Source organism: Enterococcus italicus, from assembly GCF_023743875.1.
Lineage (GTDB): Bacteria > Bacillota > Bacilli > Lactobacillales > Enterococcaceae > Enterococcus_G > Enterococcus_G italicus.
This window is the reverse complement of the sequence record NZ_JAMRVB010000001.1, coordinates 453,683-497,782: the sequence shown is the minus strand read 5'-3', so window position 1 is coordinate 497,782 and position 44,100 is coordinate 453,683. Positions and strand designations below refer to the sequence as shown.

Sequence of the window (44,100 nt, the reverse complement as noted above, 5' to 3'; positions counted from 1 at the left end):
TGGGTTCACTATATCCACAATAATGGATGTGCTGTTTTTTTGTCTAACCGAGCTTTTATTTAGATTTAACAGCACAGTATTAGCTATGTACCGCGTCTATTTTTTGGATTTTTTTGCCGAAAAAAGTGTCAACAAAAAGGCAATTGTACAAAGGATAGCAGAAAAACCAAATGCCAAGTGCATGCCTTGAACGAAGTAACTTGGATTGGCTGTTAGACTTGTTACGGCCTTGCCATTCATTTGAGTAATCGATACTGTTAATATCAATGTTGATAATGCGACACCTAATACCCTACCTAAATTCCTAGCCAAGGCGTTCAGTGCGCCTGCAATTCCTAAAAACTTTGTATCTACTGCATTCATTATAACTGTATTGTTTGGCGCTTGAAAAAATGAATTTCCAATCGAGGACAATACAATAGACGGAATAATAATCGTTAGAGGTGTATCTAACTGCCAAAGAAAATAACTAGCTTGTCCTAGTGTTAATAAAAATAGCCCGAGAATTGTTAGCTTTCTTTTATCATAACGATCGGCTAAATAACCCGCGATTGGCGCCAAAATAACTTGCACAATTGGAAAAACCATCATAATCAGACCAGCATCACTCGCTGTGTATCCTTTAATATCTTGCAAATAAAATGGCATAATCATCGTGTAAAAAAAGGCGGAAATAAACACTAAAAAAGCACTGAGCAAACTCTCCGAAAAAATTTTATTCGAAAAGAGTGACAACTGTAGCAAAGGTTTCTCTATTCGTTTTTCCCAATGTAGGAAAAAATAACAGCTACCTAAAAACAACCCAGTCAAAATAATGACAGGCCATTGGAAAATATTGCCACTTTGGATAAATTGAATGCTTGCATACATAGACAAAATCGTTAGTGCAAGTAAAATAAAACCAAGGTAGTCGATTGTTCCTTTGTCCACTCTTTTTCGGACGGGTAAAACTCGATAGCCCAACAAAATACTGAATATACCAATTGGTACATTTACTAGAAAAATCAGGTTCCATGAAAACTGAGCCAACAATAACCCACCTAAACCAGGACCAGTAATCGCACCCAGCGAAACAAAAGCTCCCACCATTCCAAGTGCACGCCCCCGCTGATTCGGAGCAAACGTCTCAGTGATGATGCCATTATTGTTACTCATGGTCATACCTGATCCTGCCGCTTGGATAATCCGGGAAACAACAAGCATTGGTAAACTATTGCTAAATCCACATAAAGCCGAACCAATAATAAAAATAATGCCACCGATTTTAAAAATTTTTGCCTTTCCAAAGGTGTCACCTAGCTTACCATAAAGTAACAAGCTACAACAAATGACTAATAAATAGCTAGAAACAATCCATTCACTATGAGTCAACGTAATTTCTAACTCTTTACTAATTGTCGGTAATGCAATATTTACGATACTTGAGTCCAACACGGACATAAATGTAAACAAACAGACCGTCACTAAAATCCATAACTGTTTTTTTGTGTTTTCCAAAAATCATTCTCCTCCTATTGCTTCTCAAAATGAAAAAGCTAAATCCAAGTATACTTGAAGTTAGCTTTTTTCATTTTTTTTTATTCTTCTTCAGTCATGAATGACGTTTGAATTTCAACGAATTACAAAGCCTATTATAATAACAATAATTTAATGATTATCAGTAACTTTACATCATACAAACTCATATTTAATCAATGATATGTGGGTCACTGTGTGGGTCAATAAATCTCATTGCGCTTGGGGAGCATTTTTTTAAAATGCAAATGCGATTAAAGAAATACCAATCATCATTAAATAAAAACCTACTAAAAAGGCTAAAGTAAATGCTGAAACGATAGGATTAAAGAATAGCATAACTCCCAAAATAATTCCGATAATATTTAAAATGACTACAAACCAGTAATAACCTTTACTAGCACTTTTGAAAATATCTGCTTCTGCCAAATTGGTAACAGAATCTACAATAAACCAAATTGCAAAAGTAAATGGTAACGTTAGCAATCCAATTTCTACGTTAAAGAACAAGAAAATACCAATGATTAAATCAAGAATACCTAGCACGATTAATAAAGTTGATTTTTGATTTGTAAATTCATGTAATTTACGTCTGAAAAACAGTTCAAAAACCCCTTTAATAATAGCAAGTATTGCGAATAAATAAACGATTGCTACCAAACTACCTGTTACATCTTGAAACGCAATTAAAGAAACCAATACAAACAATACTCCCATTAAAAAATAAGGCCAATTAAAACTACTTCTTTTTTCCATTTTAAATCATCCTTTCTATGTTTGAAATAATTATACCGCTTATTAAAAAATAATGAAAATAATAACATAAAAAAAGCCGCTCTCTATTAAAAGAAAGCGACTTTATTTGTATTTAAAATGCTAGATTGATTTCTGAATCTTGCCCCATTGCTTGAGAAATATCGTCTACTAATGCCGAAAATTGTTGATACTTAGACGAATGTTGAACGTAGCCGATTGTTTAGCATCTTCCAAATTGTATTGGTAGGTCATTTAATCCCTCCTCATTTTACAATTCTGTTGGCTCTAGCTAATTCAGAAACAGATACTTTTTTCTCAGTTTTTTGTTGCGGTTCTTCTTTGTATTTCTCGGCGATCTTGTCAAAACTATTTACAATTTTTTTAGAAAAATCATCTCCACTTTCTAAAATTGCTTTTCTCAGTCCGTTATACATTTCTTCATACATAGTTAAATCGCTCCCTCATTTTCTAATTGTTTTCTGGCTTCATTAAACGTTACACTACTTAAATTTCTAAAAAGTGAGTAAGGCTTTTGATATAATTCATTTCTGAAATTTTTGTCTAGTTCGTACAAATCAACTAGGCGGCTATATTCTGAACTTTCACTTGTAAGCTCAATGCTTTTTAAACCTTCTTGACGTTCTGCTTCTCGTACTTTTGCTCTTAAATTTTCAGTGTTTAAAATCAATTCTTTAACTTCTTCTAAACGCTCATTAAAAATAGTTTGCATATCGTGTTTTAGCACTTCTAATGCCTTCTGCTGCAAACCTTGAGTAGAAAGGGATTGTAAGCCTTGTAGCTTCTGCTTACTCATGTTGATTGATTTCTTAGCTTTCTCTTGTAAGTCATAATTTTTTTCAAGTTGTGGATCATCAAAATTTTTAGCTAAGGTTTTTTGATACTCGGCTTTTAAATCAGATAGTTCCTTACTTTTTTCATCAATCGTAGTTTCTAGTTCATTTTTACGTGCATTAAGCTGCGCTTTTTCCTCATAAAATTCTGGTAACATTAATTTAATTGTTGTCATATCCATTCTCCTTTTCTAATATATCGTCAATAATAATAACCGTATCACTCGGCAAGCTATTAAGATCGAATTCTTGTGCTTCTCGATCAGTAATAAATACCGATTTCTGTTTTTGTTGTTCACGTTTTCTTTTTAACTGATCTAACTTCTTTCTTTTTGTTCGTATTGTATAAAGGTTCATGACCTGTACTCCTCATACATTTTTTCAATAGTTTGACTAGAAATATTTTTGTTTTGATTGTATTCTGTCAACGCTCGCCTTTTCATTGGTTCGCTTACTCGTTCTGGGCTAACTATATATAAAACAGATTCGTCAAACTCCATGATTCTTTTCACACCGTATAAATACAACTCAACTCCAAGCATTACTTCAAACTCAAGAGTATTTTAGCTGCATACGATTTTTGATTTTTTGTATATCTGTTTTTAGTTTCAGTTTGTTCACTTCCTTTTTTAGGCGGTCGAAAATTCGGCTAACCCGTTTTATGTATCTTCTAACTGCTCTTTGATTTTCTCCACTTCCTCGGCTAAATCGTCCAGTTCAAACGCTCTATATGCCACATCTAACACATTCTTAGCACTAGATACTCTTGACGCTGCCGGCGCTTCCGTATTGTTCATGACTTCTTTTAATACGTCAACGGCTTCAACTGTTGCTTGTTGTAATTGTGTTGTGACTTGCTGCATAGCGTCACGCCTTAAACCACGATACTTTTCTAGAAATACTGGGTCTTTCAAATATTTGTACCCTCTGGCGCGTGTGATATTTGATTTCTTGCACGCTTCATCAACCGTCAACGAACCTAGCAAGGCATTTAAGAAACGCTCTTGTCTGATATTTAACTCTGTCATTGAGTAACCTCCTTTCTACTTCCCTTGATACACACAATCAAAATCATAATCATGTTTTCTTTCTTTTACTGGTTCTTTTTCCATACCTAACCTGTATATAAAATCTTTCGCCAATTTATCATCTTTATGAAACACTTTCGCTTGTCTGCCGTCTTGGGTAAAAATATAGTCTGTGGATAAGCTACAATAAACTAGACAGAAAAGATAAGGTGTGCAAACTATAAGAAAACACACTGGAGGAATCATTTTATGTCGCAAAGAAGAGAACGCAGAACCTATACGCAAGAATTTAAACAACAAATGGTCGATTTACTAAACTCTGGAAAACCAAGGGCCGACATCATCAGAGAATATGAACTAACACCATCGTCTTTTGACAAATGGGTCCGTCAGGCAAAAAAGACAGGTTCATTCAAAGAAGCCGATAATCTGACCTCAACGGAAAAAGAGCTTATAGCCTTACGCAAACAAAACCAACAACTTGAGATGGAGAATGATAGTTTAAAGCAAGCAGCGCTGATATTCGGACGAAAAGACAAGTGATTGATGCAAACAAGCATACATATTCCATATCAGCGATGTGTAAATTATTAACTATTTCCCGTCAAACCTATTACTACAAAACAAAGGAAAAGCCGAGTGAAGCTGCGCTTGAAGCCGCCGTAACAGAAGAATTCAATCGCAGCCGCAAGAACTATGGTACGCGGAAAATCAAAGCTGCTCTGGCAAAACGTGATATCCTAGTTAGTCGTCGCAAAATCAGTCAAATCATGAACAGACGAGGCTTGAAATCAAATTATACAAAGGCAAATTATCGAAAGCATACATCGAATGTAAATCACTCCGATATTGAAAATACCTTGGATCGTGCCTTCACTGAACGTGAACCTTTGGAAGCAATCATCACGGATCTGACCTATGTAAGAGTTGGCACAACGTGGTGCTATGTTTGTTTCATTATTGATTTATTCAATCATGAGATCATTGGTCATTCCTGTGGTCCGAACAAAGATGCACCGTTGGTCAAACGTGCTTTCCAAACTATCTCCCATCCTTTGACTGAAGTAAAAATCTTCCATACAGATCGTGGGAAAGAATTTGATAATAAACTAATTGATACGATCTTAGAGACATTTGACATCGAACGATCACTGAGCAAGAAAGGCTGTCCTTATGACAATGTAGTGGCAGATTCAACCTATAAATCATTTAAAGTAGAATTTGTTTATCCGAATACATTTGACACATTGAGTCAACTCAAACTGCAATTATTTGATTACGTCAATTGGTGGAATTATCTTCGGTTACATGGTTCTTTGGGATATGAGACACCAATCGGCATTCGAAATCTGAGATTGGCGGAGCGAATCCTTGATAATGAGCATGGATGTGGTAGCGTTGCGTAGTGGCCGATACATTTAATCGTTGCTTCGCCACGGTTATTCCACGTCTATGGTGGCTCGTTGTCAAGGACAATCGGATTAGATAACAAGTACCTGTTTTTTACACTTTATAATTTTTGTCAAAAAAAGGGTTGCCATTTCAAAGCTAATGTACCATTCTTAGGAGTGCATTCCACAAGACACACTCACGCTTCTCTTTTACTGGATAGCGGCGCAACAATGAAAGAAGTTCAAGAACGTTTACGGCATACAAAAATTTCTCAAACGCTAGATGTTTACGGTCACTTAGCTAAAGAAACCAAAGAAAAAACGGTTGAGAAACTGGTAAAACACTTAGATTTATAATCAGTGTGGGTCAATATGTGGGTCAGAAAACAAATAAAAAAAGGAGAAACCCTTTTATATCAAGGTTTCTCCTGCTTATTTTTTTCTTATTCTTCTTCAGTCATGAACGTATTGAAGACCTCTTCAATCATATCCCATTCTTGATCCGTTTCGATTTGTTGCAAGTCACCTTCCATACCGTCTTCTTTTTCAACGTAGGCATAGGCTAATAATTCTACATCCTCTTCTTCCGGCACACCTGCTGGATAAAGTAGGACGTAATTCCGACCAAATTCTTCTTGTCCATCAATCGTTAACAAGATTTCGTATAATGTTTCGTTGCCCTCGTCGTCAACTAGTGTAATGTGCTCATGTCCTTCGTGGTCATGATCATGTGTATGTTCTGTCATTTCGTTTCCCTCGTTTCTTATAATTCAAAGATTTTTTTGCCGCTACCATCCAGAAAATTTTGAAGTATCATCACTGCAGCTAGTTTATCGATGACTTTCTTTCGTTTTGCTCTGGATGCATTCGCTTGTTCAATTAGCATCCGCTCAGCTTGCACTGTCGTCAAACGCTCATCTTGATACGAAACAGGCAGACCAAATAGTTGTTCCAACTTTTCACCATAAGACATGGATGCTTCTGCTCTAGGGCCAATGGTATTATTCATATTTTTTGGTAAACCTACAACAAAATGACCAATCTCATATTGATCAGCTAGTTCCTTCACGCGATCAAATCCATAATCACCTTCGTCTTCATTGATTTTGATGATTTCGATTCCTTGCGCTGTCCACCCCATCGGATCGCTGACTGCAATCCCAACAGTACGTGAACCCACATCTAATCCCATAATCCTCATGATAAATCGACTCCATGATTCTTTAAATAATCTCGAATGAGAACTTCTAATAACTCATCTCGTTCATATCTGCGAATCAAATTACGAGCATCTTGATAACGAGGAATGTAGGCAGGGTCGCCAGAGAGCAAATACCCTACGATTTGATTAATCGGATTGTATCCTTTTTCCTCTAACGCACGATAGACAACTGCTAATGTCTCACTCACTTCTCTTTTTCGATTATCGTCAAAATCAAAGCGAACTGTTTTATCTGTAAACCCCATGGTACAACACCTCTTTCATAAAAAAATCCGTTTCTTACTTACCTATTGTACTAAACATTTTTGCAAACTACAATTATATCTGGTTCAAACTAATAGAAAAATAATATTTTACTTGATTCTAGAACGAACGATAGACATATTCATTCTTTGGCGTCGCAATCTTGGTTATTTTTGATACATTTACAGTCGGCAAGTCGCGTTGCAAGTGTTCATAATAATCCAATTCAATCGTCCCTTCGACTTGAATCCATTCGTTGTCTTTAACCGTCGTTCCTTGTGGTAATATAATCCGCAGACCAAATACCCCAGAGTCTGCTACACAATGAATAATCCCAAAGCGAAACAGAAACGTACCTTGATTCTTTGGGGCATTAAAGATAAATCCTTCGTAATGGATCTTGCGCCCAGTAAATTCACTCGGGTAGTTATAAATGAGCTCCATCACTTCTAGATAATTCTCATCCGTGACCGCTACTGTACCGGTCGATCCATATTTTTCTTTTAATTTGTCCATTTGTTTTTGATAATCTTCTTTGTTGTAGTAAATACTTGTATTTGGTTGCAAATATTGTGTATTCATTTCGGGATCACCGACTGATTCTTTGCTTATCGGAAACTGAAAACCTTTTGCTTGAACGATGGTTGTATCCAAACTGACGGTAGGAAATAAAAAGCCCACCATTAACGGAATGCTGAGTAAACAATAGGCACCTATTTTTTGTTTTCGACTCATCGCATGCGTATGATCGTGAAGATGCGGATGGCGATGCTCTTTGGGATCATTGGTTACCCAAACATACAATTGAACCAATGCGAGGATAAAGGAAAGCACCATAGAAAGGATTGCTAAATACTGGTAATGGGTATTAATGAATTGATCTAATTTGCCAGTTAATTGCAAATACATCATTAGCTGACTATACCCTAACAAAATAAAAAACCGAATCATTGTCTACACCACCCATGCAAAAATCGTAACCAAACTTGCGATCACTAACACCAACTGAACGATAAATTTGCCAGCAAAATATCGTTTCATCATCAACAAATTTTTAATATCTACCATTGGACCAAAAACCAAAAATGCAACAACTGGTGCCACACCAAACAAACTCAACAAACTCGCGCCAATAAAAGCATCTGCTTCTGAACACAACGACATCAGAACAGCTAATACTAACATTACACCAATTGCTAATAATTTAGTGGAGCCTAATGTAAGCATAACACTTGTCGGTAGGTACACCTGCAATGACGATGCGATTAACGCTCCAATTATCAAATAGCGACCTGTATCGAAAAATTCATCTAAGCTATGCTCTAGAAATTGAATGATTTTTTTACCCACACTTGTGTTCTTTTCGTTAGGCAGCGCGCAATCCTCATGGTGATGCCTATACTTTTCTCTTTGCTCGTTGTGATGCGGTTCTTCTTTTAAGGGTGTCCCCTTATATAGATACGCTAACCAAAGCCCCACGACTAACGAGACAAAAATACTGCCGCCAACTCGTAAAAACACAAAGCGCCACGAATCACTGAATGCAATAAAGGTCGAAAAGACAACAATTGGATTGATGATTGGTGCCGTCAACATAAATGGAAAAGCGGTATATATGGGGACATCTTTTTTGACGAACTGATTGACAATCGGCACGATGCCACACTCACAAGATGGGAAAAAGACACCCATAAAAGAGCCTAATAAAATCGCTAAAAAGCGATTTTTTGGTACATATTTTTTGACCACTTCGGGACTTAAAAATTCGTGGAGTAGGCCTGAAATCAGGCAACCTACTAAAACAAACGGCAATGCCTCGATGACCACAGACAAAAAAATCATACTCATTTGCGACAATGAGTTTGGGATTGATTGAAACATAAAACGGCTCCTTCATAAAAAATATCTCATAGGAATCTTACGTCTCACTAGAAAAAGAAACTAGTTATTTTATCAAAACTTTGGAAATAGTTAAGGTTTAAAAAACTGAACCTAAAGCGCTACAATACAACACTTTAGGCTCAGTCTATTCATTAGTCTTCAGTTGTTTCATCAAAGGAAGGTTGGTTTGAATGTAGAAAATAAATCAATGTTTGTAATTCATTGGTTAAGTCTACATTTTGGATTAGCACGCCTTCTGGAGCTGTGATACGCGCTGGCGTAAAGTTCAAAATCCCCTTAATCCCTGCATCCACTAGAGTATTCACGACATCTTGAGATTTTTGCGCAGGAACAGTCAAAATCGCAATATCAATTTGTTGGATTTCGATTTGCTCTTTCATGTCACTCATGGGGTAAACCGGTATACCATCGACAATTCTACCAACAATATCATCATTCACATCAAACGCAGCACTCACACGGATACTATTGCTTTGATGAAATTTGTATTTCAATAAGGCACTTCCCAAATTCCCAACCCCTACTAAGGCAACGTTGGTCATTTGATCGTCATTTAATGTTTTCGCAAAAAACTGCATCAAGTCTTGGACATCATAACCATAGCCGCGCTTTCCTAACTCACCAAAGTAAGAAAAATCCCGACGAATCGTTGCGCTGTCAACTTGCACTGCTTCACTTAATTCAGTAGAAGATACTTTTTTCTTTCCTGCATTATTCAATATCCGTAAGTAACGGTAATACAAAGGCAAGCGTTTCGCTGTCGCCTTTGGAATTTGATTGTCTTTCAATTAAAACCCTCCATTTGTGAAAACTTCACTAGTACAAAATCCATCATACAAAATTCATCTTAAAAAGGCAATTTGATTGCTCAGAATCTTGCGACTTTCTATAGAATGTTCGTCTCTCAAGTCGCGCTAGTTCAGAAAATATGATAGACTAGTTTTGCGACAAATCCCTTTATTGTAGGGAAGGCTATCTGATTAGACAATATTAATTAAAGTGGGGATCATATGATTTTATTACAAGTAGCGCAAATTGCTCGTCTCTTTGGCGCAGATGTATTGTTTCAAAATATACAAATGGAAATTGACAGCCACGCGCGGATAGGCTTAGTAGGCAGAAATGGCGCGGGAAAATCGACCTTGCTGAAAATCATCGCTGGTCTTGAAGAACCTGATCGAGGAACAATTTCAAAAAACAAACAAGCCACCCTTAGCTATTTGGCGCAAGATACTGGCTTGATTTCTGATAAGACGGTCTGGGAAGAGATGCTAGACGCCTTCTCTTCTGTTCGTAAAATGGAAGCTCGCATGCGCGAAGTCGAACTAGCCATTAGTCAAATATCACCCAGCGACTCGAACTACGCTCGGCTATTAAAAGAATACGATCAGCTACAACATGAATTTGCTGAAAAAAATGGGTATGGCTACGAAAATGAGATTCGGTCCGTCCTCCATGGCTTTCAATTTGATGCATCCTTTTATGACAAAGCCATTGCAACGTTGTCCGGTGGTCAAAAAACTAGATTAGCTTTAGCAAAATTACTCCTACAAAAACCAGATATCTTGATTCTTGATGAACCGACCAATCACTTAGACATCCCGACCTTGTCTTGGCTAGAGTCGTATCTGCAAGGATATAGTGGCGCCCTTTTGATTGTCTCGCATGACCGCTATTTTCTAGATAAAGTGGTCAATGAAGTCTATGAAATAAGTCGTCACAAAATGCGTCACTATAAGGGAAATTATAGCCGCTATTTAACGATGAAAGCCGAACAACTGACTAGCGAGATGAAGGCATATGAAAAGCAACAAGACCAAATAGCCAAACTTGAAGATTTCGTCGCACGTAATCTCGTACGTGCCTCTACTACTAAACGGGCCCAAAGCCGTCGCAAACAATTAGAAAAAATGGATCGCCTAGACCGTCCTCAAGGCGATGAAAAATCTGCTCATTTTTTATTTGCTATCGAAAAGCCCTCTGGTAATATCGTCTTACAAGTCGAAGATGGCGCCATTGGCTATGATGCCCAGCATGTATTGGCGGAGCCCATTCAACTTGATATCTGTAAAACGGAAGCTGTCGCACTAGTCGGACCAAACGGAATTGGGAAATCAACTCTTCTGAAATCCATTATCCATCAGTTGCCGTTCATCAGAGGAAAAGAACAACTAGGGACCAATGTAACGATTGGCTACTATGATCAAGGACAAGCAGACTTGCATTCTAATAAGACTATCTTGCAAGAACTATGGGACGAACATCCAACCACACCAGAAGTAGAAATTCGTAATGTCTTAGGCGGATTCTTATTTTCTGGTCAAGATGTAGAAAAAACAATTCCTCTACTAAGTGGTGGTGAGAAAGCTCGGGTCGCCTTGGCAAAGCTAGCGATGAACCAAGAGAATTTTTTAATTTTGGATGAACCGACCAATCACCTAGATATCGATAACAAAGAAGTCCTCGAAAATGCCTTGATTGATTATGAGGGTACACTATTATTTGTTTCCCATGACCGATACTTCATTAATCGGGTCGCGACCAAAGTCGTGGAGCTTTCTGAAAATGGGACCAGAGTGTATCTAGGAGACTATGATTACTACTTAGAAAAGAAACAAGAAGAACGAGAATTGCAGGCTTTGTTGCAAGACGAGCAAGAAGAAGAAGAGGTCAATCCTTCAGCAGGCAAGCAGTCGTTTCAATTGTCAAAAGAGCAGCAAAAACAACTTCGCCAAGCGCGCCGCAAAGTAGAGCAAATTGAAAACCAATTAGCAAAATTAGAGGATGACATCGCCAATTACCAGACTCAAATGGCCGATCCAGACATCCTCGATGATCATGTGCAGCTCCAAAAGCTAAATCAGCAATTAGAAGAAGCCCAAGAAGCACAAATGACCCTACTAGAGGAATGGGAACAAGAGAGTCTGATATTAGAATCATTAGAAGAATAATCAAAACAATAGACTTGATAACAACTTGTTGACTGGTCTATTCTCTTGAGAACGGAGTAATTATGAAGCGATTCATTGGAACCAAACAGTTTTACCGCACCTTATTAACCATCGCCATTCCCGTGATGATTCAAAATGCCATCACGAACTTTGTCGGTTTATTAGATAATTTGATGGTCGGACAATTAGGAACAGCTGAAATGTCGGGCGTAGCCATCGTCAATCAGCTCATTTTCGTCTTTAATTTAAGTATTTTTGGCATAGTCTCTGCCGGTAGTATCTTCGGTACACAATTTTATGGCAAGCGTGATTATCACGGAATGCGCGATGCCTTTCGCTTTAAAGTAATCGGCAATGCCATAATTTGCCTCATTGCTATGCTAGGCCTGTATACGTTTCGAGACTTTTTTATTTCTTTATACTTACACGGTAGCCCACGTTCACAGGAACTAGCCGTGGCACTAAAATCAGCCGAAGAATTTTTATTGATTCTCCTATTTAGCTTGCCATTTTTTGCCTGTTCACAAGCCTATGCTAGCTCCTTACGTGAGATGGGCAAGACGACAGTACCGATGTTTGCCAGTAGCATCGCTGTTGTAACCAATACCTTATTGAACTTTTTATTGATTTTCGGCTTGATGGGCTTTCCACGATTGGGTGTAGTAGGAGCGGGTATTTCCACATTAATTGCACGAATCATTGAATGTGCCATCACTGTCTTTTGGGTACACAAGCATGCAGCAACGACTCCTTTTGTTCTCCATGCCTATCGTGAGTTTCACATTCCAAAGCAATTAATCAAAAATATTTTAAAAAAAGGATCGCCTCTGATGGCCAATGAAATTCTTTGGGCAATCGGACAAACACTTATCATGCAAGCTTACTCTGTGCGTGGTCTTTCCGTCATCGCATCCTTAAATATTTCATCAACTGTTTCAAATTTATTTAATATTGTTTATGTTGCATTAGGCAGCGCAGTGGCTGTAATGGTCGGGCAATTACTTGGAGCCAATCAAGCTGAGCAAGCCAAAGATACTGCTCGCAAGCTACTATTCTTTTCAGTTGTGAGCTGCCTAGTTATCGGCTTACTGATGTTTGTTATTGCCCCCTTCTTTCCAGAAATTTATCATACGGACCAGACCGTCAAGCGCTTAGCTAGCCAATTTATCGCCATCGCCGCACTGTGCATGCCGATGTACGCATTTAATCATGCAAGTTACTTTATACTTCGCTCTGGCGGCCAAACTTTTTTGACCTTTTTATTCGATAGTGTCTTTACTTGCTTCATCGTGCTCCCACTAGCCGTCCTTTTAAGTACTCATACTGCACTGTCCATTGTCCTAGTCTATCTCTTCTGCCAACTGGTAGAACTACTAAAAAGTGGCATTGGCTATCAGTTAATAAAATCAGGCAAGTGGATTCAAACAATTGTCCATGAAAATAATTAACGTATGACTAACAATGCATTCTTATAAAAAACTAGCACACTTCATGAAAATGAACCGCTCCGGGCAAGTGGTTAGGAAAAAATTGTTAGAATTTCACTCGAACTGGCCTTGCGAGGAGAGAAAGTCCCTCTCTCCTCTTACAGGTTAATAAAAAGACTTAAGCGACAGCCTTGCTTCTGATTTCCATCGGAGTGAGTCCGTCGTGTTTTATTGTGATTCGTGTGTGATTGTAGAAGTGAATATAGTCTTCCACGGCTGTGACCAAAGCTTCTCTAGTCAGTTATTCAGGTAGTAACGCTCTATTTTTAAAGTGCCCCAGAAGCTTTCGATTGGCTGGTTATCTAGACATTTCGAAACTCGTGACATACTTGCGGTAAATTTGTACGTATCTCTCAATACTTTGTAGGGCAAAATTTTATTGCATTACTTAAATGAAAGTATTTGCATTTTATAAAAAAAGAATAAAACGAAGAAAAGTGAACGCGATCACAAGTAATGCAAGGACTTTGCTGGAAAAAAACTATGTTAGATTTCATAAAAAAATCTCAATATGTAACTCCTATTTTTTCGACTCAAAGCTTTGGAACGTTTAATAAACAAGTAATGAGAAAATCTCATAGTATAATAAGTGGAAAAAACGCACAAGAAATTGGCAAGGTAAAAAAAATTCGAATAAATTCGGTATTTTTAGGACAAAGTATACAAGAATTAGAAAAAATTATAGACTTTTGCTATGAAAATAATGTTGAAAAATATTCTTTAGCATATAAATACGATACCAATGCTGATTGGAATACTTTATTAATATTTAGTGCAACAATGGAGGGAATTTAGGTATGACATTTGTCAATTGATGCAATCTAATTCAGTAACAACAATATCCTCTTCACGAATATACTTCAGCGTATCTTGAAATTGTAGACGTTCCATGGACTTCAGCACTTATTTAGCAGTAAAAACCTTAAAAATACCCTCTGATGCTTTCAGCTGTCTATCTATATTTGTATCTTTACTGATAACAATTGCACAACTTAGTTGGCATTCGATGAACACTAATATAATACTACATACCAAAAGCGGCTAAAGAGCCGCTTTTGGTATGTTATTGGAAAACTTAAGATAAAAAGGATGCTTTTTTCTTACTAGGTAGTTGATAAATTCGCACTCTTCCTGAGTTTTATAGCTATTTTCTGTACATCTTCAATTCTAAAAATAAATCATTGTAAATACCTAGATATTTTGAACCTAGGTCACGATAGACTTCCATTTTAGCCATCATTTCTTTGGTAGGATAGAATTGCTTATCTTCAACAACTTCTTTGGGCATTAATTTCATAGCCGCTTCATTTGGTGTTGAATAGCCAATGTACTCTGCATTTTGTGCCGCATTTTTTGGCTCTAACATGAAATTAATAAACGCATAAGCGCCCTCTTGATTTTTGGATGTTTTTGGAATCACAATATTGTCTGACCAAAGATTGGTGCCTTCTTTTGGAATCACGTAATGAAGATGACTATTTTCATACATCATATCCGCTGCTTCACCAGAAAATGTGACCGCGACTGCACTCTCTTCATTTTCCATATACATTTTGATTTCATCTGCCACAATGGCTTTCACGTTTGGAGTGAGTGTTCGAAGTTTGGCGACTGCTTGATTTAATTGGTCCATATTTTTACTATTGACCGAATAACCTAAACTATTAAGCCCCAACCCAATAATTTCGCGTGCACCATCAATTAACATGATATTGTCTTTTAATTCTGGACGCCACAAGTCATTCCATGAAGTCATATCTTCGGCATTCACAAATTTGTCATTGTAGACAATACCTAGAGTTCCCCAAAAATAGGGAATCGAGTATTGATTACCTGGATCAAAATCTAAATTTAAGAAGGAATCACCAATATTCGATAACCCTTTGATTTTACTATGGTCTAGGGGAATCAACAAGTTAGCTTTGATCATTTTTTGAATCATGTATTCACTCGGAATGGCTATATCATACGCCGTTCCGCCTTGTTGAATCTTTGTATACATGGCTTCATTGGAATCAAATGTTTCATAGTTTACTTTATAACCTGATTCTTTTTCAAACTTTTTAATTAAAGCTGGATCAATATAGTCGCCCCAGTTGTAAATATTGACGACTTTCGCACCCGCCATACCTGTCGACTTTTCTAATTGGTGTGCACCAAACATCAGGACAAGGATGACGCATACAATTCCGATAATAAGTGAAGTAATTTTTTTCATCGTAAAGGAGCCACCTCCACATCACGTTTGCGTGAGCGTTTGGACGTGTCATCTTTACTAATGAAGTAATAGCCGACAACAAGAACCATCGAAAATAAGAAGACTAACGTGCTTAATGCATTGATTTCCAAACTGATTCCTTGGCGGGCCCGTGAATAGATTTCGACTGAGAGTGTTGAGAAGCCATTACCGGTAACAAAAAATGTCACAGCAAAGTCATCTAATGAATACGTAAAAGCCATAAAATAGCCGGCGATAATACCCGGTGACAAAAATGGCAAAACAATATTTTTAATGACTTGTAAATTATTCGCTCCTAAATCTCTTGCCGCATCAATCATCGAGTCATTCATTTCTTGTAGTTTTGGCATCACCATTAATACCACGATTGGAATACTAAAAGCGATATGCGAAAGCAAGACGCTAAAGAACCCAAGACTAAAACCACGAATCACCGCGCCTACCATCGTAAAGAAAATCAAGAAACTCGCACCGATAATAACATCTGGTGAGACTAATAAGATATTGTTTAGCCCTAAAAGAAGTGCTCGACTTTTTCGCTTGGGCGTATAGTAAATGGCCATCGCCCCGAACGTGCCAATCAAAGTGGCCAATAAAGAAGAAAGAAATGCCAACATAAATGTATCCAAGACAATAATCAATAAGCGCGTATCCTCAAAGACAGACAAATAATTGTCCCAGGTAAAGCCTGTAAAGCGATTCATTGTTCCACCATCATTAAAAGAATAAAAAATCAAATAAAAGATAGGTGCATACAATAATACAAAGACGAGCACGAGATACACATACGACCATTTTATTTTTTTCATTTTCTTACTCCTCCTTTGCGAGATTCACCCGTAAAGAACATTACGATAAACATCGCAATGATTAGCACCACGCCAATGGTTGAACCCATGCCCCAGTTTTGAGTGACTAAGAAATGTTGCTCAATCGCAGTACCTAGTGTAATCACGCGATTTCCACCAATCAAACGAGTCAGCATAAATAGTGAAAGCGAAGGAATAAACACCGCTTGCACACCGCTTTTCACACCGTTCAATGACAGTGGAAAAACAACGCGTCGAAATGTTTCAAATGAATTGGCACCCAAATCACGACTGGCGCTAATCAATGAAGGATTTAACTCCTCCAATGCATTAAAGATTGGCATGATCATAAACGGCAACTCGATATACGTAGCAACGACTAAAAAACTAAAATCGGTAAACAATATTTGCTTTGGCCCAATGCCAAAGATGCTTAAGAAATTATTGACGCTGCCATGAATGCCAAAAATACCGATAAAGGCATAGGCTTTTAACAACAGATTGACCCAGGTTGGTAAAATAATTAGCAATAGCCACAAATTTTTATGCTTTAGCTTCGATAAAAAATAGGCAGTTGGGTAGCTAATAGCCAGTGTAATCATCGTAATCAAAAACGCATACCAGACAGAATTAACTGTCATGGTCAGGTATTTTCCTGAAGCAAAATACGTGGCATAGTTGGTCAAGGATACTTGACCGGCCATATTAAAGAATGACTGATAGACAATCAACAAGACTGGGGCAATCACAAACAAAAGTAACCAAACAAAATACGGGACGGCATACACGCGACGAATTTTTTTCATTTCTTTCCCCCCGCCCTATTCTTCATAACTTTCAAGTCGTGCATCAAACTCTTCTTCCGACTCATTAAAACGCATAACATGAATGTCTTCTGGTTCGAAAGCTAGCCCAATTTGGCTACCTTCGACCGCTTTACGTGTCGAGTGAACCATCCATTCATTTTCTTGCTCATCGTAGCAAATGATTTCATAATGTACGCCTCTGAATAGCTGCGTATCCACTCTAACAACTAATTTTCCCTTATCAACTGTGGTTAAACTCAAGTCTTCCGGCCGAATAACTACTTCGACTGGTTCATTGGTCCGCATACCACCATCGACACATTCGAACCGCTTGCCGACAAATTCGACCACATTGTCTTCAATCATTGTCCCATTGACAATATTGGATTCTCCGACAAAGTCAGCAACAAAATGATTAATTGGTTCATCGTAAATATCCACTGGTGTCCCACTTTGAACGATCTTTCCTTTATTGATGACGAAAATCTCGTCGCTCATCGCTAACGCTTCTTCTTGATCGTGGGTCACAAAGATAAACGTAATACCTAGTCGTTGTTGTAATTCTCTTAACTCATATTGCATATCTGTACGGAGCTTTAAGTCTAATGCTGACAATGGTTCATCTAACAAAAGAACTTTCGGCTCGTTAATAATTGCGCGTGCAATGGCGACCCGCTGACGCTGCCCACCAGACATCTCGCTGATTTCTCGCGACTCATATCCTCCGAGTTGGACGAGACGAAGCGCCTGTTTCACCTTTTGCTCGATTTCTTTTTTGGGAACTTTTTTGATTTTGAGACCAAAAGCCACATTATCAAAGACATTCATATGTGGAAACAAAGCATAATCTTGAAAAACCGTATTTACTTGGCGTTGATTCGCAGGCACATCATTGATTCGCTTTCCTTCAAAGAAAACATCTCCTTCCGTTGCCTCAGAAAACCCGGCGATAATACGCAGAATCGTCGTTTTGCCACAACCTGACGGACCAAGAAGCGTATAAAACTTTCCTTCTTCTAGCTCGAAGCTAACTTTCTTTAGAACATCCTCGTCGTCGTAGCGTTTGACCACATCGTTAAACGAAATGATTGGTTTTCCCATTTTTTTCCTCCTTGTATACAGTGTATTATATGTCATTGCTTCAAAACGTAATTGAAGACATACCATATCGGTCTTTCTCGCTTTATTGTTCATGGCACAACATACTGTATAAGAATAGGGTTTTTTTGAAAAAAATACAAGCATATAATTGTAAGAATGAATGATTCAAAGAAATTCGATAGAAAATAAATAATCCGTTTTGAAAATATGTTATGATGTTCGTGATATCTATGATTGAAAGAAACAAGGAGGCTCATACTCATGACAACCTACCAAGCATTAGAAGTAACTCAGCAAGAAGCAAACGTATTCGCGACTGTCACAGATAGACAGCTGGCTGAACCCAAAGAAAATGAAGTCATCGTTAAAATCCATTATTCTTCCCTTAACTATAAAGATGCCTTGGCAACCAAACAAAACGGAGGCGTTATCCGTAACTATCCAATGGTGCCTGGCATTGATCTAGCCGGTGAAATTCTCGCGTCTCATGACCCGCAGTGGCCAATAGGAGAAAAAGTACTGGTGACTGGCTTTGGTCTAGGAGTGACACATCCTGGTGGCTATAGCCAAGCACAAGTTGTTCCTACCGACTGGCTCGTGCGACTACCTGATCGTCTTTCCTTAAAAGAAAGTATGCTCTTTGGCACCGCTGGCTTCACCGCAGCATTGGCCGTTTTGGCTGTTATTGATGACTCTGTCAAAAAAAATGCATCTATCTTCGTGACAGGAGCAACTGGGGGGGTTGCTAGTATCGCGATTGGTTTACTTGCATCACTAGGCTATCAATCCATTACCGCCATCACGCGCAAAAAAGAAACGGCTCAATGGCTCACTGTCTGTGGTGCAACAAGCATTTGTACCCCAGAAGAAGTCCTACCCGAAAAAAAACGCCCCCTTGCCAAGCAAACAGTCGATGTGCTTATCGACACAGTCGGTGGCCCATTCGTCAGTGAGTTGCTACCGTCTCTTTCTTATGGCGGAAAAGCTGCTCTGTGTGGCAATGCTGGCGGTATTCAACTAGAAACAACTGTTTTACCATTTATCTTGCGTAGTGTTCAGCTGATCGGGATTGATTCTGTGGCAGTACCGATTGATAAAAGAACAGCTATCTGGGACTTTTTAGCAGCACACAAAGAGCTACTCACAGCGATTCCACAGACGGAGATTGCTTTATCGGCTATCCCAGCCCAGGCTGATCTACTCCTTGCAGGGACGCACAGCGGTAGAACATTGATTTCTATCCAGGTGAAAAAATGAGAATCTTAGTCACACTGGGTGGTACAAGTGAAAAAATCGATGATGTGCGGTCGATTACCAATCATGCCACTGGTACATTAGGCACCTTGATTGCTTCTGCTTTTGAACAATCGGGTGCAACCGTCGATGTCATCGCATCCGCATCTGCCATTAAACCCAACGAATCAAGCAAGCTACACGTGACGACCATTCACGATACGTATGAACTTAGTCAAGCCCTTGAACGATGCATGAAAGAACACGTCTATGATGCGGTCATCCATAGCATGGCCGTCAGCGACTTTACGACGGAAACAGTCTACTCAGAGGAACAATTTTTGACACAGATGAATCAGTGGCATCTTGCCCATCCCAATCAAACATTAGACAAAGAGTCGTTGGCCACCTTCTTGGCTAATAAGCCTGAAGTAAATGAAACAAAGCTCTCGTCAAATACCAATCACTTAGTCTTATTTCTACAAAAAACACCGAAAGTGATTCAGATGATTAAGTCACTTCAACCCAAAACGTGTTTGGTTGGGTTCAAATTACTTGTTGATGTCTCAAAAGATGAGCTGTTCGCCGTGGCAGAGGCAAGTCGTAAAAAAAGCCAAGCTGATTTTGTATTGGCCAATGACTTGACTTCGATTGCCGGTAATGACCATATTGGCTACTTGCTAAATGAACACGGTATCGTCGCACAGGCTGAAACCAAGCCAGCCATCGCACAAATGCTAGTCGATCAACTAAAACACATCAACTAAGGAGCAAAACTATGAGAAAAACGCAGATTTTACTCGGTGTCAGTGGCAGTATCTCAGCTTATAAGGCTGCTGACTTAACCAATGAATTAACCAAAATAGGCTATGATGTCGATGTCTTGATGACCCAAAATAGCCAAGCATTTATTACACCGCTAACGCTACAATCGTTATCCAAACGCGCAGTTCACACTGACGTAATGAGTGAGCAAAACCCAGCATTCATCAATCACATTGAACTGGCAAAGCAAGCAGATCTATTTGTCATTGCACCAGCGACAGCCAATATCATCGCCAAATTGGCAAATGGTATAGCCGATGACCTATTAACGACCATTGCCTTAGCATTAGAGCCATCGACCCCAAAACTAATCGCACCGGCGATGAATACGAAAATGTATCTCCACCCGTTGACGCAAAAAAATCTGCAACAACTTAAAGATATTGGCTACCAAGAAATTGAACCTCGCCAAGCATTATTGGCTTGTGGCGATTTTGGTCCAGGTGCTCTAGCAACTGTCGACACGATTATAAAAGAGATTGAAGCGGTCGTATCGACCCAATAAAAAAAGGAGGTGCCTTTCATGAAAAACAATACTCGTGTTTTTCGCTTAGTACTCACGGCATTTTTCTTGGCAATTTTGCTGTTGTTCTCATTTGTGCCGTTTTTAGGGTTTATTCCCTTAGGACCTATTAATGCAACGACCATGCACATTCCCGTCATTATCGCTTCCATCATCCTTGGCCCAAAGATTGGCGGGTTTTTAGGCGGATGTTTTGGTCTCATTAGTATGATTCGCTCCACCATTATTGTCACGCCAATGTCTTTTGTGTTTTCACCCTTTATCGCACCAATCGGAGCAGAACACGGCAGCCCACTTGCATTGCTAGTAGCATTTGTCCCTCGGATCTTGATCGGGATTGTTCCTTACTTTGTATTCCGTGGCTTGTCTCGCTTCTTAAAAGAAAAGTACCAGCCTGTCACCTTGTTTCTCGCAGGATTAATTGGTGGCCTGACCAATACCATCTTAGTCATGAATGCCATTTACTTTTTCTTCCAAAAAGAATATGCCTCAATAATCGGCAAAGCTGGTAATGCGGTCTATCTTGCCATTAATACGATTATTCTAACTCAAGGAATTCCTGAAGCCATCGTAGCAGGTATTGCCACTGCTACTGTCGCCTCAGTCTTATTAAAATTTACCAAACGAACTGGACTATAGTAAAAAAATCCATCAAAGAATTGGCAACTTCGCCTAGTTCTTTGATGGATTTCTTTTATTTTTTTTCTACGCCAATGATTCGGACTTCTGTTTCTAGCTGCACACCGTACTTCTCGTCAATGACTTGCTGAATATGTGCAATCAATTCAATGTAATCCGTCGCAGTCGCATGGTTAACGTTCACGATAAACCCAGCATGTTTCTCAGAGATTTGGGCACCACCCCAGATGAGACCTTGTAGACCAGCATCTTGAATCAATTTACCAGTAAAATAACCTTCTGGACGCTTAAAGACACTCCCACATGATGGGTATTCTAAAGGCTGCTTTGCTTCTCTTAGCTCAGTTAATTCTGCCATTTTCGCCTTCATTACGTCTTGATCACCAGGCTGTAATTGGAAGGTCGCTGATAGGACGATTCCTTTTCGTTCTTGCACAGCGCTATGGCGATAGGCAAAGGCCATCGCTTCATTCGTAAGCGTGACTACGGTTCCATCTGCTTGCAAAAATTCACATGAATAAAAGCAATCTTTGATCTCGCCCCCATAAGCACCCGCGTTCATATAGACTGCTCCACCGATGCTACCGGGAATACCACACGCAAATTCCAATCCCGATAGAGAGGCCGCCAATGCTTGACGACTCGTGTCGATTAATTTTGTGCCCGCTTCGACAGTTAAAAACTGTCCCTCAATCTGACAAGCCGTCAGATCTGTCAACATAATGACCACGCCACGGATACCACCATCTCTGACGATAAGGTTGCTCGCATTCCCCAATACCATCCAGTCAAGATGATGTTCCTTGCAATAACGAACAATATCTTGGACCTCTTTTGACGAAGATGGAAAGGCAAGCACATCGGCTGGTCCGCCAGTTTTTGTGTACGTATAATTCATTAATGGTTCATCTAGTAATAAGTTCATAGTCGGAAATTCATTTTTTATTTCAGTATTTAACATGCTTGGATGTCTCCTTTGGTTTTTCAATCTCATATATTTTAGCATGATTCATACCCACTGACCACTATCGAAAAGTATTTCCTAAGAATGAGGACTTTCCTTTGATTTTTTTCGAGCATTCAGTAGAATAAAAAGTGTAAATAAGGAGGCGTTACTTTGAAACTTATATCTTGGAATGTCAACGGCTTACGTGCTGTTATGAAAAAAAACTTTATGGATGTCTTCACGCAATTGGATGCAGATTTCTTTTGCTTACAAGAAACAAAACTACAAGCAGGTCAAATTGAAATGGATTTACCTGGCTATACTCAATATTGGAACTACGCAGTCAAAAAAGGCTACTCTGGTACAGCCATCTTTGCCAAAGAACCTGCTGATAACGTCTTTTATGGCATCGGTAAGGAAGAACATGACCAAGAAGGGCGCGTCATTACACTTGAATATCCGCAGTTTTATTTAGTCACCTGCTATACACCAAATTCACAAAACGAATTGAAACGCTTAGACTATCGAATGGAATGGGAGGATGATTTTGTCGCTTATCTCGATGAATTAAAAAAAGACCGCCCAGTGATTGTCTGCGGTGATTTAAATGTTGCCCATCAAGAAATTGACTTAAAAAATTGGAAAACCAATCAAAAGAATGCCGGCTTCACAAATGAAGAGCGCGCAAAATTCACAGCCTTACTCGACCATGGCTATACAGATACTTTCCGCCATTTTTACCCTGAGTTGACCGGTGCTTATTCTTGGTGGAGCTATCGCTTTAATGCACGTAAAAATAATGCTGGTTGGCGCATTGACTATTTTATCGTCTCTAATGACCTCACCTCTCACCTAACTTCTGCTTCGATACATGCGGATATTTTAGGCAGCGATCATTGTCCAGTAGAGTTACAAGTCACATTAGGGTGAGCACATGAATTTTATTGCAATGGACTTTGAGACTGCCAACCACCAACGCCATAGTGCTTGTTCTTTGGCACTCGTCATGGTACGTGATAGTAAAATAGTCGGCGAATATTATTCGTTAATTCAGCCGGAAACGTCTTTCTTTTGGCGTAACATCCAAATTCATGGAATTAAGCCACAAGATGTCAAAACGGCCCCTAAATTCCCAGAGGTCTGGGAGAGCATCGCTCAGTACTTTAATCCATACAGCTTGATTATTGCCCACAATGCTCCGTTTGATAATGGTGTATTGGCTGGCTGTTTGGACTACTACAATCTTGAACAACCCCATTACTTAACGCTAGACACGGTGCGAACAAGTCGCAAATTTTATCAAAACTTGCCGAATCATCGTCTAAATACCGTTTGCGGGTATTTAGATATCCCACTACTAAATCACCACGATGCATTAGAAGATAGTCGCGCCTGTGCGGAAATTTTACTCGCTCAAGAAAAAGAATTTGGGCGCACGCCACTAAAAAAATTCGTTCGAAGTATTTAAAAAAGATGAAGTCCATTTGCGCTAAGCTGGACTTCATCTTTTTTAGTTTTCTGACCAAGCTTTCATAAGCTTGACTGATAATGCAGAGCCTTTTTCTCCGTGAGGTGCCAGTGCAATGATTCGTTTCGCTACATCATTAGGATCTTTTTTGATAATAACTTCTAGATAGTCCTCGGGTAGCCATTTGCCTAGCTGATTTCCCCATTCGACAACAGTCAAGCCATCTCCTTCAAAATAATCATCCAAGCCCAGATCATCATAGCCTGTCGTTATCCGATAGACATCCATATGATAAAAAGGAAGCCGACCTTGCGTATACTCGCGAATAATCGTATACGTCGGACTTTTAATCATTTGCGTAATGCCTAAGCCCTCCGCTATCCCTTTGCTAAACGTCGTCTTGCCTGCACCCAAATCACCTGTTAGCACAACCACATCACCTGCTTTGGCAGCTTGTCCTAATAAGAAAGCAAATTGCTTCGTAGCTTCTTCATCTTTTGCTTCGTACATCATGTTCCTCCATTTTGATTCTCTTTTAGCAGTATACCTTGTTTTTTGAAGAAATTCAAAATACGACTGTTGTAGCCTGACATAGAATTTGTTACTACGACAAAAAGCCAGAAAGTCCAAGAGTTGAAAAACAACTTTTGGATTTTCTTGGCTTTTGCTTATAACTCTACTGTTCTATCTCAGCTTAGTCAATCTTGCTTATTCGTTTGATAAAGATTGAGCTGCAGTAATAATTGTTAATTTGTAAACATCTTCTTCGTTACAGCCACGAGACAAATCAGAAATTGGTTTGTTTAGGCCTTGTAAGATTGGTCCGATTGCTTCAAAGTTACCGAAACGTTGCGCAATTTTGTAACCAATGTTTCCAGATTGTAAGTCAGGGAAAACAAAAACATTCGCTTTACCAGCAACTTTAGAGTCTGGTGCTTTTAATTGGGCAACTGATTGGATATATGCCGCATCAAATTGCAATTCGCCATCGATATCAAGCTCAGGAGCTAATTCTTGAGCTAATCTCGTTGCTTCAACTGTCGCATCAACTTGAGGTGCTTTAGCAGAACCTTTTGAAGAGAAGCTTAACATTGCGACTTTTGGATCAATATCAAACATTTTTGCAGTATGTGCAGAAGCAACAGCGATTTCAGCTAATTCTTGTGGTGTTGGTGCAACATTGATTGCACAGTCAGAGAATAAATATTTTTCTTGTTCATTCCCGCGAATCATTAAGAATGCACCACTTGTACGGCTAATACCTGGTTTAGTTTTGATGATTTGTAGAGCTGGTCTTACTGTGTCACCTGTTGAGTGAATGGCACCTGACACTAATCCATCAGTAATCCCCATGTAAGTCAGCATCGTACCAAAATAGTTTTCGTCTTTTAATAATTTTTCAGCTTGTTCTTTGGTTGTTTTGCCGTTACGTCGTTCAACAAACGCTTCAACAATTTCATCCCAACGTGCGCAGTCATCTGGATCATACACTGTCAAGTTTTCGATTGAAATCCCACGCGTTTTCGCAGCTTTTTCAATTTCGCCACGATTACCGATTAGTACTGGTTCAACTAATTCTTCCCCTTTTAATCGTGCAACCGCACTCAAAATTCTTGTATCTGTAGCTTCAGGGAACGCGATTTTAATACCACGACGCACAATCTTAAATTTTAAACTATCAAACAATTCCATTACAGAACCCTCCAATTTTATCAATTCATACATCTTCATCATACACTATCAATTCTAAAAAAAACAGTTTTTTTACACTGTATTATAAAAAAACTGTTTTCCTGTTCGGAAAATCACAAAAATCTCCTATTTTCTATTCTACACACCTTAAAATTGTGTATTACTCATGCACTGACCAGTCAATTGGCTGTTTCCCTAGAGCAAGTAACGCATCATTCGCTTTGGAAAATGGACGGGAGCCAAAGAAGCCACGATAGGCCGATAATGGACTCGGATGAACGGATTCAATAACTATGTGTTTTGAACAATCGATTTGCTCCTTCTTCTTTTGCGCTTGACTCCCCCACAAAATAAAAATTACCGGCTCTTCTCGCTGATTTAATTTTTGAATGATGGCATCTGTTAATTGCTCCCAACCCTTGCCTTTGTGCGAGTTGGCTTGACCTGCTCGCACAGTTAATACTGTATTTAAAAGCAATACGCCTTGGTCAGCCCATTCGGATAAATCTCCACTCGTTGGGATTGGACAACCAATATCATCGTGCAATTCTTTATAAATATTTTTAAGTGATGGTGGGATGGTCACCCCTTTTTGTACTGAAAAGGATAACCCGTGTGCTTGGTTTATCCCGTGATATGGATCTTGACCTAAAATTACCACTTTAACAGTTTCATACGGAGTGCGTTGCAACGCCTCATAGATGTGATACATTGACGGATAGATTGTTTGTTCTTGGTATTCTTTTTTTAGAAATTCATGGAGCTGAAGATAATACGGTTTTTGAAACTCTTCAGCGAGTAGTGTTTGCCAACTATTGTGTATAAATTCAGTCATAATTCTCCTCTTTTCTTCATTCGATTTTCTTCTTGGCGACTGAATCAAGCTAGTTTTTGTGGTAAACTATGACTAGAAATGATCACTACGCTAGAAGGAAGTGCGTCACATGCCAGAGTATTTTATTCAAGAGCGACAACTTAGTTCGGTTACCCGTACGCTCGTAAAAGATGAACAAGGCATTTCCCTTTTTTTACTTGTCGGTAAATGGGGCGGCAAAGGTGATGTGCTTGCTCTATACAAAATGAATGGCGATTTAGTCGCTCGCATCAAGCAATCCAGTGTCATCTTTGGCCACAAATTTGATCTGTATAACGGCTTTAAAAAAGTCGGTTCATTAAAAAAAATTTTCAATTGGCCCGGCGACTTTTACTATATCCAACAACTACGCTGGATGGTTTTTGGTGATATATACAATCATCGTTATGCCATCCATCATTTTAATAAAGTTGTCATGGAGATGGACAAGGCAACGCTAGTGACTGGTGATTATTACGTATTATCTATCCCCGAAGCTGCCGATGCACCTATTTGTATTTGTATTGCGGCGATTATGGATTATTGGCTATACAATCGAAAGAAGCAGACCGACATTGATTTAGATGCGACACCTGATTTTTCGTAAGTTATTCGATTGGTTTTTGCATATGGTAGTACGGATGATTGCTTAACACTTGCTCGCCTACCACTGCAAACCCCAAGCGCTCATATAGTTTCTTAGCTTGCACATTGGCAAAGTCACAACACAGCCCCATCTTATCTTTACCCGCTTGCTTGGCAGTCTTACGGACAGCTTGTAGCAACGATGTGCCAATTCCATGACCGCGAAAGTCAGGATGCACACACACTGAGTCAATATACCACTCATTTGGAAAGCCTTCCGGATCAGTAAACAAACGAACATCACCTGTAAGATGCTTTTGTGCGACTGATAGCCAAGCTTGATCAATGATTGCTTCTTGCTCAGAAGGATACCCAAAAGCGATACCTGCCACTTGTCCATCGATTTCTTCCACAAGACCGCGTGATTCGTTGTATCGATAAGTTGGCTCTGCCATCGCTTGTACGAGCATATCCACTAGCTCTTCTTCCGAAACTTTTTGAAGCATCGCAAGCTCCATATCTTTAAAAATAACCATCAGTAAGTTTGCTATAGCAGGACGATCGTTTGGTGTTGCTTTACGTATGACCATGTGTATATCCTCTTTTCTTTTTCTATTTTACCTACTTAACTAAAGGAGCGGCTGTAATGAATCTACTTTATATCTCAATCTCAGGAAATACCAAATCCTTCGCCCAGCGCATGAAGGAGCTTTCCATAAAAAAACATAACGAAGCTATCGACAATCCAATTATACAAATAAAAGAAATTACCGACAATAGCGTCCTTCGTCAAGAATCAGAACCCTTTGTCGTCTGCGTCCCTACTTATCTTGAAGGTGGCAATGGCATCGATAACGGTGATCAGGAGATACTGACAGAGGCGATGCGCGATTATATCGCCTATAAAGATAATGCGACGCTTTGTCTTGGAATAATCGGTAGTGGCAACAAAAACTTCAACTTGCAATATTGTCTGACTGCCAAACAATATGCCGAACAATTTTCAGTCCCTTTTTTAGCAGACTTTGAACTGAGAGGCATGCCTAATGAAATCGAACAAATTTATTCAATTTTATCCTCACTCTCGAGCAATTAAGTTATCCACATGAATGTTACTGAGGTTGCTCGTTTCACAAAAAATAACTTTCTCGCTTTCGTAAGAAAACTGAAAAAAGGCGTAGTTTACTCGTTTTTTTTATCGTTTTCTTTTTTTATCATTTTCAGGTGTGAAACAATCGCTTTTTTCTATTTTTTAGCTCTTGACAACAAAAAAAAGCCGGAAAATCCAATAGTTTGAGAAAAAATACTGGATTTTTCGGACTGTTTGCTTGTAGCTAAATAATTCCGTCTCAGCTGTTTACTGTGCTAGGTAGACTTGCTTTAAGGTGCAACTTGGAAAAAGGCAGAAGTACTGTATTGCTTTCCTTGTAATTGATCATATTGAATCAGCTCATAATCGTGGTATATTTCTTGTTCTTCTTCTGTTAGTTCCGCTAATTGCTGCCAAGTTCCTTGATAATAACTTCTTCCTTTTTCTGATGCAGGTAAAAAGGCCTCTACCTGACTCAATAGCTCATAAAAGCCGGAAATAGGCAGCTGCGCTTTCTTTAGTAAAGTCGGAGCAAAATAATATGGACTCAATGTATTCGTTGTATCTGTCGACCAATCTTGCGCAGTACTGTACATTAAGTACTCGGTCAAATGAAGAGTCACCGCTGAATTCGCCGCTTTTGTACTATCTGAATAGATGCTAGGTAAATGATCACCCCAGAAGACAACAATCGTAGGCCGATCTAGCTTCGCTAATTCACTCACAAATGCACTCAACGATTGACTACTATAAGCGATATCTTGCGCGTAGTCATTGGCAGTGATGGAATTTCCTGTGCCACTAACTGCATACTCTGTTTCATCGTATTTATTTCCGTAGGGCATATGTGTCTGCATCGTAACAAAATGAATAAATTGCGCCTGCTCACTGGTATCTAACGTGTCGATTATCTGATTATACACTGCTTCATCGGAAATATATGGGTTATTTTCAATTTTTGTCGGCTCTTCAATATCCTCTTCATTTAAAAAGTCATCAAATCCCAAAACGCTGTAGACATCCGTGCGTTTATACATCGACGTAGCGTATGGATGGATGGCCGTCGTTTGATAGTTTTGCTTCTTTAAAAATGAAACCAGTGACGGTAGATTGCTTAGCTTCGGTACGAGCATCGTATAAGGTGTTGTCATTTGACTAGTCAAAAGCTCCATCGAAAAACTTGTCAATGCTTCAAATTCAATATTGGCAGTGCCACCTCCGTAGTTTTGTGAAAGCATTTGACCACTAAACGACTTACTTGCGAGCTTTTTATAAGAACTTAGTGGATCCCCACTGACATCGACACCTATCAATCGTGAAGGGTCTGAAAAACTCTCACTTTGAATATAGATAATATTGGGTTGCTCAGTATCGGTCTCTTGATTGTTTTCTGAAGCTAGCTTTGTATATTTTGCGACAATTTTTTGGATGGCTTCTTCTGAATAGCCGGATGGTTCCTCCATCGCTTCCACGTGCAAATTATACAAAAAGCCGCCAATAAAGCCAACATTGTAATAATTCATCTCTTGCGAATAAGAAACCCAAGTCGCTGATTGGTTAAATGCTTGTCGCAGCAAATTCGTATCATCGTTAAAATTACTCGCATATCCTAATAAGCCACCTGAAATAAGCAACGTACTCACCCGCACGAATTGCATTTTTTTTTGCAATCGCAGGCTACAATACATACTCCAAACAAGCAATCCCAAACCAATGAAAATCATCACTACACAAAGAATAAAAATTGGCGTGCCAACAATATCATGTAGCATCTGCCATTGAACCACCATCTTCAGATCATCTGGATACAGTGGTTCACTGCGTAAGCTCATTTTTTGATAGTCTGCAAAACCAATGAGACCAATAGAAATCACAAAAAACAAACTGCTATACTTGAGTTTGCCTAATATACTCCAAATAAATAAAAAAAGAACCCATAAAACAAGCACACCTAAAAAGAATTTACTCGTATGCCATGAAAAGGCAAATTGAATAGCTGTAGCAAATGACAAGTTGTTTTGACACCACTGCAAATAAAGATTACTAAGAAAGGGAAGGATCATACTCCAGAGCATTCCTAAAAAATACAGTCCTTTGATGCGTTTGGACATGGGACAATTCTCCATTCTATTTTTATATACAAAAAAGAGGAAACATTTCTGTTTTCCTCTCGACGTTGTTAACAGAGTCTTCCCCAAAACTTCTGTAAATTTATTATATGATATTCATAATAGAGTTGCAAACAAAACCCTTTTCATTTTTACTAAGTTCATAAAATAGTCTATAAAAGACCATCCATCACCCGAGAAATCGTATCATGCCAGCTTTTCGGGCGATAGATTGCCAATTAATTCATTGGTTATTATTTCCAAAAATCATCAAAAATTGTAATTGGTAAATGGCGTTTGTGTTGTGTTTTTACCCACCAATTTTCGATGGTTTCTTTTGCAGCAGCTGATACTTCTTTGCCTTCTAAATAATCATCAATATCATCATAGGTCACACCTAGAGCCACTTCATCAGCAATCAGTGGACGACCATCTTCTAAATCGGCAGTCGGCACTTTGTTATAAATTTCAGCAGGAGCACCGAGCGCTTGCAATAGTTGTTTGCCTTGTCGTTTGTTCAGACGGAAGATAGGAAGAATATCCGCACCACCATCCCCAAATTTTGTGAAGAAGCCGGTAATATTTTCAGCCGCGTGATCCGTACCAATTACAGCACCTTTTTTCTCACTTGCAATGGCATATTGGGTGATCATTCGCTGACGAGCTTTCATATTCCCCTTATTAAAATCCCCAATACCGATGCCGCTTTCCTCAATCGCCGCTACTTGAGCATCGACAGCTTTTTTTATATTTACACGCAGAGCTACATCTGGTTTTATAAATGTCAAAGCTTTTTGAGCATCAGCTTCATCAGCTTGCTCTCCATACGGTAGACGAACTGCTACAAATTGGTAGTTTGGATTTCCTGTTTCATTTCGTAATTCTTCCATCGCCAATTGAGTCAAGCGGCCAGCTAGTGAAGAATCCTGTCCGCCACTAATACCTAGTACATAGGTTTGTAAAAATGGAAATTTCCCCATATAGCTTTTTAGGAAATCAATACTTTTACGAATCTCTTCCTGTGGATCAATGGTTGGTTTTACGCCTAATTCCTGAATAATTTCTTGTTGCAATGTCATATGACTGCCTCCTTATTCTGTCGCTAAGTCTTTTACGTAGTCGCGAACTTCCGCCATAATCTTCATTTTATGATTCCAGCAATCAGTCGACAAGTCGACTGGGTAGGGCTGCGGATTTAAATCACGCTTGTATTCATCCCATAATGAATCTAATCGTTCTTGTGAGAATTGTTTGATTTCATCAAGCTTCGGTAGCGTATAGGTGAGTTCACCTCTTTGATAAATATCTTGCAAGATAGGGCGTGCATGGAAATCACGTACGGTCTTATTGATGTATGTATGCACAGGATGGAACATAAAAATCTCCTCTTCTTCGCGAGGATCCTCATCCCATAACGTCACATAATCACCTTCTGATTTACCATTTGATTTTCTAGTGATGCGCCACACTTGTTTTTTCCCTGGTGTGGATACTTTTTCAGCATTGCTTGATAGCTTAATCGTATCAATCATTTCGCCACTATCATTTTCAATAGAAACCAATTTGTATACTGCACCTAAGGCAGGTTGATCGTAAGCGGTAATTAATTTCGTACCGACGCCCCAGACATCAATTTTTGCCTTTTGCATTTTTAGACTTAGAATTGTGTTCTCGTCCAAATCATTCGATGCATAAATTTTAGCCTCAGTAAAGCCAGCTTCATCCAATTGCTCACGAACTTTTTTTGAAATGTAGGCCATATCACCACTATCAATCCGAACACCTAAAAAGCGAATCTGATCACCCATTTCACGAGCTACGCGAATGGCATTAGGGACACCTGATTTAAGTGTATCATAAGTATCAACTAAGAAAACACAGTCTTTGTGTGTTTTTGCATAAGCAATAAAGGCATCGTAATCATTGCCATAAGACTGCACGAGTGAATGTGCATGCGTTCCACTGGCTGGAATACCAAAAATTTTTCCAGCTCGAACATTACTCGTCGCATCTGCTCCACCTATATAAGCGGCTCTCGTTCCCCAGATGGCTGCATCGAATTCTTGCGCCCGTCGTGAACCAAATTCTAGTAATGGGTCTTTTCCGATAACTGATTTGATTCTCGCTGCTTTCGTCGCAATCAACGTTTGGAAATTGACAATGTTTAGTAGGGCTGTTTCGATCAATTGAGCATGGGCAATGGGTCCTTCGACTTGAATGATTGGCTCATTGCTAAATACCAAGTCACCTTCCAATGTCGAACGAACATCACACGCAAATCGAAATTCTTTTAGATAAGATAAAAATCCTTCTTGGTACCCACCAACTTCGCGAAGATAAGCAATATCCGTCTCAGTAAATCGTAAATTATTCAAATAATCTACCAAACGTTCCAATCCAGCAAAAATAGCATAGCCATGTTTGAAAGGCATTTCTCTAAAGTAACATTCAAAGACGGCATGCTTATCTGCTCTCCCCAGCTCCCAATACGTTTGCATCATGTTAATCTGATACAAATCTGTATGTAGTGTGAAACTATCATCTGCATATATTTTCTGCATGACCTTAACTCCTCTATCATTTTCTTTCCCTACATTATATCAGACTAGCCGATAAATCGGGAAACAATTCATTTTACTTGGATTCAGCTACTTTTTTATAGACGATACGATTCGTTTTCCTACTAGTCCCTCTTTGGCAGTAAAAACAAAATACAGTTCTTGCTTCGTTTTTTTTTTATGAATTTGTACGTCGCACCACTACTGTCTTTATAGACCGATGTATCTTTTGCTCCTTGATTGACTTGCGTTAGCGTACGTTTTTGATCATCTACTTGATAGGTCAATGTATCATTCGTTTTCGTAAGAGTCATCGTTGTTTGATAGTCATCTTGAGATTCCCACTTGCCTGTCAATCACGACTGGCTCCCAGTCATAATGAAATAGGCCCCTACAAAAAATAGTGCTACTAGTAAAAGCAATGGAAATGAATTTTTTTGTCATGTCCTGTACCCGTTCAGTCAATTCCATATCTATTATTTTACCTGAAAGAAAAGTATAGCGATAGAAAATAGAAAAAAAAAGAACCCCTCGAGAGGGATTCTTTCATCATCTTTCCTACATCATGCCGCCCATCATTGATGGATCCATTGCTGGTGCAGCAGGTTTTGCAGGTTCTGGCTTGTCAGCGACAACTGCTTCAGTCGTTAATAATAATGCAGCAACTGACGCAGCATTTTGTAATGCAGAACGAGTCACTTTAGTTGGGTCAACGATCCCAGCTTCAAGCATATTTACCCATTCACCTGTCGCAGCATTAAACCCAATACCAAGTTCAGAACGTTTTAATTTGTCAATGATCACTGAACCTTCGTAGCCGGCATTTTCAGCGATTTGACGAACTGGTTCTTCAAGTGCACGAACAACGATTCGTACCCCTGTCGCTACGTCGCCTTCTGCTTCAACAGCGGCAACTTTTTCAATAACATTGACTAATGCTGTACCACCACCAGAAACCATACCTTCTTCTACGGCAGCACGAGTAGCATTTAAAGCATCTTCAATGCGAAGTTTTAATTCTTTTAATTCTGTTTCAGTCGCAGCACCGACTTTAATTACAGCCACTCCACCAGCTAATTTCGCTAGACGTTCTTGTAATTTTTCACGGTCAAAATCAGATGTTGTGTCTTCAATTTGTTTGCGAATTGTTTGAACACGTGCATCAATCGCATCTTTGTCGCCAGCCCCTTCAACAATCGTTGTGTTGTCTTTATCGACAACAACTTTGCTAGCACGACCTAACATTTCGATTGTTGCGTCTTTTAATTCAAGACCTAAGTCTTCAGTAATGACAGTACCACCTGTTAAGATAGCAATATCTTCTAACATTGCTTTACGACGATCACCAAATCCCGGTGCTTTTACCGCAACAACATTAAATGTTCCACGAATTTTATTTAGGACAAGAGTTGGCAATGCTTCACCGTCTACATCATCAGCAATGATTAATAAAGGTTTGCTTTGTTGTAAGATTTGTTCTAATAATGGTAACACGTCTTGAATGTTTGAGATTTTTTTATCTGTAATCAATACATAAGGATTATCAAGGACAGCTTCCATCTTGTCGTTATCAGTCACCATGTATTGAGATAGGTAACCACGGTCAAATTGCATCCCTTCAACGACATCTAATTCTGTTTCGATTCCTTTTGATTCTTCAATAGTAATGACGCCATCGTTGCCGACTTTTTCCATCGCATCAGCAATATAATTACCGACTTGTTCGCTACCTGATGAGACAGCTGCTACTTGCGCGATAGCTTCTTTCGTATTCACGATAGATGAGATTGCGTGCAATTGCTCTACAGCTGTTTTTGTTGCTAATTCGATACCACGACGAATGCCTAGTGGGTTCGCACCAGCTGTCACATTTTTTAAGCCTTCACGAACGATTGCTTGTGTTAAAACAGTGGCAGTAGTTGTACCATCACCAGCAATATCATTTGTTTTTGATGCAACTTCTGAAACTAATTTTGCACCCATATTTTCAAAATGATCTTCTAATTCGATGTCTTTGGCAATTGTAACACCATCATTAGTAATTAATGGCGAGCCAAATCCTTTTTCTAATACGACATTACGTCCTTTAGGGCCTAATGTTACTTTTACTGTATCCGCTAATTTATCTACACCACGGAGCATTGCTGCACGCGCATCTTCTGCAAATTTAATATCTTTTGCCATTTTCATTTCACCTCATTAGTAGTAGTTTATATTATTCAACGATTGCTACGATATCTTTCGCAGCAAAAATCATGTATTCAGTACCCTCATATTTCACTTCGGAGCCTGCGTATTTTTCAAATAATACGGTGTCGCCCACTTTCACTGGAACAGGTGCAGTTTCGCCATTATCTAATACGCGACCTTCACCCACTGCAACAACAACCCCTGTTTGTGGTTTTTCTTTCGCAGCAGAAGCCAAGACAAATCCTCCGGCTGTTTTTTCTTCTTCTTTTGATACTTCGATCAATACTCGATCACCTAATGGTTTTAACACGGTCTATCCCTCCAAAATTAATAGATTTTTTTATTGTTAGCACTCTTATCTTTAGAGTGCTAACTTACAAAATTAATATTACTCATTTTTCTAATGTTATGCAAGTCTTTTCCCTTTTTTTCTTAAACTTTTTCCACGGAGAAAAAACAATGATTGTATCTTAACTAGTAATCATTATACTAAACTTAAAAGGGGGAGTTTTTTTGACCATACGAAAATACGGTCTATTGACCATTCTCATCTATGTTATTTGCTATTTCTCACCAGCGCTGTTTCCCACTATCACTTCTGCATTATGGGCTACGATTGTTTTTTATTTAGGTGGCGCTCTTTTGCTCGCTTGGCTGTATCACATCAGTCAGACAACACTCGCATTTGAATCCAAACCAAAACCTTGGAAAACGATCATCATTTGGGGGGTAGCAGGAATCTTCTTAGCTATTTTTGTACAAAATATTGCTAGCCAAATTGAAGTGAGTGTATTAGGAGAAGCAAGCAGTTCTCAAAATACGAATACTATTTTGTCTTTTATTAAAAGCAACTATTTGTTTATTCTAGCCGTATCAGTAGGCGGTCCGATTTTAGAAGAATTTGTCTTTCGGCGGGCGCTGATTGGTCTGTTAGAAACGAAAACACCTTTATGGTTTGCGGTGATTGTCAGTAGTTTAGTCTTTGCGATAATTCATGATGATGGTCATATCTTACTATACACTGCTTTGGGCCTTGTATTTAGTATGCTTTATATCAAAACCGGACGCATTTGGACCTCGATTATTAGTCATGTTGGGATGAATACTTTAGTCGTTGTCGTATCGTTATTTATGACCTAATCTAAGGCAAAATGGTTCATATACAAACAAAAAAGCCACCAATCCAGAAGTTATTTCTCAAACTTCTGGATTGGTGGCTTTTTTGCTTATAGTTGCTTCTATCTCGCTTTTATGCAGATCTGTGCACAATAAGTCAAAAATCCCCAAAATTGACATGCAATTTTTGAAATTTCCGAACTTATTGCTCAGATCTAATCGCTTTTGTCACAACCTTAATTAGATAGCGAATAAGTGGGTTGCTTTATCAGGGTCGGTGTCGTAGATTTGAAAAGCTTCACCAACACCTCTATCGTACTCTTTTAAGGTGTTTTCCATTGTAAGGTGTGCCAATTCTTTCAGATTGTTTTCACGGCTGAGGTGTCCTAAGTAAATGCGCTTAGTCGCATCTCCTAAAATATCATTCATGACCAAGGCGCCGTCTTCATTTGATAAATGACCTTTATCACCTAAAATTCTTTGCTTTAATGGCCAAGGATAGCCACCCATTCTAAGCATTTGTAAATCATGATTGCTCTCCATCAAATAGGCATTTGCATTGCGAATAACTCCTCGAACATGGTCGCTACAATACCCAGTATCCGTAAGCATAACAAAGGACTTGCCATCTTTGTTAAATTTATAAAATTGTGGTGCTGCTGCGTCATGTGATACGCCAAAGCTTTCAATATCTAAATCACCAAACGTCAATGTAGCGCCCATATCAAAAATAAACTTTTGCTCAACTGGTACATTACCGATTAGTGGCGCCATGGCTTCCCATGTCTTCTCGTTCGCATAGATTGGCAAATGATACTTGCGCGCTAATACCCCTACACCATGGATATGATCACGATGCTCATGCGTGACAAAAATCGCATCCAATTCAGCTGGCGTTTTGCCGACTTCTTGCATCAATGATGTGATTTTTTTGCCACTTAGTCCAGCATCGATTAAAATTTTCTTTTTTTCACTCTCGATATACAAAGAGTTTCCTGTGCTTCCACTAGCCAAAATACTCACTTGAAAAGCGTTTTGCTTCATCATTCTTTGAAAACTCCTTCTATTGATTTTCTTGTTCGAGTATACTCCATTGCTTAATAATTTTCTACTTTCCGAACAGAAGCATTTGTGATGATACGATTACTAAAGGCGTTAACGATTTCTGTTTGCGTTGATTTATCCGCCTTTTCAATAGAAACGAACCACGCCGGTACATACACATTTTGTCCGCGAACATTCAATATCAAGGTATAGGCTAATTGAATCCATTCAATCGTCGCTTTTTTGGCAATCCGATTATTGATATATAACGTATTAACGGCATCTTTTTCAGAATAAAGCGTCATTTTTTCTCGTAAAGGTGTTAAATTGGCGACATATGTCTGTGTGTAGTTTTTGTTCACATATTGGCCATTCTCACTAGCAAACGAAAAGACTAGCTGACTGGACGAATCGTTGATTGGAATTCCTTCATACGATTGCGTGGCAGTTAACTCCACTTGATTCTCACCAATTGTCGAAAAATGAACTTGATACGTATAATCTGAACCATTCATTACCCTTTTTTTCCAATAAGTTTGGCTTGCTTTAGCCAATTGCTCTTTATCTTTTACGAGAAAATGCTCAGATAATGTATGCGTCAACTTTGTTCCATCGAAAGTCGTCGTGCCATCATTTAGTAATTTTTTATTATCGGTCGCATTTTCATTATAGAGTGACTGCATGGTCGTTGCCGTACCCGAGAGATAATAGCCTGTCTCTGATACACTCGAAAGCGTCCCATCATAGGTAATGTCATCATTTTCTAATCGTTGCTCGATAGCGATTTTTTGACTGGAAGTTGTGATAATGCTTTGATCGTTTCTTGAACCAATATAGACATTAATTAGAAAGATATTTACGCCTAAAAAAGCGATGAAAAAAATCCATTCAATGCGCTTAAATCCCATTTTAGTCGTCCTCACTTTCTTCAAATTGCTTCAGCAAAGTATCCGACTCTTGCCAGTGATTATCGTAATTGACATACCAAGTAGGAACCAAATCAACGACACCTGTATCTTTAATATCATTCCATTTGTATCCAATAATAAGGGCTGTGAGTTTTGTCAGATCAGCACCTTGACTTTTCAACTCTTCTAGTACCGTTTGACTAGCAGGTATTTGAACTGTTTGATCGGACGGGATTGGTACTTGGATTGTATTCATATTGGCATCGATACTGACAGACCACGAGTCCGATTGCCGATTTTTCGAAAATGAAGTCGTTACTAACCCCTCTTTATTGGTACTAAAGACAGGATATCCCTCCACAAATACCCGATAATCAATCGTGTTGCCATTGCGATTCATAAAGCGTAAGTTCCCGTAATTCGTTCCGAGATAGCGAATGTATTGGTAGCTTGCCTTATACAAATTATCGTCGATATTCGTAATATTGGTATCACGAAATTCGACAAGACTGTCTTGTATTTGCACGGTCATAATCTCGGATTGATCGACAATCATTAAGTCTGAACTATCATCACTACTTTTTGCATTAGAAGGATTCGTAAAGAAGCTATCGCGAAACAATGTAAACGACTGTACAGAAGAAATGTAGCTATACAGTTTTAATTCAATGGGCTTATTGGTAACATATTGACTGCTAATCAAAGAAGAATCGAGTAAAACACTGTACCAACTCGCCTCATTTTCTGCTAATAAGGATTTGATTTTATCAAAGTCACCATCAAAAGCCACGGTTACTATATAGTGCTTCTTTGAGTTCAAGAAACGAAATGTTGCTGTTTTATAATCAATTTGTGCATGATCAAAGGTCAGGTCTTTGTCTGTTAATGATTGATTTAAGGTAAGTCGTAAATTCAAAAGCTCAATACATTCAGCAAGAGACATTTCGTTCATTAAAGTTAATTCGAGCCCATCTGTTAGTTGATGATTTGCCTCAAATTCAGCATCCGTAGTGTATTCCATCAATTTTGGATTTGACATTTTTGTTTCTTCAATTTTTTTAAGTACTTTTTTTATCACGACTTCTGAACTAGTCTCCTGTGTGTTGCCTTTCGTAACACTGACTAGTTTTAAAGGCAAGAAAACATCTGCCATACTTCTTGAGCTAACTTCTTTTTCTGTGGTAGTATCGCCGCTTTGGGTGGTATCCAGTCCTGTTTTATTGCTCGGATTCAGCCAGATTAAATAAGACAAATAAAAACTGAGCACGATCATCGCAATTAACCCTAAACGAAGCGCTATCCGTTTCCATCTCATTCCCACCAGTCCTCCTCATATGGTTCATACGGCAAGCTAATATAAAAAGTTGACCCGTAATTTTCTTTACTTTCTGCCCAGATTGATCCTTTGTGTGCTTTGATGACTTCTCTTGAAATAGCTAGTCCTAATCCCGTGCCACCTTGCTTGCGTGCGCGAGCTTTATCTACTCGGTAAAAACGAGTAAAAATTTTAGCTAAATCGACTTTAGGGATCCCCATCCCTTGGTCCCGAATACTTAATAAAATATGATTGTGTGTTTCGGATAAAGAGACAGTGATGACCCCACCATCTGGGGAGTATTTGATTGCATTGTTCATAATATTATCAATCACTTGAATCATGCGATCGGCATCTACTTCTACCCATAGATCTCGTTGGGTGAAGTCACGACGAATGACGTATCGTTTTTCTTTACCTGTAACCATCATATCAAAGCGATTCAGTACGAAGTGGACGAGTTCATTAAAGTTGACATACTCTTTTTGTAATTGCGCATTGCCACCGTCCATACGTGAAAGATTCAGTAAATCATTAATCATGCGAATCATCCGATCTGTTTCATCCAAGGTTACTTTCAAGAAATCTGGTGCGATTTCTTCATCGCGCCATGCACCATCACTCAATGCTTCTAAATAACTATGCATACTTGTCAACGGTGTCCGTAGCTCATGAGAGACATTGGATACGAAGTCACGCCGTTCTTTTTCCGTCTTTTCCTGCTCAGTAACATCATGAATCACGGCAACAATCCCAGAAATAAACCCTGAATCACGGCGAATCATCGAAAAATCGACTCTTAAAATTAACTGGCCGCTCTCGACCTCACTGGAGGAACGATGCAGTAACATTTCATTTGAACTTTCTAGCAATGTCCGTAACGTATACTCCTCCCCAATCTCTAACAAGTCCAAAATTGACTGGCCTATTGCTTCTTCTTCATTTTTTTTATCTAATAAAGAAAGTGCCATTTCATTAATTGTAATGACTTTCCCTCGACGATCGGTCGCGATAACGCCATCGGTCATATGCGAAAGGACACTATTTAGTCGGTTCCGCTCGGACTCAATGGCTTCTTGTGTCTCCTCAATCTGCTCTGCTAACTGATTAAATGTATCAGCCAACTGTCCTAATTCATCTTGGGCATGAATCGCGACTTTCCCTGAATAATCACCCCGCGCGATGCGTAAGGCTTGCTGACGCATCTCACCAATCGGCTGGGTAATCGAGCGTGCTACAAATAAGGCAATAATCATCGAGATACACGCTGCAATCAACGACGCCGAAATAAAAATCACGGCGATATCATTAATTTGAGCATATTCCTTTTCAAGATTACTCTTAATATACAACGCACCAATTACCGCATCACCGGTGGGAGACTGGATGGGTTGGACATTAATTTGCACACGATTCCCAGTCGTTGAGTCCACTGTGACAAAACTTTTGACTGTAAAATCATCCATATCACGATAATCATTACGCTTACCAATAGCGCTTTGATCATTGACATTCGTTGTCGCGCGCAAGATTCCCTTTTCATCCACGACTCGCATTTCAATAATCTCTGAGTTGTTATCATTTTCTAAAAAGCGCTGAATGGAGGCATTCGTGGTCGTGGTATCTGTGTCATCTTGTTTGCTTAATTCAGAACTGACCATATACGCCACATTGGATGCTTTCGTATTCATATCCATTATAAAATTATTGATGGTTGATCGTTCTAATCCCCGAATAAAATACGCCCCGATAATCTCGATTGATAAAAGCAAAATCAAGATAAATGTCAGGGCGATTTTAAAGTTCACTGATTGAACGAAGCGAACTTTCGTTTTCATATAAGTCTTTACTCCTGTTCTGGGTTACGAAGGTAATAGCCTACTCCACGACGAGTCGCTAGATAATTAGGATGGCTTGGATTGTCTTCTATCTTCTCACGTAATCGGCGCACCGTCACATCGACCGTCCGTACATCGCCAAAGTAATCATATCCCCAGACAGTCTGCAACAAATGCTCACGTGTCATGACTTGACCGATATGTTTGGCTAAGTAGTGCAACAATTCAAATTCGCGATGGGTCAACTCGATGGCTTCATTGTGCTTGGTCACCATATACGCATCCGGATGAATCGTTAAGTCACCAATCGATAGCTCCGAATTGGTCTGCTCCTCCGCCTCTTTGGCTGCCGAAGAACCACGGCGTAAATTCGCTTTTACACGGGCAACAAGCTCACGATTTGAGAAAGGCTTGGTCACATAATCATCCGCACCTAGCTCCAGACCTAGCACTTTATCAATTTCAGAATCTTTGGCCGTTACCATAATAATCGGCATATCAAAGGTCTTCCGTACTTCCCGTGCTACTTCTAGTCCGTCCATCTTCGGTAGCATCAAATCTAGTAAAATCAAATCCGGTTCCACTTCACGAACTTTTTCCAATGCTTCTTCACCATCATAAGCCGTGAAAACTTCGTAACCTTCTTTACTTAGATTAAATTTGACAATATCCGAGATTGGTTTTTCATCATCGACAACTAATATTTTTTTCACTAAGGTTCACCTCGTTTTTTCTTTCCGAATAACCTAACGCTTCCATTATACATTATTTTCAAATACGTTTCATCTTTCAATTTGAAAGATAAAAAAAGAGCCTACCGGTTTGGGGGACCGATAGGCAGGAGTAAAAATGAAAAAGTGTTAGGGTTGTCTTAAAATAAGACTTTGTTGGTATGAATAAATACTATCATGTAAATATGAATAAATTGTGAAGATTTTTTTGGGTTTCACTTAAATTGTTAAGGCACGAAAATCTTTACAAAAACATAATAATTGTCGCAACCAGACTGTCTTCCCTTTTATTGGTATACTGAGCTTATCCTATGAGAGGTTGGTGAATAACATGACAGAATTGATGAAAGCAGTTGGATATTACCACGCATTGCCTTTAGAGAATCCCGATAGTTTCTTGGATCTTACATTACCTATCCCAAATGTTAGCGGACGTGATTTACTCATTGAGGTAAAAGCTGTCTCGGTCAATCCAGTAGACACAAAACAACGAACACTCGAACCCCAAAATTTAGAACCAAGAATTCTCGGCTTTGACGCAGCTGGTGTTGTCAAAGCAGTCGGTCCAGACTGTACTCTCTTTTCCCAAGGAGATGAAGTTTTCTACGCCGGTGATGTCACCCGACCTGGAAGCAATAGTCACTTTCAGCTAGTAGATGAACGGCTTGTAGCAAAAAAGCCAAGCCAGCTGACATTCGCCGAAGCTGCTGCGATGCCTTTGACATCACTCACTGCCTATGAAGCGTTGTTTGAGCGATTAGCGATAGAGCCAAATTCGGGTAAAACAATTTTGATTATTGCTGCAAGTGGCGGTGTCGGCTCGATTGCGACACAATTAGCCAATCATGCCGGCCTCACCGTGATCGGCACCGCCTCTCGGCCAGAGACAGTCGCTTGGACCAAAGAACATGGGACAGCGATCGTCTTGAATCACCACCAACCCCTGCCTCCACAGCTACACGCTCAAGGTTATGACTACGTGGACTACATCCTTTGCTTAAACAATACCGATGCTTATTGGGATGCGATGGCCGAGTTGATTGCTCCGCAAGGTAAAATCTGTTCCATCGTAGAAAACGAACATCCTCTTGAACTCGGCAAATTAAAAAGCAAAAGTGCTACTTTTGTCTGGGAGTTCATGTTTACAAAAGCCATGTACCAAACAAAGGACCTCTATTCGCAACACGAAATTTTGAAAACTATAAGCCAATTATTGGACCAAGGTGCCATACGATCGACTTTAACGGAAACCCTTCGTCCCATTTCAGCAAAGACGATGAGAGCGGCACACCAAAAAGTAGAAAGTGGCAAAATGATTGGAAAAGTAGTGTTAGAATCCTACTAACGATCTCGCCATTTGCATAGAAAAAGGCCGACAGCCTAGTATCTTGTTCTACTAAGTTCTCGACCTTTTGATTAGCGCACGATGGCTTTTATTTCAACATAATCATCCAAACCATATCGACCATTCTCACGACCAATACCTGATTGCTTGTAGCCTCCGAATGGAACTTTTGGTCCACGAGAGGCTCCATTGATTAAGACATTGCCTGTACGTAATTGTCTTGCTACGCTCACAGCCTCTTCTTCGGGTCCAACAACCCCACCAGCTAGACCATAGATTGAGTCATTAGCAATCGCGATGGCTTCTTCGACAGTCTGATAGGTGATTACCACCAACACTGGTCCAAAGATTTCTTCTTGGGCGATGCGCATGTCATTGGTCACTTCTGTAAAGACTGTCGGCTGGACATAATAGCCTTTTCTAGACAAAGCTTCCCCACCAATCAAGACCTTGGCTCCTTCGTTTTTGCCTATCTCGATATAGTCCAGCACTGTGTCTAATTGATTTTTTGATACCATTGGTCCGACCCGAGTTTCTTTGTCGGCAGGATCACCGACAACCACCTGATCATAGTAGCTCTTTAATTCAGCTTCGACTTTTGGCAATTCACTTTCTGGGACCAATAAGCGCGTCAATGCCGCACAAGTCTGACCTTGATTATCTAATACGGTACTCGCTGCAGCTTTGACAGCTACGGAACAATCGCCACCCTCTAGATAGATCAGAGCCGATTTTCCGCCAAGTTCGAGCACTGTTTTTTTCACTGTGTCAGCAGCGCCCTTCGCTAACGTC

48 protein-coding genes and 1 pseudogene are annotated in these 44,100 nt (G+C 39.3%); 15 read left to right on the top strand and 34 right to left on the bottom strand.

Annotation, left to right across the window (positions count from 1 at the left end):
- Positions 1–96 precede the first annotated feature (96 nt).
- The 6 genes from NE257_RS02340 to NE257_RS02315 form a co-directional block, all read right to left on the bottom strand.
- Entirely contained in the window at positions 97–1,497 is a 1,401-nt protein-coding gene (locus tag NE257_RS02340) for an MFS transporter (protein WP_251885727.1), read from the bottom strand.
- A gap of 255 nt (positions 1,498–1,752) precedes the next feature.
- Positions 1,753–2,271: an HdeD family acid-resistance protein gene (locus tag NE257_RS02335; protein ID WP_251885726.1), complete on the bottom strand. Its 519-nt coding sequence runs from the start codon at positions 2,269–2,271 to the stop codon at positions 1,753–1,755.
- 263 nt (positions 2,272–2,534) lie between these two features.
- Complete coding sequence (locus tag NE257_RS02330) at positions 2,535–2,717, bottom strand: hypothetical protein (protein ID WP_054115343.1); 183 nt, start codon at positions 2,715–2,717, stop codon at positions 2,535–2,537.
- A 2-nt stretch (positions 2,718–2,719) separates the two neighbouring features.
- On the bottom strand, positions 2,720–3,298 hold the full coding sequence (locus NE257_RS02325) for a hypothetical protein (RefSeq protein WP_251851304.1): 579 nt from the start codon (positions 3,296–3,298) through the stop codon (positions 2,720–2,722).
- A complete protein-coding gene (locus NE257_RS02320) occupies positions 3,285–3,479 on the bottom strand; it encodes a hypothetical protein (RefSeq protein WP_251851303.1) in 195 nt (64 codons plus the stop codon). Before NE257_RS02320 ends, NE257_RS02325 begins: the two co-directional genes overlap by 14 nt.
- A 302-nt stretch (positions 3,480–3,781) precedes the next feature.
- Positions 3,782–4,150 (bottom strand): phage replication protein, encoded by a 369-nt coding sequence (locus tag NE257_RS02315; protein WP_251851302.1) that lies wholly within the window; start codon positions 4,148–4,150, stop codon positions 3,782–3,784.
- A 249-nt stretch (positions 4,151–4,399) separates the two neighbouring features.
- On the opposite strand from NE257_RS02315, the gene NE257_RS02310 reads away from it, so the two are divergent.
- Positions 4,400–5,556, top strand: a protein-coding gene (locus NE257_RS02310; protein WP_251885725.1) for an IS3 family transposase whose coding sequence is annotated in 2 segments (ribosomal slippage) — positions 4,400–4,679 and positions 4,679–5,556 — 1,158 coding nt in all. Because the reading frame shifts where the segments join, the coding sequence is not laid out codon by codon here.
- 138 nt (positions 5,557–5,694) lie between these two features.
- Positions 5,695–5,898, top strand: a pseudogene (locus tag NE257_RS02305) (tyrosine-type recombinase/integrase); the annotation flags it as partial.
- Between the two features lie 86 nt (positions 5,899–5,984).
- On the opposite strand, the gene NE257_RS02300 reads toward NE257_RS02305, so the two are convergent.
- The 6 genes from NE257_RS02300 to NE257_RS02275 all read right to left on the bottom strand — a co-directional run bounded on the left by NE257_RS02300 (position 5,985) and on the right by NE257_RS02275 (position 9,696).
- Positions 5,985–6,287 carry a DUF1292 domain-containing protein gene (locus NE257_RS02300; RefSeq protein WP_251855379.1) on the bottom strand — a complete coding sequence of 101 codons (303 nt, stop codon included), beginning with the start codon at positions 6,285–6,287 and terminating at the stop codon, positions 5,985–5,987.
- 17 nt (positions 6,288–6,304) lie between these two features.
- Positions 6,305–6,742 carry a Holliday junction resolvase RuvX gene (ruvX, locus tag NE257_RS02295; protein ID WP_251855378.1) on the bottom strand — a complete coding sequence of 146 codons (438 nt, stop codon included), beginning with the start codon at positions 6,740–6,742 and terminating at the stop codon, positions 6,305–6,307.
- Complete coding sequence (locus NE257_RS02290; RefSeq protein ID WP_251885724.1) at positions 6,739–7,008, bottom strand: IreB family regulatory phosphoprotein; 270 nt, start codon at positions 7,006–7,008, stop codon at positions 6,739–6,741. Before NE257_RS02290 ends, ruvX begins: the two co-directional genes overlap by 4 nt.
- Positions 7,009–7,126: 118 nt before the next feature.
- A complete protein-coding gene (locus NE257_RS02285; RefSeq protein ID WP_251885723.1) occupies positions 7,127–7,957 on the bottom strand; it encodes a TIGR03943 family putative permease subunit in 831 nt (276 codons plus the stop codon).
- A 3-nt stretch (positions 7,958–7,960) separates the two neighbouring features.
- Positions 7,961–8,887 (bottom strand): permease, encoded by a 927-nt coding sequence (locus NE257_RS02280; protein WP_251851295.1) that lies wholly within the window; start codon positions 8,885–8,887, stop codon positions 7,961–7,963.
- Positions 8,888–9,039: 152 nt separating this feature from the next.
- Entirely contained in the window at positions 9,040–9,696 is a 657-nt protein-coding gene (locus tag NE257_RS02275; RefSeq protein ID WP_251851294.1) for a redox-sensing transcriptional repressor Rex, read from the bottom strand.
- A gap of 222 nt (positions 9,697–9,918) precedes the next feature.
- Between NE257_RS02275 and NE257_RS02270 the strand changes: the two genes are divergently transcribed.
- Together NE257_RS02270 and NE257_RS02265 are read left to right on the top strand one after the other, a co-directional pair.
- Positions 9,919–11,859 carry an ABC-F family ATP-binding cassette domain-containing protein gene (locus NE257_RS02270; protein ID WP_251885722.1) on the top strand — a complete coding sequence of 647 codons (1,941 nt, stop codon included), beginning with the start codon at positions 9,919–9,921 and terminating at the stop codon, positions 11,857–11,859.
- 62 nt (positions 11,860–11,921) lie between these two features.
- Positions 11,922–13,307 (top strand): MATE family efflux transporter, encoded by a 1,386-nt coding sequence (locus tag NE257_RS02265; RefSeq protein WP_007208739.1) that lies wholly within the window; start codon positions 11,922–11,924, stop codon positions 13,305–13,307.
- 157 nt (positions 13,308–13,464) lie between these two features.
- Here the strand turns inward: NE257_RS02265 and NE257_RS11730 are convergent, their stop codons facing one another.
- Positions 13,465–13,572 (bottom strand): IS3 family transposase, encoded by a 108-nt coding sequence (locus NE257_RS11730; protein WP_169309448.1) that lies wholly within the window; start codon positions 13,570–13,572, stop codon positions 13,465–13,467.
- Positions 13,573–13,829: 257 nt separating this feature from the next.
- Here NE257_RS11730 and NE257_RS02260 point away from each other — a divergent pair, with 257 nt between their 5' ends.
- Positions 13,830–14,141, top strand: a complete 312-nt coding sequence (locus tag NE257_RS02260) for a hypothetical protein (RefSeq protein WP_251851290.1) — start codon at positions 13,830–13,832, stop codon at positions 14,139–14,141.
- 349 nt (positions 14,142–14,490) lie between these two features.
- Here NE257_RS02260 and NE257_RS02255 read toward each other — a convergent pair whose 3' ends face one another.
- From NE257_RS02255 to NE257_RS02240, 4 genes are read right to left on the bottom strand one after another with little or no spacing between them, the layout of a single operon-like run.
- Positions 14,491–15,564, bottom strand: a complete 1,074-nt coding sequence (locus NE257_RS02255; RefSeq protein ID WP_007208741.1) for an ABC transporter substrate-binding protein — start codon at positions 15,562–15,564, stop codon at positions 14,491–14,493.
- On the bottom strand, positions 15,561–16,394 hold the full coding sequence (locus tag NE257_RS02250; protein ID WP_251885721.1) for an ABC transporter permease: 834 nt from the start codon (positions 16,392–16,394) through the stop codon (positions 15,561–15,563). The genes NE257_RS02255 and NE257_RS02250 overlap by 4 nt, the downstream gene beginning before the upstream one ends.
- On the bottom strand, positions 16,391–17,200 hold the full coding sequence (locus NE257_RS02245; protein ID WP_007208743.1) for an ABC transporter permease: 810 nt from the start codon (positions 17,198–17,200) through the stop codon (positions 16,391–16,393). Before NE257_RS02245 ends, NE257_RS02250 begins: the two co-directional genes overlap by 4 nt.
- A gap of 15 nt (positions 17,201–17,215) precedes the next feature.
- A complete protein-coding gene (locus NE257_RS02240) occupies positions 17,216–18,301 on the bottom strand; it encodes an ABC transporter ATP-binding protein (RefSeq protein ID WP_040366858.1) in 1,086 nt (361 codons plus the stop codon).
- 261 nt (positions 18,302–18,562) lie between these two features.
- Here NE257_RS02240 and NE257_RS02235 point away from each other — a divergent pair, with 261 nt between their 5' ends.
- The 4 genes from NE257_RS02235 to NE257_RS02220 are packed head-to-tail and all read left to right on the top strand — an operon-like array spanning position 18,563 to position 21,521.
- Positions 18,563–19,558, top strand: coding sequence for a YhdH/YhfP family quinone oxidoreductase (locus NE257_RS02235; RefSeq protein ID WP_251885720.1), 996 nt, complete (start codon positions 18,563–18,565; stop codon positions 19,556–19,558).
- Complete coding sequence (gene coaB, locus NE257_RS02230) at positions 19,555–20,301, top strand: phosphopantothenate--cysteine ligase (protein ID WP_251869731.1); 747 nt, start codon at positions 19,555–19,557, stop codon at positions 20,299–20,301. The genes NE257_RS02235 and coaB overlap by 4 nt, the downstream gene beginning before the upstream one ends.
- 11 nt (positions 20,302–20,312) lie before the next feature.
- Positions 20,313–20,864, top strand: coding sequence for a phosphopantothenoylcysteine decarboxylase (gene coaC / locus NE257_RS02225; RefSeq protein ID WP_251869730.1), 552 nt, complete (start codon positions 20,313–20,315; stop codon positions 20,862–20,864).
- A gap of 18 nt (positions 20,865–20,882) precedes the next feature.
- Positions 20,883–21,521, top strand: coding sequence for an ECF transporter S component (locus tag NE257_RS02220; RefSeq protein WP_007208748.1), 639 nt, complete (start codon positions 20,883–20,885; stop codon positions 21,519–21,521).
- Between the two features lie 55 nt (positions 21,522–21,576).
- Here NE257_RS02220 and murB read toward each other — a convergent pair whose 3' ends face one another.
- On the bottom strand, positions 21,577–22,482 hold the full coding sequence (gene murB, locus NE257_RS02215; RefSeq protein WP_040366860.1) for a UDP-N-acetylmuramate dehydrogenase: 906 nt from the start codon (positions 22,480–22,482) through the stop codon (positions 21,577–21,579).
- Between the two features lie 156 nt (positions 22,483–22,638).
- On the opposite strand from murB, the gene NE257_RS02210 reads away from it, so the two are divergent.
- A complete protein-coding gene (locus tag NE257_RS02210; RefSeq protein ID WP_007208750.1) occupies positions 22,639–23,397 on the top strand; it encodes an exodeoxyribonuclease III in 759 nt (252 codons plus the stop codon).
- Between the two features lie 4 nt (positions 23,398–23,401).
- Complete coding sequence (locus tag NE257_RS02205) at positions 23,402–23,935, top strand: 3'-5' exonuclease (RefSeq protein WP_007208751.1); 534 nt, start codon at positions 23,402–23,404, stop codon at positions 23,933–23,935.
- A 42-nt stretch (positions 23,936–23,977) separates the two neighbouring features.
- On the opposite strand, the gene tsaE is transcribed toward NE257_RS02205, so the two are convergent.
- The 3 genes from tsaE to NE257_RS02190 all read right to left on the bottom strand — a co-directional run bounded on the left by tsaE (position 23,978) and on the right by NE257_RS02190 (position 26,462).
- Complete coding sequence (gene tsaE / locus NE257_RS02200) at positions 23,978–24,445, bottom strand: tRNA (adenosine(37)-N6)-threonylcarbamoyltransferase complex ATPase subunit type 1 TsaE (protein WP_040366862.1); 468 nt, start codon at positions 24,443–24,445, stop codon at positions 23,978–23,980.
- A 198-nt stretch (positions 24,446–24,643) separates the two neighbouring features.
- Positions 24,644–25,627, bottom strand: a complete 984-nt coding sequence (gene pta / locus NE257_RS02195; RefSeq protein WP_040366864.1) for a phosphate acetyltransferase — start codon at positions 25,625–25,627, stop codon at positions 24,644–24,646.
- Between the two features lie 160 nt (positions 25,628–25,787).
- The gene (locus NE257_RS02190; RefSeq protein WP_251885719.1) at positions 25,788–26,462 is read right to left on the bottom strand and encodes a uracil-DNA glycosylase; all 675 of its coding nucleotides are present in this window, start codon (positions 26,460–26,462) and stop codon (positions 25,788–25,790) included.
- A 109-nt stretch (positions 26,463–26,571) separates the two neighbouring features.
- Here NE257_RS02190 and NE257_RS02185 point away from each other — a divergent pair, with 109 nt between their 5' ends.
- Entirely contained in the window at positions 26,572–27,087 is a 516-nt protein-coding gene (locus NE257_RS02185; RefSeq protein ID WP_007208755.1) for an LURP-one-related/scramblase family protein, read from the top strand.
- A gap of 1 nt (position 27,088) precedes the next feature.
- On the opposite strand, the gene NE257_RS02180 is transcribed toward NE257_RS02185, so the two are convergent.
- The gene (locus NE257_RS02180) at positions 27,089–27,655 is read right to left on the bottom strand and encodes a GNAT family N-acetyltransferase (protein ID WP_251851284.1); all 567 of its coding nucleotides are present in this window, start codon (positions 27,653–27,655) and stop codon (positions 27,089–27,091) included.
- A gap of 56 nt (positions 27,656–27,711) precedes the next feature.
- On the opposite strand from NE257_RS02180, the gene nrdI reads away from it, so the two are divergent.
- Positions 27,712–28,161, top strand: a complete 450-nt coding sequence (gene nrdI / locus NE257_RS02175) for a class Ib ribonucleoside-diphosphate reductase assembly flavoprotein NrdI (RefSeq protein ID WP_251851283.1) — start codon at positions 27,712–27,714, stop codon at positions 28,159–28,161.
- A gap of 284 nt (positions 28,162–28,445) precedes the next feature.
- On the opposite strand, the gene NE257_RS02170 is transcribed toward nrdI, so the two are convergent.
- The 6 genes from NE257_RS02170 to groES form a co-directional block, all read right to left on the bottom strand.
- Positions 28,446–30,266, bottom strand: a complete 1,821-nt coding sequence (locus NE257_RS02170) for an LTA synthase family protein (RefSeq protein ID WP_251885718.1) — start codon at positions 30,264–30,266, stop codon at positions 28,446–28,448.
- Positions 30,267–30,517: 251 nt separating this feature from the next.
- Positions 30,518–31,342 carry an ammonia-dependent NAD(+) synthetase gene (nadE, locus tag NE257_RS02165; protein WP_251885717.1) on the bottom strand — a complete coding sequence of 275 codons (825 nt, stop codon included), beginning with the start codon at positions 31,340–31,342 and terminating at the stop codon, positions 30,518–30,520.
- A gap of 12 nt (positions 31,343–31,354) precedes the next feature.
- Positions 31,355–32,824 carry a nicotinate phosphoribosyltransferase gene (locus NE257_RS02160; RefSeq protein WP_007208761.1) on the bottom strand — a complete coding sequence of 490 codons (1,470 nt, stop codon included), beginning with the start codon at positions 32,822–32,824 and terminating at the stop codon, positions 31,355–31,357.
- A gap of 122 nt (positions 32,825–32,946) precedes the next feature.
- The gene (locus NE257_RS02155) at positions 32,947–33,177 is read right to left on the bottom strand and encodes a hypothetical protein (RefSeq protein WP_071859063.1); all 231 of its coding nucleotides are present in this window, start codon (positions 33,175–33,177) and stop codon (positions 32,947–32,949) included.
- Positions 33,178–33,379: 202 nt separating this feature from the next.
- Entirely contained in the window at positions 33,380–35,005 is a 1,626-nt protein-coding gene (groL, locus tag NE257_RS02150; protein WP_251855017.1) for a chaperonin GroEL, read from the bottom strand.
- Positions 35,006–35,036: 31 nt separating this feature from the next.
- The gene (gene groES, locus NE257_RS02145) at positions 35,037–35,321 is read right to left on the bottom strand and encodes a co-chaperone GroES (RefSeq protein WP_007208764.1); all 285 of its coding nucleotides are present in this window, start codon (positions 35,319–35,321) and stop codon (positions 35,037–35,039) included.
- A 203-nt stretch (positions 35,322–35,524) separates the two neighbouring features.
- Here groES and NE257_RS02140 point away from each other — a divergent pair, with 203 nt between their 5' ends.
- On the top strand, positions 35,525–36,151 hold the full coding sequence (locus tag NE257_RS02140) for a CPBP family intramembrane glutamic endopeptidase (RefSeq protein ID WP_251851277.1): 627 nt from the start codon (positions 35,525–35,527) through the stop codon (positions 36,149–36,151).
- A gap of 216 nt (positions 36,152–36,367) precedes the next feature.
- Here NE257_RS02140 and NE257_RS02135 read toward each other — a convergent pair whose 3' ends face one another.
- From NE257_RS02135 to yycF, 5 genes are read right to left on the bottom strand one after another with little or no spacing between them, the layout of a single operon-like run.
- Entirely contained in the window at positions 36,368–37,174 is an 807-nt protein-coding gene (locus tag NE257_RS02135; protein WP_007208767.1) for an MBL fold metallo-hydrolase, read from the bottom strand.
- Between the two features lie 50 nt (positions 37,175–37,224).
- Positions 37,225–38,079: a two-component system regulatory protein YycI gene (locus NE257_RS02130; protein WP_251885716.1), complete on the bottom strand. Its 855-nt coding sequence runs from the start codon at positions 38,077–38,079 to the stop codon at positions 37,225–37,227.
- 1 nt (position 38,080) lies between these two features.
- On the bottom strand, positions 38,081–39,394 hold the full coding sequence (locus tag NE257_RS02125) for a YycH family regulatory protein (protein WP_251885715.1): 1,314 nt from the start codon (positions 39,392–39,394) through the stop codon (positions 38,081–38,083).
- Complete coding sequence (gene walK / locus NE257_RS02120; protein WP_251851275.1) at positions 39,391–41,232, bottom strand: cell wall metabolism sensor histidine kinase WalK; 1,842 nt, start codon at positions 41,230–41,232, stop codon at positions 39,391–39,393. The genes NE257_RS02125 and walK overlap by 4 nt, the downstream gene beginning before the upstream one ends.
- Positions 41,233–41,240: 8 nt before the next feature.
- Positions 41,241–41,945, bottom strand: coding sequence for a response regulator YycF (gene yycF / locus NE257_RS02115; protein ID WP_007208771.1), 705 nt, complete (start codon positions 41,943–41,945; stop codon positions 41,241–41,243).
- 349 nt (positions 41,946–42,294) lie between these two features.
- Here yycF and NE257_RS02110 point away from each other — a divergent pair, with 349 nt between their 5' ends.
- Positions 42,295–43,308, top strand: a complete 1,014-nt coding sequence (locus NE257_RS02110) for a zinc-binding alcohol dehydrogenase family protein (RefSeq protein WP_251851274.1) — start codon at positions 42,295–42,297, stop codon at positions 43,306–43,308.
- 71 nt (positions 43,309–43,379) lie between these two features.
- Here the strand turns inward: NE257_RS02110 and NE257_RS02105 are convergent.
- A partial coding sequence (locus NE257_RS02105; RefSeq protein ID WP_251885714.1) for an aldehyde dehydrogenase family protein occupies positions 43,380–44,100 on the bottom strand: 721 nt, incomplete at its 5' end.

Coding starts and splice junctions, on each gene's coding strand:
- NE257_RS02335 (WP_251885726.1), bottom strand. CDS start 2,271: ATGGAAAAAAGAAGTAGTTTTAATTGGCCTTATTTTTTAATGGGAGTA.
- NE257_RS02330 (WP_054115343.1), bottom strand. CDS start 2,717: ATGTATGAAGAAATGTATAACGGACTGAGAAAAGCAATTTTAGAAAGT.
- NE257_RS02325 (WP_251851304.1), bottom strand. CDS start 3,298: ATGACAACAATTAAATTAATGTTACCAGAATTTTATGAGGAAAAAGCG.
- NE257_RS02320 (WP_251851303.1), bottom strand. CDS start 3,479: ATGAACCTTTATACAATACGAACAAAAAGAAAGAAGTTAGATCAGTTA.
- NE257_RS02315 (WP_251851302.1), bottom strand. CDS start 4,150: ATGACAGAGTTAAATATCAGACAAGAGCGTTTCTTAAATGCCTTGCTA.
- NE257_RS02300 (WP_251855379.1), bottom strand. CDS start 6,287: ATGACAGAACATACACATGATCATGACCACGAAGGACATGAGCACATT.
- ruvX (WP_251855378.1), bottom strand. CDS start 6,742: ATGAGGATTATGGGATTAGATGTGGGTTCACGTACTGTTGGGATTGCA.
- NE257_RS02290 (WP_251885724.1), bottom strand. CDS start 7,008: ATGGGGTTTACAGATAAAACAGTTCGCTTTGATTTTGACGATAATCGA.
- NE257_RS02285 (WP_251885723.1), bottom strand. CDS start 7,957: ATGATTCGGTTTTTTATTTTGTTAGGGTATAGTCAGCTAATGATGTAT.
- NE257_RS02280 (WP_251851295.1), bottom strand. CDS start 8,887: ATGTTTCAATCAATCCCAAACTCATTGTCGCAAATGAGTATGATTTTT.
- NE257_RS02270 (WP_251885722.1), top strand. CDS start 9,919: ATGATTTTATTACAAGTAGCGCAAATTGCTCGTCTCTTTGGCGCAGAT.
- NE257_RS02265 (WP_007208739.1), top strand. CDS start 11,922: ATGAAGCGATTCATTGGAACCAAACAGTTTTACCGCACCTTATTAACC.
- NE257_RS02260 (WP_251851290.1), top strand. CDS start 13,830: ATGTTAGATTTCATAAAAAAATCTCAATATGTAACTCCTATTTTTTCG.
- NE257_RS02255 (WP_007208741.1), bottom strand. CDS start 15,564: ATGAAAAAAATTACTTCACTTATTATCGGAATTGTATGCGTCATCCTT.
- NE257_RS02250 (WP_251885721.1), bottom strand. CDS start 16,394: ATGAAAAAAATAAAATGGTCGTATGTGTATCTCGTGCTCGTCTTTGTA.
- NE257_RS02245 (WP_007208743.1), bottom strand. CDS start 17,200: ATGAAAAAAATTCGTCGCGTGTATGCCGTCCCGTATTTTGTTTGGTTA.
- NE257_RS02240 (WP_040366858.1), bottom strand. CDS start 18,301: ATGGGAAAACCAATCATTTCGTTTAACGATGTGGTCAAACGCTACGAC.
- NE257_RS02235 (WP_251885720.1), top strand. CDS start 18,563: ATGACAACCTACCAAGCATTAGAAGTAACTCAGCAAGAAGCAAACGTA.
- coaB (WP_251869731.1), top strand. CDS start 19,555: ATGAGAATCTTAGTCACACTGGGTGGTACAAGTGAAAAAATCGATGAT.
- coaC (WP_251869730.1), top strand. CDS start 20,313: ATGAGAAAAACGCAGATTTTACTCGGTGTCAGTGGCAGTATCTCAGCT.
- NE257_RS02220 (WP_007208748.1), top strand. CDS start 20,883: ATGAAAAACAATACTCGTGTTTTTCGCTTAGTACTCACGGCATTTTTC.
- murB (WP_040366860.1), bottom strand. CDS start 22,482: ATGTTAAATACTGAAATAAAAAATGAATTTCCGACTATGAACTTATTA.
- NE257_RS02205 (WP_007208751.1), top strand. CDS start 23,402: ATGAATTTTATTGCAATGGACTTTGAGACTGCCAACCACCAACGCCAT.
- tsaE (WP_040366862.1), bottom strand. CDS start 24,445: ATGTACGAAGCAAAAGATGAAGAAGCTACGAAGCAATTTGCTTTCTTA.
- pta (WP_040366864.1), bottom strand. CDS start 25,627: ATGGAATTGTTTGATAGTTTAAAATTTAAGATTGTGCGTCGTGGTATT.
- NE257_RS02190 (WP_251885719.1), bottom strand. CDS start 26,462: ATGACTGAATTTATACACAATAGTTGGCAAACACTACTCGCTGAAGAG.
- NE257_RS02185 (WP_007208755.1), top strand. CDS start 26,572: ATGCCAGAGTATTTTATTCAAGAGCGACAACTTAGTTCGGTTACCCGT.
- NE257_RS02180 (WP_251851284.1), bottom strand. CDS start 27,655: ATGGTCATACGTAAAGCAACACCAAACGATCGTCCTGCTATAGCAAAC.
- nrdI (WP_251851283.1), top strand. CDS start 27,712: ATGAATCTACTTTATATCTCAATCTCAGGAAATACCAAATCCTTCGCC.
- NE257_RS02170 (WP_251885718.1), bottom strand. CDS start 30,266: ATGTCCAAACGCATCAAAGGACTGTATTTTTTAGGAATGCTCTGGAGT.
- nadE (WP_251885717.1), bottom strand. CDS start 31,342: ATGACATTGCAACAAGAAATTATTCAGGAATTAGGCGTAAAACCAACC.
- NE257_RS02160 (WP_007208761.1), bottom strand. CDS start 32,824: ATGCAGAAAATATATGCAGATGATAGTTTCACACTACATACAGATTTG.
- groL (WP_251855017.1), bottom strand. CDS start 35,005: ATGGCAAAAGATATTAAATTTGCAGAAGATGCGCGTGCAGCAATGCTC.
- NE257_RS02135 (WP_007208767.1), bottom strand. CDS start 37,174: ATGATGAAGCAAAACGCTTTTCAAGTGAGTATTTTGGCTAGTGGAAGC.
- NE257_RS02130 (WP_251885716.1), bottom strand. CDS start 38,079: ATGGGATTTAAGCGCATTGAATGGATTTTTTTCATCGCTTTTTTAGGC.
- NE257_RS02125 (WP_251885715.1), bottom strand. CDS start 39,394: ATGAGATGGAAACGGATAGCGCTTCGTTTAGGGTTAATTGCGATGATC.
- walK (WP_251851275.1), bottom strand. CDS start 41,232: ATGAAAACGAAAGTTCGCTTCGTTCAATCAGTGAACTTTAAAATCGCC.
- NE257_RS02110 (WP_251851274.1), top strand. CDS start 42,295: ATGACAGAATTGATGAAAGCAGTTGGATATTACCACGCATTGCCTTTA.